This is a genomic window from Methylomonas sp. (assembly GCF_023228165.1).
Lineage (GTDB): Bacteria > Pseudomonadota > Gammaproteobacteria > Methylococcales > Methylomonadaceae > Methylomonas.
Window position 1 is genome coordinate 1 of the sequence record NZ_JALOBS010000017.1, and the last position, 57,671, is coordinate 57,671.

General features: G+C 43.5%; 37 protein-coding genes. 25 read left to right on the forward strand and 12 right to left on the reverse strand.

Annotated elements, in window-relative coordinates; all coding sequences use genetic code 11:
• Nucleotides 1–15: 15 nt before the first annotated feature.
• Nucleotides 16–873: a hypothetical protein gene (locus tag M0R33_RS13755; RefSeq protein WP_292570134.1), complete on the reverse strand. Its 858-nt coding sequence runs from the start codon at nucleotides 871–873 to the stop codon at nucleotides 16–18.
• 47 nt (nucleotides 874–920) lie between these two features.
• Between M0R33_RS13755 and M0R33_RS13760 the strand changes: the two genes are divergently transcribed.
• Together M0R33_RS13760 and M0R33_RS13765 are read left to right on the forward strand one after the other, a co-directional pair.
• On the forward strand, nucleotides 921–2,027 hold the full coding sequence (locus M0R33_RS13760; RefSeq protein WP_292570137.1) for a hypothetical protein: 1,107 nt from the start codon (nucleotides 921–923) through the stop codon (nucleotides 2,025–2,027).
• A gap of 113 nt (nucleotides 2,028–2,140) precedes the next feature.
• Nucleotides 2,141–3,541 (forward strand): hypothetical protein, encoded by a 1,401-nt coding sequence (locus M0R33_RS13765; protein ID WP_292570140.1) that lies wholly within the window; start codon nucleotides 2,141–2,143, stop codon nucleotides 3,539–3,541.
• Nucleotides 3,542–3,942: 401 nt separating this feature from the next.
• Here M0R33_RS13765 and M0R33_RS13770 read toward each other — a convergent pair whose 3' ends face one another.
• The gene (locus M0R33_RS13770) at nucleotides 3,943–4,251 is read right to left on the reverse strand and encodes a hypothetical protein (RefSeq protein ID WP_292570142.1); all 309 of its coding nucleotides are present in this window, start codon (nucleotides 4,249–4,251) and stop codon (nucleotides 3,943–3,945) included.
• Between the two features lie 2 nt (nucleotides 4,252–4,253).
• On the reverse strand, nucleotides 4,254–8,795 hold the full coding sequence (locus tag M0R33_RS13775; RefSeq protein ID WP_292570145.1) for a hypothetical protein: 4,542 nt from the start codon (nucleotides 8,793–8,795) through the stop codon (nucleotides 4,254–4,256).
• Between the two features lie 37 nt (nucleotides 8,796–8,832).
• Between M0R33_RS13775 and M0R33_RS13780 the strand changes: the two genes are divergently transcribed.
• The 3 genes from M0R33_RS13780 to M0R33_RS13790 all read left to right on the forward strand — a co-directional run bounded on the left by M0R33_RS13780 (nucleotide 8,833) and on the right by M0R33_RS13790 (nucleotide 11,306).
• Nucleotides 8,833–9,480: a Wss1p-related putative metallopeptidase gene (locus tag M0R33_RS13780; RefSeq protein ID WP_292570148.1), complete on the forward strand. Its 648-nt coding sequence runs from the start codon at nucleotides 8,833–8,835 to the stop codon at nucleotides 9,478–9,480.
• A gap of 34 nt (nucleotides 9,481–9,514) precedes the next feature.
• Complete coding sequence (locus M0R33_RS13785; protein ID WP_292570151.1) at nucleotides 9,515–10,942, forward strand: hypothetical protein; 1,428 nt, start codon at nucleotides 9,515–9,517, stop codon at nucleotides 10,940–10,942.
• Between the two features lie 76 nt (nucleotides 10,943–11,018).
• Complete coding sequence (locus M0R33_RS13790; protein ID WP_292570154.1) at nucleotides 11,019–11,306, forward strand: hypothetical protein; 288 nt, start codon at nucleotides 11,019–11,021, stop codon at nucleotides 11,304–11,306.
• A gap of 44 nt (nucleotides 11,307–11,350) precedes the next feature.
• On the opposite strand, the gene M0R33_RS13795 is transcribed toward M0R33_RS13790, so the two are convergent.
• Nucleotides 11,351–11,809, reverse strand: a complete 459-nt coding sequence (locus tag M0R33_RS13795) for a hypothetical protein (RefSeq protein WP_292570157.1) — start codon at nucleotides 11,807–11,809, stop codon at nucleotides 11,351–11,353.
• Nucleotides 11,810–11,943: 134 nt separating this feature from the next.
• Here M0R33_RS13795 and M0R33_RS13800 point away from each other — a divergent pair, with 134 nt between their 5' ends.
• Both M0R33_RS13800 and M0R33_RS13805 read left to right on the forward strand, forming a co-directional pair.
• Entirely contained in the window at nucleotides 11,944–16,506 is a 4,563-nt protein-coding gene (locus M0R33_RS13800; RefSeq protein WP_292570160.1) for a DNA polymerase domain-containing protein, read from the forward strand.
• A 218-nt stretch (nucleotides 16,507–16,724) separates the two neighbouring features.
• Complete coding sequence (locus M0R33_RS13805; protein WP_292570163.1) at nucleotides 16,725–17,426, forward strand: hypothetical protein; 702 nt, start codon at nucleotides 16,725–16,727, stop codon at nucleotides 17,424–17,426.
• Nucleotides 17,427–17,502: 76 nt separating this feature from the next.
• On the opposite strand, the gene M0R33_RS24430 is transcribed toward M0R33_RS13805, so the two are convergent.
• The 5 genes from M0R33_RS24430 to M0R33_RS13825 all read right to left on the reverse strand — a co-directional run bounded on the left by M0R33_RS24430 (nucleotide 17,503) and on the right by M0R33_RS13825 (nucleotide 32,037).
• The gene (locus M0R33_RS24430; RefSeq protein ID WP_366043878.1) at nucleotides 17,503–17,805 is read right to left on the reverse strand and encodes a DUF5679 domain-containing protein; all 303 of its coding nucleotides are present in this window, start codon (nucleotides 17,803–17,805) and stop codon (nucleotides 17,503–17,505) included.
• Between the two features lie 80 nt (nucleotides 17,806–17,885).
• Complete coding sequence (locus M0R33_RS13810; protein WP_292570166.1) at nucleotides 17,886–18,743, reverse strand: hypothetical protein; 858 nt, start codon at nucleotides 18,741–18,743, stop codon at nucleotides 17,886–17,888.
• Between the two features lie 340 nt (nucleotides 18,744–19,083).
• Nucleotides 19,084–21,342, reverse strand: coding sequence for a hypothetical protein (locus M0R33_RS13815; protein WP_292570169.1), 2,259 nt, complete (start codon nucleotides 21,340–21,342; stop codon nucleotides 19,084–19,086).
• A 136-nt stretch (nucleotides 21,343–21,478) separates the two neighbouring features.
• Nucleotides 21,479–24,391, reverse strand: coding sequence for a hypothetical protein (locus M0R33_RS13820; RefSeq protein WP_292570172.1), 2,913 nt, complete (start codon nucleotides 24,389–24,391; stop codon nucleotides 21,479–21,481).
• A 59-nt stretch (nucleotides 24,392–24,450) separates the two neighbouring features.
• On the reverse strand, nucleotides 24,451–32,037 hold the full coding sequence (locus tag M0R33_RS13825) for a hypothetical protein (RefSeq protein WP_292570175.1): 7,587 nt from the start codon (nucleotides 32,035–32,037) through the stop codon (nucleotides 24,451–24,453).
• A 243-nt stretch (nucleotides 32,038–32,280) separates the two neighbouring features.
• Here M0R33_RS13825 and M0R33_RS13830 point away from each other — a divergent pair, with 243 nt between their 5' ends.
• The 10 genes from M0R33_RS13830 to M0R33_RS13875 all read left to right on the forward strand — a co-directional run bounded on the left by M0R33_RS13830 (nucleotide 32,281) and on the right by M0R33_RS13875 (nucleotide 41,125).
• A complete protein-coding gene (locus M0R33_RS13830) occupies nucleotides 32,281–33,954 on the forward strand; it encodes a fasciclin domain-containing protein (RefSeq protein WP_292570178.1) in 1,674 nt (557 codons plus the stop codon).
• Nucleotides 33,955–34,065: 111 nt separating this feature from the next.
• Complete coding sequence (locus M0R33_RS13835) at nucleotides 34,066–34,320, forward strand: hypothetical protein (protein ID WP_366043882.1); 255 nt, start codon at nucleotides 34,066–34,068, stop codon at nucleotides 34,318–34,320.
• Between the two features lie 569 nt (nucleotides 34,321–34,889).
• Nucleotides 34,890–35,843: a hypothetical protein gene (locus M0R33_RS13840; RefSeq protein ID WP_292570185.1), complete on the forward strand. Its 954-nt coding sequence runs from the start codon at nucleotides 34,890–34,892 to the stop codon at nucleotides 35,841–35,843.
• A 120-nt stretch (nucleotides 35,844–35,963) separates the two neighbouring features.
• Nucleotides 35,964–36,773, forward strand: coding sequence for a hypothetical protein (locus tag M0R33_RS13845; protein WP_292570188.1), 810 nt, complete (start codon nucleotides 35,964–35,966; stop codon nucleotides 36,771–36,773).
• Nucleotides 36,774–36,861: 88 nt separating this feature from the next.
• The gene (locus M0R33_RS13850; protein ID WP_292570192.1) at nucleotides 36,862–37,692 is read left to right on the forward strand and encodes a hypothetical protein; all 831 of its coding nucleotides are present in this window, start codon (nucleotides 36,862–36,864) and stop codon (nucleotides 37,690–37,692) included.
• Between the two features lie 36 nt (nucleotides 37,693–37,728).
• Nucleotides 37,729–38,457, forward strand: coding sequence for a hypothetical protein (locus tag M0R33_RS13855; protein ID WP_292570195.1), 729 nt, complete (start codon nucleotides 37,729–37,731; stop codon nucleotides 38,455–38,457).
• A 180-nt stretch (nucleotides 38,458–38,637) separates the two neighbouring features.
• Nucleotides 38,638–39,438 (forward strand): hypothetical protein, encoded by an 801-nt coding sequence (locus M0R33_RS13860; protein ID WP_292570198.1) that lies wholly within the window; start codon nucleotides 38,638–38,640, stop codon nucleotides 39,436–39,438.
• 330 nt (nucleotides 39,439–39,768) lie between these two features.
• Nucleotides 39,769–40,296, forward strand: a complete 528-nt coding sequence (locus M0R33_RS13865) for a hypothetical protein (RefSeq protein ID WP_292570201.1) — start codon at nucleotides 39,769–39,771, stop codon at nucleotides 40,294–40,296.
• 34 nt (nucleotides 40,297–40,330) lie between these two features.
• A complete protein-coding gene (locus tag M0R33_RS13870; protein WP_292570204.1) occupies nucleotides 40,331–40,642 on the forward strand; it encodes a hypothetical protein in 312 nt (103 codons plus the stop codon).
• A 114-nt stretch (nucleotides 40,643–40,756) separates the two neighbouring features.
• Nucleotides 40,757–41,125 carry a hypothetical protein gene (locus tag M0R33_RS13875; RefSeq protein ID WP_292570207.1) on the forward strand — a complete coding sequence of 123 codons (369 nt, stop codon included), beginning with the start codon at nucleotides 40,757–40,759 and terminating at the stop codon, nucleotides 41,123–41,125.
• A 260-nt stretch (nucleotides 41,126–41,385) separates the two neighbouring features.
• Here M0R33_RS13875 and M0R33_RS13880 read toward each other — a convergent pair whose 3' ends face one another.
• Entirely contained in the window at nucleotides 41,386–45,672 is a 4,287-nt protein-coding gene (locus M0R33_RS13880) for a hypothetical protein (protein ID WP_292570209.1), read from the reverse strand.
• Nucleotides 45,673–45,826: 154 nt separating this feature from the next.
• Between M0R33_RS13880 and M0R33_RS13885 the strand changes: the two genes are divergently transcribed.
• The 8 genes from M0R33_RS13885 to M0R33_RS13920 all read left to right on the forward strand — a co-directional run bounded on the left by M0R33_RS13885 (nucleotide 45,827) and on the right by M0R33_RS13920 (nucleotide 52,939).
• Nucleotides 45,827–47,176 carry a hypothetical protein gene (locus tag M0R33_RS13885; RefSeq protein WP_292570212.1) on the forward strand — a complete coding sequence of 450 codons (1,350 nt, stop codon included), beginning with the start codon at nucleotides 45,827–45,829 and terminating at the stop codon, nucleotides 47,174–47,176.
• A gap of 45 nt (nucleotides 47,177–47,221) precedes the next feature.
• Nucleotides 47,222–48,496 (forward strand): hypothetical protein, encoded by a 1,275-nt coding sequence (locus tag M0R33_RS13890; RefSeq protein ID WP_292570215.1) that lies wholly within the window; start codon nucleotides 47,222–47,224, stop codon nucleotides 48,494–48,496.
• Between the two features lie 168 nt (nucleotides 48,497–48,664).
• Nucleotides 48,665–50,047: a hypothetical protein gene (locus M0R33_RS13895; protein WP_292570218.1), complete on the forward strand. Its 1,383-nt coding sequence runs from the start codon at nucleotides 48,665–48,667 to the stop codon at nucleotides 50,045–50,047.
• A 96-nt stretch (nucleotides 50,048–50,143) separates the two neighbouring features.
• Complete coding sequence (locus tag M0R33_RS13900; RefSeq protein WP_292570221.1) at nucleotides 50,144–50,800, forward strand: hypothetical protein; 657 nt, start codon at nucleotides 50,144–50,146, stop codon at nucleotides 50,798–50,800.
• A 55-nt stretch (nucleotides 50,801–50,855) separates the two neighbouring features.
• Nucleotides 50,856–51,506, forward strand: coding sequence for a hypothetical protein (locus M0R33_RS13905; protein ID WP_292570224.1), 651 nt, complete (start codon nucleotides 50,856–50,858; stop codon nucleotides 51,504–51,506).
• A gap of 40 nt (nucleotides 51,507–51,546) precedes the next feature.
• Complete coding sequence (locus M0R33_RS13910; protein WP_292570227.1) at nucleotides 51,547–52,002, forward strand: GIY-YIG nuclease family protein; 456 nt, start codon at nucleotides 51,547–51,549, stop codon at nucleotides 52,000–52,002.
• 44 nt (nucleotides 52,003–52,046) lie between these two features.
• Nucleotides 52,047–52,490, forward strand: a complete 444-nt coding sequence (locus M0R33_RS13915) for a hypothetical protein (protein WP_292570230.1) — start codon at nucleotides 52,047–52,049, stop codon at nucleotides 52,488–52,490.
• A 47-nt stretch (nucleotides 52,491–52,537) separates the two neighbouring features.
• Nucleotides 52,538–52,939 (forward strand): hypothetical protein, encoded by a 402-nt coding sequence (locus M0R33_RS13920; protein WP_292570233.1) that lies wholly within the window; start codon nucleotides 52,538–52,540, stop codon nucleotides 52,937–52,939.
• Nucleotides 52,940–53,030: 91 nt separating this feature from the next.
• On the opposite strand, the gene M0R33_RS13925 is transcribed toward M0R33_RS13920, so the two are convergent.
• Both M0R33_RS13925 and M0R33_RS13930 read right to left on the reverse strand, forming a co-directional pair.
• The gene (locus M0R33_RS13925) at nucleotides 53,031–54,515 is read right to left on the reverse strand and encodes a hypothetical protein (RefSeq protein ID WP_292570236.1); all 1,485 of its coding nucleotides are present in this window, start codon (nucleotides 54,513–54,515) and stop codon (nucleotides 53,031–53,033) included.
• A gap of 68 nt (nucleotides 54,516–54,583) precedes the next feature.
• Entirely contained in the window at nucleotides 54,584–57,616 is a 3,033-nt protein-coding gene (locus tag M0R33_RS13930) for a methyltransferase domain-containing protein (RefSeq protein WP_292570238.1), read from the reverse strand.
• Nucleotides 57,617–57,671 lie beyond the last annotated feature (55 nt).

The window sequence follows — 57,671 nt, forward strand, 5'->3', positions numbered from 1 at the left end:
ATATAATGCGCAAAATCAAATGGTGGCAAAAGCGCCACTCGCCAATATTTGAATAAACGCATCCGCAAGGTCGCTGCGCGGAAGCGCCATTTTCAGATTTCGCGATTTTACCCAATCTTCTTTTGCAATCGCGCAATCGCATATTCGCCAGATAAGTCCCGCCACATATTGTGCCGGCTCTTTTCTTTGTGTGCGCGTTTTAACATTTTTCGGCTTTCGTCTTCCTTTTTTCGCACTTGGTGCAGCCGATTCTGCGGCACCAGAAACGCAGCAATCTTTCTCCATAACAAATCGCGCATTTGCTGAGAATGATTCAAGGGAATGTAAAATGCGTTCAGATAAAATATTCTTCTGTTTTGGGCTTATCAGCACGATATTCGCGCGCAATGGTTTGCCTTCAGCAAAATACCAGTTCGCATAATGATAAACGATTTGTGCTTCTATTTGCTGTGATATTCCTCTGACTCGCTGCGAATGCCCGATTTTAATACTGCTCGGCTGATGCTCAATGACAATCTCGATTTCAAATAAAGTATCTGGATTTTCGCTCGCCATCTGCAAAAGCGGAATATCAATCTTATTATGTAGAAATTCGAATAAACGGTGTGCGTTTTTTATCGCGCCAGCAGCGGCAATCGCGCCATCATCGCAGCATAAGTCAGCAATTCCGCTTGCATAAACGCGAATGAAATTACTATTCTCGTCTGGCAACTGTTTCTCTTCGAGAAAAGTATCTGTTTCCAACTGCCGAAGAATTCTCTGGAGTTGCGCGAGTAATGCTTGTTTACCCTGTATTTCGAGTACGCAAAAGCCTAGACTGCGAAACGCGCAATCAAAACTTACAAATATTTTCCTGCGATTCGCACTCGACATTTTTTTCGTTTTGAGCGAAGTAATTGAATTTAAAATAGAGCGGCAGAATGTCCAAATATTCGAGCGTATATGGTATGCAACTTATGGTAAATCGCGACGAAATCTCTAAAGGAGCGGCTATTTATGATGTAGAGCATAAAATGGTCGCTAAATCATCAGTATTGGCAAAAAGTGCAGATTCTGTAGATATGCCGCCGCAGAAAAGTGCTGAAGAGAAACTCGCAGATGCGCTTCAGCAAATAAGCAGCCGCATTGGGGTGAATATTGGCGAAACTCCATCAGTGACTGGAGAATCAGCCGCCGATGCGATTCGCGATAGCGAAACTTCGCCGAGTTCGCCGGAAGCTCTCCCGGAGGGGTCGGCGGAGCCTCGACCCCTTCGGGGGAGTTCTCGTGGTGTAATAGAGCCGTCCGCGAATTCCGCGGAAAATATTTCTATAAATACTTCGGAATTGCAACACGCAGATGATGATGCCCAAGAAGAAATGATAGATAGTACTTATTCAACGCAGTCATCGCCTGGTGGTGCAGTAGCGAAAAACGAATCGCCAGAATTCAGGTCCGCAACTATGGAACAAATTCGCCGCGGGCATGTTTCGAATGTCTTATCAAAAATGGATGGTTCTGCGATTTCTTTCGATGAAATTCGCCGCGACGATGATAAAGATATGATGCTCGAGGAAATAGATTCTCTTCTTGAAACACTCAAAGCAGATGAAGTTGATACATCGCGCGTTCCTAAAGTTACGCGATTGAGCGATTCTATTGATATTGAAAGTGTGCTGAAAATTCTTCGTCTCAAAAATGACAGAAAACGCTATTGCAGCATTGCAGAGGATGTAATGCTTTTTGGTGCAGCTGGACTTGGTTATATATTCGATGGCGAGCGTGAATATTTCGGGCGCAGACCAAATATGAAAGGATACGATAATAGTCTGCGAGTTAAACTGCGCCGAATGCGCCATGATACTTCGACCGTAATTAGCGATTTAATGCATGACATGAATATGAGCGCGGGCGCGAGAATTCTTCTTGAATTAGTCCCAAGTATGCTTTTGTATGGCTACCAACATTCCGGCACAAAAGAAGAGAGCGAAACAGAAGACAAAAAAGAGGCAGAAAATCATCTGCGCGATACAATGAGCAAAACATAGGCAATTTCGCCGAGCAAAAGGGGCAACTGGCTTTTTTTGCGGCGAAAAGCGGCAAAAGCAAGCGCGGAAAGCGTATTTTAATTTGAAATTATATATAGCATTTAATAGGGAATATGAGTGAAACTAACGAACAGTGGTCAGACGATACATGCCAATTATTACAGCAATTTTTAGATGGAAGTAACAATACAGATTTATGCACCACTGCAGTCGCAAGTTCGCGCGAAGCGCTCCCACGGAGTGGTCGCGGCTCTGCCGCGCTCCACGCAGTGTCGCCGCCTCCGGCGGTGCTCGAGCCGAAGGCGAGTTTAGCGCCGCGAGTGAATACTTGTGGCACAATCGCGCCAAAAGCATGTCCTTTTGACGCACAAAAAATCGTCGCTGCGCAGGAAAACGATTCTAAATTGCCTTGTCTGCGCAAAGACGCAGCGGCGATTTCTGCAGAAATCGCCAAAATTCCCTCAACAAAAGAAGTATTTGATGCCGCAGCAAATTTAATAAATCCCGTGATATTGGAGAAATTCAGGCGTGATATTCACATCAATAGTCCATTATTTAGCGATTTAACGCCGACTACATTTGGATTAAACGGCTGTTTCAAAGGCGTTCATTTCTCGGAGCAATATTTCATTTCCGAGATAGAACCGACAGAAGAATTTCCATTTGCGCAATGCAATTATGGACAAAAAATTCATCCATCATATACGCTGCCGGCGCCAAAGAAATCCACTGGACGCGGGCGCAAAAAGAAGCCGCGCCAAATGAAAAGCAGAACAGTCCAAGGAAAAGATGGATACGCCGGAACTTGCTTTAATTCATCAATTCTCTTTGGTGTAAAATCGCAGCATTTCCCTGGATTAGTCTATAAGTTTAAAGTCTTCAGAACTGGGCAATTTGGAGTGCCTGGCATTAAGCCGGGTGTGATTGATGATACAATCGAATGCATATCGCGTTTGGGGGCTTATCTATTTGCGCAACTCAATAATGCCGCAAGTAAATCAGTAGAAAGTATTTCGCGCCCACCGCAAAATGATGCGCATACTCTCGAAGTGCTATTCATAACGCCGGTAATGAAGAATTACAAATTTAGAAGACTGTTGCCGAAATTCGGTGTTCTGCACTTGCAAACACTCTCGGCATTGCTTATCGCAGATAAAGAAAGGCAAACTGCCATTGATGAAACAAATCGCGCGCAAACTCCAAAAATCTATTACATCAAACCAAATGGAGATGATGGCAAGGCGAAAGTATCCGTGAAATTCTCGACTCCTATCTTCGGAAAGGCAAAAAAGACGACGCTCATAAACATCTTTATGGGCGGCAGAATTAATATTCTCGGCGCATATGATATCGACGCAACACAGCGAATTTGCGATTATCTTTGCGAAGTATTGACGAATCCTATTTGTTGCGCGAAAATCGGCGAAGTTCCGCAAGGAATCGGCGATACTTTCCGCGATTGGTTAAGGGAAAATCCAACGACAGTCGGTGAATTATATCGTTTTCTATTCTGAAGGGGGGCGAAGCCGAGCGAGGCGAGAGCCCCCTTCAACCGCCATTCCAGATTATCATTGCCACAATTTTATTTTTTGTAGATTCGCATTTGTTCGCAAAGTGTTCGCAGTTATTTGGATTATTTGCATAGAATTTCAAGAGAAACGCGTGCAAATAGCGAATCGCACATTTTTTTGAGGAAAATATATTCGCGCCAGATTAATCACTTTACATTTTTTGTGTAATTTCCTTTGAAATCATTTCAAATCAATACAAACAAATGCGAATATTCTGCGAACAATGCGCGACAAACTTCGCAAAAAATAAAAAGTTTGTCTCCGTAGCATTTCTCGCAATTTTCAGAGGGGGTTGAAGGAGGACGAAGCTCCGCCGAAGGCGTCGAGGCTTTGCGCGTCCCCCTTCAAAGAATATCCTGATTTGTTAGAAATTCCGCGACAGAAAATAGCAGAACAACGATAAACGCCTGAATCATCAACCCATAATTTGTCACGAAATACCCATCAAGCGCGCCATTTATGCGCGAAATCACTTTTCGCTCGAAGACATCAGAGAAGACGAATATAACAATGATAAAAAGAATAACTACTAATTTAATCCGCATTGATGAAACTGCATCGCCCAGAATCGCAATCAAACTATCACCATGCTTATCTTTGCGCTTTTGCGACTGCGCTGAAGCAACTGCCATAATCGGATCTGAATCTGCCATCCTCAGTATTTAACGGCGAGAAGAGAAGTGACTCGCTGCCCGAATTCAATTCTATATATAAGTATCATTTCATTCGGGCGACTAATAAATTGCAAAGGAGAGATGAATGACAACGATATATTTTCGCTTTTATTGCGATTAATAATCAGCGCTCGCCGCAATGGGTTTTCTATATCTCGCGCGAGAAAATCAACGAGAACTTCTAAATCAGCCGCGATTTTCAGGCGATTGCCAACGCAATGAGAAAGCGTAAGTCCAGCGGCTTTCATCACTTTCGCGTTGACATCTTCTACGCGACACGCAATAATCGTGTTATCCAATGCCGCTGGAATTTCATCTTGCGGAATTTTGATTGTGATTTTTTTCGCGATTTGTAAAAGTGCTTCTCGCCGAGATGAATTATCCATTTCAAGAAGATTTACAATCTCAACGTTATCAAAGTCAAATACGCCAGTTTCCAGCATTTCGCGCACCGTACGCAATCCGCCGCCATTCTCTGTCTTTGCGAGAAGCTTATTTTGAATCTGCGTAAAATCATCAGGGAAATGCTCAAGAATAGTGCGCAATTCGCGAGAAATCGCGTTCTCATCTTTGCCGGATTCGAATAGCGCGATTAATTCCTCGCGAATCTTGACATTCCTCTGCGTTCCCATGTAGTGCGAGAATTCAGTCAAGAATAAGTCATATTGATAATTTAAGTATTGCGCTCGATTGCTGAATAAAGTGCGAACATCCGCAGCCAATGATAATACAGCTGAAATATTGCCAGAAGATTGGCTACTCTGCAGGAGTTCCCCAATCGCACGCGGGTCGATTGCGAATTCTTTTTTTGGTAAAGATTCGGGGACATTGTCATCGTATTCCGAGAAATAAGCAAAGCCGAGTGATGTTTCGAATGCGATTGGCTTTTCTTTGCAATAAATCAGCGCGTTTACTGCGATTCGCCGATATGCCGCTGGCAATCGCTGAATTCGCGCATTGATATCATTAATAAGTGTAATATTCGCCGACGCTTTCACGGCGTCGACAGTTGGCGATTGCTTATCATCCGCTTTTGGAATGCCCTGAATCGGCTGTGAATATTCGATTGGTAAATAAGCGGGCTTATCTTTGTACCTGCAAAGAATGCCGTAGCACAATCCGCGAATTCCTATGTATTGCCGCAGGATTTCTATATCGCTAAAACTCTTCAAAAGTGCCAAATCAATCGTCGTTGTTGCAACGCGCCCTTCTATTGACTTTTTTATGGTTTGTAAGATGAATTTCGCAGCGGAATGCGGAAGAAAGTGGTTGAAAATCGCGCCCGAACGATGGTAAGCAATATTATCAATTTCGTAAATAGGATAATATTCCGGCTCACTCATTTTCGTTTTCATCTTTAGGATAAATAGCCCAAATGGAGTCGCATCGGAAATATGCCCACTTTTCACGGCGTTAATAATCGCCGGCGGAATTACGAGATGCGGCGGCACACTATCAGCCCCGCTATCAAAATAATAAACTACTGCAACGCCGAATATTGCGAAAACCGCGTCAATCAGCAGTTCGCGCAAAAACTCGTGGGACATTTTTTGCGGCGGAAAGTTGCCGCAGATTTCGCATTCGCGCAGAATTTCAACGAGATATCCCTCAAGCGCGCGACTATTAATGAAATGCGCCCTCGCGATTCCGCCGGCGAGCGTTTCAAAATTGATAGTTTTGCCAAGTGCGGCAATTATTTTCTTCATCAAATCATTCGGCGTCAAATCTAAAATCCCTGAAAATGTAAGAATCGGTCCCATTTCTTGAGTCATTCCATAAATGCAAAGAGAATGGGACGGATTTTCTGCCGAAATCGCCTCCAGAATGGATTCGCGAATACGCCCCGGCGGCAATTTCGAAATGCGCGCCGGCTCTAATTCTTTGCCATAATCCATAACATGGCGCGAAGAAATCGGCAATGAACCTTCGTAGATATGCTTATCAATACATACTACATTAATCTGCCCTTTGGCTGTTGTGCCCTGTGGCAAGAGTTTCTTGCAGCAAGGAAGACAATATTTTTTCGGGTGAAATCCAACGAGAAAAGACAAATGCGGATAATTCGCAGATGGGCATTCATAAAACGCTGGCTTTTTCGTTGTAAAATTCCAGTACTTCACGAGTTTCGCAAGAGATGATTTTGGCATTCGCGAGACTTCATCTTCGCTATAGATGATTGGTTGTCGCGGATTCTGGCAGAGTATTGAATAATCATCAGTACTGCCGTGTTTTTTAAGATTAAATAGCTCCGGGTCTTGCTCATGAAGGCGTTTAATGCGGCGAATAGTAGTTTTTTCGGAGATATCGCCGCGATGAATGCCATCTTTCTCCGCTAAATCCGCGGCAATATCCGCAACAAGAGTGATAATAAATCCAAAGAATATGCCGAATTCGCGCTCATGAATATCGTAAATATTGATGCGCACGTCTGTCGAGCGATTAATAATGCGCATAACGCGCCCCTGATAATGTTGCATCCATTTTTGTTTTATTGTCGCGTTCGAAAGATAAGCATAATAATTGTTTATCGGCATTCCAACAGCGTCTATAATCTGCGAAAGAAGTGAGTGGTCGAATTTATACATCCCCTTCGAAAAGAGAAATTCATAGAAATCCGCCACAATAGCACGAACAGAGATAGAAGTCTTATAATACACTATATTCGCGCGAATGTATTCATCGAATTTCGCCTTGAGCATGCGGAATTGTTTTGCACTCATCGCGTGTGCCCAGATAATTGACGCAGTCAACGCCGTGTATGTGATATTTTTCGAAGAGATAGGAATTAAGCGCGCGCTTCCGCCGGGAAATACGAGACTATTAAAAGAGTTTATATTTGCGATTACTTGCGCAGTGTGGAACTTAAAGAATTTCGTTGCATCGGCGAATTGCATTTTATCTTCATCTGCCCACGATGCAACAACGAAGTATCGCCCATCCGCTTGAATGTTGAGAAATACGAAACTCCCACTGCCGCCAGACCCGCTATAGCGCGAAATATCTTCGATTTTGCCAGTGGCGATTACAACAGTCAATCCAGTTTCGAGAATAGCAATATTCGGAAACTTAATTGTGCCGATGTGCGTAACTTCGGACGTTTTTCTCAATTTGCGCAAAAGAAAATATCCGATTTTCCCTTGCTGCTCTATTTCAGTTCGGGCGCGAATTTCCATAATACTTCCTGCGCATTCAAGAAGGTCGAACAAAATCCGAATATTAACCGGAAATGTATGATGAATAACAGTCGTTACAACCGCGCTCGTCAAAACAACCGAAAGATGCAGTTTTTCTGGCGGCGTTTTTGCGGCGATTTGATGTGTATGCTCGATAATCTTGCGTTCTGTGTCAAGCCATAATCTCAGTGAATAAGCAGATGGCGCCAAATCAGGATAAATCGAAGAAAGCGCCATTTCATTTGCGACGAATTCCTTAAAGCAATCGCGCTGAAAATGCGCCCAATATTTGACAATAAAGCCGAAATAGATTAAATCGAATTGATAAGTATCGTCTATAATTTGGCGAATCTCGCTGATGGCTTGCCAAGTGTATGATGCCAAATCAATTGCGACGTAATGCGTATATCTTGTGGCAAATACTGGCATCATTTTCTCATACGCTTCAATGCGCAACGATTCGCGCGCGGCATAAATGCTCCTGTCAATCGGCATTCCAAAATAGAGAGAATTGTCTTCTTTTGGGGGATTCAACAAGTCAAGAACATTTATTGGGATGCGCGCGCCATTCAGAAATATCGCATATGGCGCGATTGCTGTGGCATTTCGTGAGACTTCATCAAGCGCGGATAAATGAATGCGATAAACAGGAATATTCGCCGCAACAGAGAATTTCATTTTGACATCCATAAATGAATCCTCCGCGAAAATGGGAATATCGAAGATAAAAGTTATTCCGCCAGCGGCGAATGTCGCAGCGGCGCTTTCCGCTGTTGGGCGCGTTGTGATGATATCCGCGGTGCGAATTTGCTTAGTTTTTGCCGCCGCAGTTTCTTCGCGCTCGATAAGATTTTCTATTTGCGCGATTTCTTCAGTGGTTTCTTCTTCTGTGCGTTGTTGCCCGTCAATCGCAGTGGAAATATCGGATAATTCGGCGCCGCCTGATATTGTGGGGATGGATTGTTTTTTATTTTGCGCCAATCCAATCGTGGCTTTCCAATCGCTGCCGTAAAATTTCTTTAGAGTCGAAATCGCATCTTCGCCAATATGCGCATTTATTTTGCTTTCTTCGCCGCCATCACGAAGGAAAGATTCAATGCGAATAAGAGCATTCCTTACGCCAACAGGAACACTCCCAATAAAAATATATAGGTGCCAATTTGGCGAGTGTTCGGCGAAGCCTCGCTCGCGAAGCGAGTGTTCGGCGAAGCCTCGCTCGCGAAGCGAGTGTTCGGCGAAGCCTCGCTCGCGAAGCGAGTGTTCGCTTTTTGGATTAATGAGCCGGATGATTACCGGATTTGTAGTCGTGCTGAATTGCGGCGTTGCTAAAAGAAAATCTTCGTTTGGCATAATATTGACGATTTATATATAAAACTTTATCATTCCTATGGATAGAAGTATTTATCTGCTTGTTGTAATCATCATCTTAATCCTTTTCATTAGTGCGAAAGGATTCAAAATCTGGCGTAATCACACGCGAGCTATTACTATTGAAGGACAAGTCGTGAATGTCGTTGCGGCATTTGAGAATTCCCAGCTCGCGGCGAAAACGCTCGCGGAATTAAACAAGCGGACAATGGATTTTTTGGTCTATTTGCGAGGAAAATATCAGATTTCCGGCGACGAGAAAATTGGCGGCAGTGAATCGCAACGAGAATTAATTGTCGCAGAGGTGCTGCGCAGATATAATCCAGACGCGATTTACGAAGGCAGACCGAATAATGGCAGTGAAACGAGTTTTACGCTGGATAAAGGCAAAAAAATTGTGCTTTGTCTGCGTTCCGCGCAGAAACCCGCGGATTTCGAAGATATGAATACACTCGTATTTGTCGTTCTTCACGAAATTTCGCACATGGGCGACCCGCGTATGTGGGGGCATCCAACGCGCTTTTGGCAAATATTCAAATTCATGCTGCAAGAAGCAGTCGCATTGGGCATTTATGTGCCGGAGGATTATTCTGTTCATCCGCGGCTTTATTGCGGAATGAATTTAAAAAATAATCCGCTTTTCTTTGGTGGAATCATACCAATATAAGAAGTATGAATTGACTTATTTTTTTGAATGAAGTGTGCAACAAAGAATAAAGAATATGGCGGCGAGAATTATCGATGGAGGAATTATCTATCATTACGGCACAAGAGATGAAGAAATAGTAATGGATTCTGATGACGAATATAGTTGCGATGATACGCAGGAAGAAGTGCCTATTATCGAGCCGATTGATGGCGCGAGCGCCACATTACGCAATGCATTGATTGGCTCATCGCCAATCGAAGAAGAGATTAGCGTGAATATTCATGATATTTGTGCGGCATTCGCGGAAATTGCGCTGATTAAATTAGATGAATGCAAAATTTGCGATATTTTCGATAACTGCGCGATTCTCAGGAATAAATTGGATATCGGTGATGAATTGGCTGAATGGATGAAATTGTGGTGTTTGGTCGACCAAAAGATATTCCGTATTATTTTTAGAAAGTTCATATCCAGATACAGTCGACCACGTTTCGCGCAGTTGCCATATCGCGATATGAAAATGCGGGCAGAAATTCGGCGAAGCCCCGACCGCTTCGCGGGAGTTCAATTTCTGCCTCTTACTGAAGGCGCGCATGGTCGCGCTGGAAATACATTCATGTCAGAATTACCGCCGAATGGATTGCGGGACATAGCATTCAAATTAATGGGAGGTATGCACAATGAAGATTTCGTAATCGCCATTTTCGATGAATGGATGCGCGTTTTCGAATTATCGTTTGGTGAATTTTTCGCAATTAATGTGGTTGATTGTTTTCCTCCCACTACGAAGGGAGATAAAGATTCACATTTCGCATTTTCCGAGTTACATATCAAAGACATATTTCATTTCTTGAGCAAATGGCATTATGCGCGAGTAAGCGAATTTCTTTTGGATATGCCGCAATTGGATTGTGTTTTTCGCGCCATTTCTGCTCAGACAGCGTATGGTTGCATTTGGTTGGCAGATTTGGTAGAACTACTACAAAGGAAAACTGTTCTTAAATACTTTATTGGGCGAAAGTATCTCGATACATTGCGAGCGTTGATAAAAACTGCAACTTTAAAAATGATGGACATTTATTTCGAATTATGCGACGAATATAAAAGCCGCCTCGCGGATTTACGCGCGCAAATGATTAGTTCGCATTTATTTCACTCGGCTTTCGTGGTGATATACAATATTGCCTCGAAAAATCACATTGATAAATTGATAGCGAAGATGAAAGAACTCCAAATTTCTCCATTTGAATGCGATGATGTCGGCACCCATATTATGGGGATTACACAATATTTGCCTTCAAATAATAATTGTGCAAATAAGATGCGTAGATATATATTTCATTGGCAGTTCGGAGTGCTTTGCCTTGCGCGCAATACGCGATTGGGCGAAAATTCGCCAATCCAATTAATTGCCGATGAAGCAGCATTCCACCAGTTCGCGGATATTGTCCTAAATGAATTTCCGAGCGAAATGAGATGATTGTATCTTTTTTGATGCGGTAACGTAATTCAAATTCGAATAATAGCAGCAATAATATAGACGGAGATAATACAAGATGAGTATAACTACTAAATTCGCATTTACTTTTTGTGATAGATGCAAAAAACAAATCAATGCTTATTATGAAGATTATGGCTATGATGGCATTCTTTGCAGTGATTGTTTAATGGATGAACGCAATGGCGCATTTCCAAAAGGAAAGGGAGTTTATATTCCATGCAGACTTTGTCGTTCTCCTCGCATTCATTGGTTTTATGTTGCGACTTACGGGAGAGCCGCTGCGGATTGTGGCGCGCATCAGCGCGAATACGAAGAAGAAAATGATTACGACGAATCGGATTGAGATTGAATTGAATCGCCGCGCGCAAAAAAGAAAAAAAGCGAATTTTATAGGAGAAAAAGTTCCGCGACTTGACTCATCAGATATATTTTTTGAATAACTGCATACAGCGCGATTTGCGCGACTTCGGCGAGTTTTTCTTCACTATTTGGAAAGATTCGGATATATTCGAGCAAATGCTCAATATCATCCGCGCTAATTGGTGAACAACGTTCCCCCAGAGGGGTCGCGGCTCCGCCGAGCTCGCCGAAGGCTCGACCGCTACGCGGGAGCTCGCCGAAGCGAGAAGCTGTTTTTAACAATATTTGAATTTTAAGCAATACATAATCATTGCCATGAGGTGTTGCCAATTTCTCGCAGATGTATAGCAACGAGAGATGAATGATTTTATATCGATTTAACGCAATGCGAAGATTCGCGAATAATTCGTGCGCATTTGTCGCAATCGGCATGCGTAGAATATCTGCTGGAAATATACCGCGAATGTCTGTTATGATTGTCTCCATGTTTGATTGTCCTTGTCGCGATTCAAAAAAGATATCTTTTTTGTATGTCAAAGTGAAGCTTTAAGCGAGTTTAGCAGCCATATAAATTGAAAGGGAATACTGCCAATTATATATCGCGCTATTAGACTGCTTTAATGGCTATACCGACGGAGGCACATCTTCTTCCCTTCGAGATTATTCGCGGCGAGGAATTCATGGCGGACCCAAAAATATTTCGCCGGCGCTTTTGCGATCCGCTCCTCGTCGAGCGTGATATCGCTCTTCTTGATAAGCATGCGCCATTTCATTTTATGCCGATTGATGTCGTTGAAGAAAATATCGCGTGGAAATACACGCCGTTCATATTCGGCATTATGCCATCGGGGCTCAAAATCTGCGTTGTTGTTCGAGGCGTTTTTCCGTTCATTGATGTGCATACAACGGATAAATCTAATCTCGCGCAAGTACGCGATTTTCTTTCGAAGTCGCAAACATTCAACGGCACAACGAAAAAGCGCGAATTTGGCAGATTTAGCAAAAATGAAATCTTTTTGCGCCCGACGCAACTTGGATTCCATCCGAATAGCATTCCGTTTACGCGTATTGAATTTGATACGATTTTCGACCGCAAAGAAGCCGTCACAAAACTGCAAGGAGAAGGAAATTCGCGTATTTTACTGTCACATGATGACACTGGCAGTAGTTATTTCCAAGTAATGGCACGCGATGCGCGGATAAATACGAGTTCGTGGAATATCGTTAGTAATTATGGAAATATATCTCTTTCTTGTTATGAAAATGATATCGTTATTTCTGCCGGCGACCATAGTCAACATTGTTTTCGCATTGTCGAACTTGCGAAATTCGATGCGAATACTTTTAGTGCTGTTCCACTTACAGAATTCGTAACTTCTAAAGTGCCAGCAATTGTGGAAGCCTGGGATACAGAAGTTTCGTCAACAGATGGAAAACTTCCAAAAGCAGGCGAAAATGTTCTGCATGTTCCTGCGCTGAGTTTAGCGTACAGTTGGCGTGATGACCCGAAGCCATTTCTGAATATCGTTTTGAGTCTTTATGATTGCGTGCCATTTACGGAAGACATCGAAGAAAAGCATCAATTAATGCCAATAAACGAAGTTCCATCTGGTGAAGTCGCGCCCGAAATCCCCACGGAACCAATCGAAGATGAAGAAGAAACAACGGAAGCTGCTGAAGCCGCAGAAGAAGTAGCGGAAGAAGATGACGCTGTTGCCGCGGCTGAAGATTTTCACCATCCTCTTGAAGATGCGAAAAGAGGCGTTGATTTCTCGCAAGTTCGCGGCGATTTAACGCGGATTATCATTTGCAAGAATGATGCAGAAGCCGTGAAAGTGCGAGCACTTCTCGCGCGATTGATGTCGCCAGATTTTCGCATAGGCTTTAATAGCGGCGGTTTTGATTGGTCCATCATGCGTTCCATCGCAGTACGCTATTCGCTGCAAGAGGATATTCGTGATATGGGCGCAATCAAGCGGAAAGTTATCATATCCGGCGGCAAATCGCGAAAAATCGCGCCGAATGCCGCGGAAGATAAATTCGGTTATCGCTTATTTAATGATGCAAAGATAAAAATCTCTGCATCATCGCCAGAGCGCGAAGTAGTGCAAGTTCGGCTTCCTGGTTGCGTGGATGTAGATGTGCAAATCGTATTTATGCGCGCGTTTCCTGCGGCAGAAGTAGGATTTGGCGCGAGTCTGGCATTTTATCTTGCGCAACTGAAGCTGAAGACGAAAGAAGATATCAGTTTTAATAAGATGTTTCAGGCATGGAGACGCGCGGAACTCATCGCGAAATATCGCATAAATGGTCAGTGTCACTGCTCGGACCGCAAAATGCAGAGCAGCTGCCAACTTTGCGCAGATTTCGATAAATTGCTGGATTGCGAAATGCCGCCCGGCGCGAAGCTCAAAGACGATGCGCGCACGGACAAAATTCTGCCAATTGTTACTTCGCATAAGTGTTGCGCCGGCAAATTCGCGCAAAACCTGAAGGACATCTCCGAGATTAATTATTACAATCTTATAGATTCCGTAAGGCTGCAACAAATGATGATAAAGAAAACGGTCTGGAATGATATGGCAGAAATCGCAAATGCCGCGTTTGTGCCGATTATTGACTCATTCTATCGTGCTGGCGGAATGAAAGTGAAGAATCTCCTTGCGGCAATGGCATATCGCTTTGGGTATGCGCTTTCCCTCGAAAGAAAGCCGACATCCGAAGATATGAAGACATTTTATCCCGGCGCGTACATATTTCCACCTGTTGGCGGAATCACAGATGTACCGGTCTTTGATTTAGATTTTAAATCGCTATATCCGAATCTGGATTTAGAATTTAATATCAGTTGGGAAACAATCGTGGAAAGCGAAGAAGAAGCCAATCGCCTGCGCAAATTAGGCTATTCGCTGCATGAAATCAAATTCGATTATTTCGTTGGCAAAAAGAAAGATGACCCAAAGAATGAACGCCGTTCGTGCCACGCATATAGCGTTCAACATAACAATGTGCGCGATATCTTTGAGCCGAATACCGCAAACCCGCCGATAGTGAAACTAAAAATAGACCCATCTTTATCGAATAGCGAAGAATCGAGTTTTAGAACACGTCGTGCGCTTCCTGGCGAGCATTTGGGTCTTCTTGGATATGCGATTAATGAAGTACTGAATCTGAGGAAAGGTCCAAATGCAGAAAAAGGTAAACTTAGTAAAATTCTCGAAGAAATGGAGGCGAATAAAGAAGAGATGGTTACTTATGGAAATCGCCGCATGACGAAAGCCGAATTACAGATGTTCTATGATTGCTTAAATGCGCGGCAGAATGCCCTGAAAATCATTGCGAACACATTTTACGGCACAACTGGCGACCGCTCGTCGCCACTATTCAAGTTGGAGATTGCCGGTGGAATTACATCCGCGGGGCAATGGAATATTCGCCGCGTTGCGGATTTCGCAATGAAACGAGGATATACGATTATGTACGGCGACACAGATAGCATTTTTATGAAGAATCCGCCAGAAATTTATGCATCGGCAAGCGCAGAATATCATGAGCGATTGAAGCAAATCGAATATCCAGCCGACGGCAGCGAAACGCGCGCAATCGAAGAAAAACGCCACGCTGCGTATATGCGATATGCTGAGGCGATGATTATGGCATCCATTGAAGACGCGCCGAAATTAAATGACGCGATTACGCAATTTTTGCGCAAAGAAAGAGGATGGTCATTTTTGATAATGGAATACGAGAAATCGTGTTTCCCCGCGGCATTCTTCGGCAAGAAGAAGTATTGTGTCAAAATGCACGAGAAGCAAATCGCATGGCAGAAAAAGCCGCTCATCAAGGGGCTGGAATTGATAAAACAAGGACAAAGTGTCGGCACGCAGCTTGCATGCAGTTCTATAATCGCAGCTATTCTTGAACCAACAGAGAAGCCGAAGAATCTCACCGCAATTGTCTGCAATACGGCACATGAATTTGCCAGCGGTGATTTGAGCGCCAAAGCCGTCAAGCAATTCGCGCGCTATCGCGAAGCAAAAAAGAATATTCCAGTAAAGACATTCGTCGCACGAATGCGCGAGCGCTTTGGAGACCTTCAGCGCAGGGGCGATCCATCTGCGCCACTTTATGAGCCGCCGGAAGATGGCGATAAATTCGAATATGTTGTTGTCAAAACGCCGCTATTCGATGGCGCGAGTAAAAACGCAGGGAAGAAAGGCGATAAAATGGAATATTATCGCGCATTCGAGGAGCAAGCACACGCAGTTGGCTGGGAAATCGACCGCGACCATTATATCAAGCTCGCAATTGGACAATTTGCGCGCTTTATCGCATATTCGCCAGAAATTACTGCAGCGAATCCAAGCACTGGGCTCGATTTAACAATTAATAAAGTATTTACCACTTATGATAGGAAATTAGTTGAAGCCGCGAAGAAATTCATCATCGCTCATCTTAGTGGTAAATCGAGAATAATTGCGCCGAGATTTACTTCCGCAATCGCGAAAGAAGTGCGAAACGAATTGCTCGCGCGGATTCGCGACCTTATCTTCAGTTCACCAGATGCAACTAAATTCATTCTTGGTGCGATTGTTGACTTGTTGAATGTAGCATCAGCAAATGAAAATCTCACGCAAGCAGCGCACAGAGTATACGAAATGTACGCAAAAACTGGCAAAGTTATTGGCGAAATTCCGAGCGAATTCGCAAGGGGATGCGCATTACAGCGCCAAGCATATACTAAAGAAGCAAGTAATCAACATTCGCGCGCCGGAAATGATGTATTTCTCGGCGAATGGGAACTTGCACCGATTAGCATTCGTATCAAACGCGATTTTCGCGCCGATAAAGTGCGTGAAGATGCGGAAACAGAAGTAATTAACGCAAGGAATAAATTGGATGCACACATCGGGATATTCAATTTCGCGAGAAACGCGATTGACGCGTGTATCAGGAAATGCATCGACTCGGGCGATTCTGATGCGATTATTGATGCCGCGATTGATAAGATTCGCGATGAATATCTCGCGGATTTAATTGAAGCCGATAAAGCGCTGCACAATTATATATCCAAAATATATAATTTAATGCGCGTTGAGATTTTCATTGCGAAAGCAGAAGAAATTAAGCGGCTGTTGCGCAAATCACAGGAATCCGCGGTGGTAGAAAAATATCATTTCTAAAATCACAGGATTCAGTGGAATTAATAATATTTTTTTAAAATTTTAGTAAAGCAGTTTATATATAACTCGGTTTCAAGTGAGGAATGGAGCCCAGCATGATTCTGTTGATTGTTATCATTATCTTGATTGTCTACATGATGTGGAAGCTCGGACTTCTTACGACTTCTGCAAAGGAAGATATTGTTGTCGTTAAGCGCCGCTAAACGAATGTTGGACGAATGTCACATGATTCAAAAAATAGAATGGCGCGGATAAGTGGATTATTTTTTTGTTTTGCAGCAAATATATATATCTTGACTTCTTTTGTCGCGGCAATTATGTGGGCAATTATTATCGCAATCATCATCGTACTGATTCTTATCGTTGGTGGAAAGCGGTTCTTTTCGGGCAGCAGCGGAGGCGCCGCGCAAGAGAAGCTTTCCGCAGTGAATGACGATGGAACGCTGATTAATGTTCAGCAAATTCGCCCATTATCGCAAGATGGAAATGTGATTCCAACTGCAACAGAGCGGCAGCGGATGCGCAGGGAACATCCGGAATATTATATGGTAACTGATAATATCGAGCATTTTGAGTCGAGCGCTGAAGTTCAGAGTGCGAGCGATACGTGCGCGAACACGGCGATTCCCTCTGCAATGGAATTTTATGGAGCGCAAGATACAGATTATCAAGATTGGCTAAAATTGCAGAATGTTGATAGCAGCACTATTCAGAGTCACGCAGAATTTGTCGCGGACCGCCTGCAGCGAAATGATACGTGGGTCGGGCATAATTTGATGCCAGATAAGAATGATGAATATGATTATATACCGTGGGTTGGACTGCAGCGCCCGCGACTTGTTGCGGTTGGTAATCCGGATCAAGTAACGGACATTAATCCGAATACTTTCAGTAGCGGCGAGGGTCTCCGGTGGACTTAAGCGAAATGGGGCGAGGATTGATTATTTTTTTGGCAAAAAAAGAAACTTCATGGCGAAGAATGAAAAACATTCGTGTTTACTTCTTTGCGTGACGAGAGCCGCGAGACTTGCGTGACTTGTGCGATTTGCGTGACTTGCGCGAGCCGCGTGACGCGCGTTTCGCGGATGGGCGACTGCGCCTGGAACGGCGCTTTCCACCCTCAGTGAGCGAGAGTTCTCCGCCTGCTTTGGATGTTTCTTTCGGCACCATTGCGTAAACAGCAGTTCCACAGGCAGAACAAGTTCCACGGGCTTGACGCGCATTACGCTTCGTCAATTTATATGTGACGCCTTTCATATCTTGTTTTGCGCGGCATTTCATGCAATAACCCTGAACCATTTTCGAATAGACGGTATATATTTGGGCGCGAAAAATAAAATATTTATTAATGCCGCGCGTTTGAAATGTTTGAGTATTATTTATTGATAAAATGCGATATAGCTTTCTGGTTTCGGGATTAACGTGCTGCCTTCCGGCACAATAGAACTATCATTTGCGCAAAATACGCGCGTTTCACCAGATGCGCGTTTCGCGATTTTTGCCCAATAATGTCCGCCGAACTTCGACCCGGAATGCTCAATCAAAGCAAAAAGGCGAAATTGAATGAACGCAGAATTCTCGCCCAGAAATTGCAATTCTTGCGGAAAATCGACTTGCGGTTTCGTTGTGGAATATTTTTCGGAGATTATCGCGATTACTTTCGGCGCATTATGCAACTCATATTGCAAGGAATGAATCACAGATTTTGTTGGCGAGCAGCGTTCGCAGCATTTTTCCACGGAACGGTCGATATGCGCGTAAATAAATCTCTGTATTTGCGCAGAATTCGTAACTGTTTCGGGGATTGTAATGCCGGAGACGACATCCAATTCATCGCTCTCTTTGCCGCACAAAGAGCAAATAAAATGCTTATTGTAGTATGCGCGAAACAAATCGCCGATGAATTTCGGTGCGCCATCGACAAATGTTGTGAATCCTTCATAGGCGCATTGTTGTTGCCCGTTTAGATGGGGATTTATCTGATGCAGAATCGCCGCGAATTCCGCGCCGGAGTTGGAATTCGGCGGCTTCATAAAAAAATCAATAATCAAATTAAAAATTAAAGCTTCGCGTCCTGAAGTATCTTCCAGCCCAACTGAATCGCTCCTCTCGTGAGATTTATCCCGAATCGCGGCGCGAATGTGCTTACATGCCAACAAAGATTGCACAAGCGCATTGCACCAACAAATGGAACCTGAGTTAATAAGAGGGTGTGGTCCAGCGTTTTCCAAATCCATTCAAGATGGCGAATATCGGCTTCGTCGACTGCAAATATGTGGGAGATATATTTTGTCCGAGGAGGTTCTTTTTCGAGTAAAATTAAGCCGAGATTACGCACGAGTTTATCCCTTCTCTTGTCATCTTTAGTTTTTTCAATAAGGTCGAATGGCAAAGATGGGGATGAACTTGGTGTATTTTCGCTCGGCGGTGTTGTTTGTAATGCCTTCAGAGGGGTCGATGGAGCACTATGCGGGTGATTAGTATCTTCTTTTTGTAAAAGTGAAATATATGGTGTGTGTAATTTGTGAATATTATTCAAATCAACAGCGTGTGCGGAAACTCCACGATTTATCCCATTTACTTCTTCGGGCTGCTGCCCTGCGATCGCGGCGCGCGTGGAGATTGCCCATTGTGGGGCGACGGACTTAATGCAGAATCGCTGGAACGTTTTAGAGCTGACTTCTTCGAAGGAGTCTGTCGTTTTTTTTCCTTATCATCCAAATTTTCCGTCTTTGGCGAGACTCCGGAAGTTGGTGTTTTTTTCTGAGGCGGCTTAGCGCGTAACATAGACTGAAGCCGTGTCGTTGGCTTCTTTTTGGACGTGACAACATCATCGACGCTCTCCAAATGTTTGGTAATCTCACTGGCGCTCATTGGCAACGCAACCGTTTCACTGGCACTCACCGGAGACTCAACAACATCACTGGCACTCACTGGAGGTGCAATCGTTTCACTGGCACTCACTGGAGGCTCAACAACATCACTGACACTCACCGGAGGTGTAACCGTTTCACTGGCGCTCACTGGAGGCTCAACAACATCACTGACACTCACCGGAGGTGTAACCGTTTCACTGGCGCTCACTGGAGCCTCCGGCGCTGCAGTTGCTTCATGCGAGCTTTTCGATCCGATATTATCTAACACGAAAGTGCGTATTATGCTGAGTTCATCAGATAACGCTTTATGCTCCGAGTTGGCGGTTTTGCGAACTTCTCCCATAATCTCTTTCATCGAAGAATGAATCATTTTGGTAATATCTTTCAATGCTGCTTTTTGTTCTTCGGCATCTGCATCGCGTTTCCTGAACTCTTCCATTACTCTCGATTCTAAGAGTTCTTGTGATTCGCGCATCTCTTGACTCAATGCAGATATACGCTCGCCAATTTGTGCTGAAATTTCATCCACGATAATGGCTTTAATGTCGGAAGTAGATTCGTCTTTTGCTTCGGTTTCTTCTGCTGGTTCATGCATAGCAGTTGAATCTGCGAACAATTCCGCTTCTTCATCGGAACGCGGCGCTTCGAATTCGCCTTCTCCGACTTCGAACAACTCTTCCGTACGAGCTTCTGGCTCTTCATCTCCGCCTTCGTACTTCTTTAGGTGCATTTCTGGCGCATATCTCGTTGGCTGTTCCCTTTCGAAGAATAATCCACGTGCTGTTCCGCGATCGTCAACGAACGTATCTGAATTTCCATCCAATTGTTTTATGTCAACATCGTCCGCTATGTACTGGTTGCCATTTTTGTTTACCCATGCTATATAGTGACCAGAACTTGTCGAGTAATTGGTGCGAATCGCTACTGCACGAAGTATATACATCTCGTTTACTAATCCGCATTGAATACGAACTTTTAACGGAATGCGTAATCCTGTATTCGATGCTTTTTGGTCTGGTTCAACCGTAATCGCGACAACATTACCAATCCAATAAGGCATTCTCATTCTGATAGACCCACCTTCTCCTTTGTACGAACATTTAATCAGCGGTGGAACATTGAGATTTAAAATTTGCCCACTTGAAAAGACACTCATTAAATCTCCATATGAACGCGCAATTTTACAACCAAAGGAAATTTTCGTTTGTACTTTTTCGACCAACTTCTCGAATGATTGTTCTTGTGTCTGCGTTACGAGCTTAAAGTTGTTAATCATTTCGAGTATTACATCACCTACATCTTGATTGTAGAGTTGACCCAAATACTCGCAAAATGATGCATATCCATTTGTCATCGCATCTTGTTGTGCGCGTTTATCTGTATCCTTAGATTCAGGTAACAAAGCTATAAAACGCCGACCAGAATCAATGCGTACAGAAGTGAACAAATCAAATAGCGGATACACCTCACGAATTCCATGATATTTTTGCATACAAGTAAGCGCAGACAAACATTGGAATAGCGTATTCGCCCAACATATTTGCCCAATATTCTCCAGAGGGGCAATTTCAGTTGCCGTATATTCACGATTGCGCAGTGTTTGGAGTTTCCGTTTGCGTGCTTCATCTTCCTGCCAACTCAACTTTAACGCGAGTTCCATATCACTTTCTGATTCTGGTGGTTCCCGTTTTGTAGTTTCTACCAGGGTTTGAGGATGGCGAACAACGTCAAGTTGTTTATGCACCGGAGTTCTCGGCTTCTCCGCGGTGACAACTTTAGAAGCATCACTTGTTGCGAGAGTATTAAGTTGCGCCCATATTGCTTGACAAGCTGGACGACTACCATAGATACGATGGAAAAGTTCTTGCTGATCCTTAGTAAGACCATCCCAGTTCGAAAGAACTGTAGAAACATCTTTCTCATTAAAAGCGTGGTCCACGACACTGCAAATGCTACTCATCTCCTTGCTTATCCTAACTACGCGATAGCCTTTACTTATACTTTAACCGAAATCAAAAAAATAATGGCGCATGCTTTATTTTTTAATGCTCAGACAGCATATATTTCGCAGTCTTGAGGTCTTACATGGATGACATTTATAAATGTCTCTTTAATGGTGTATATCCCTGTATCGGAGCCGCGGGATAAGTATGCAGTCCGGAGAATTCAGTCATGCTTGGGTCAATGAATGCCGCATTATATGCAATTGGACCCGATTGCTGAGTATCATTGCTTCTCGCAAGGATATAGCGAGTAATACGGTGCGCGTTCGTGAGGAATATAACGTTGCGAATAACGAACGTGTCGAGACGTCTGAAGCCGGTTTTTTGCTTTGCCATTTCAATTTCCGCGACTCCTTGGCTATATGCGCGAACTGGGTCATATTCATCTGTCGCATCATTGAACAATGTGTAATACAAATTTTCAGAGCTAACAACATATTGATCGCCCATTTGTCGCTCACCCCTCAAAATCTGTGTGTCAATCGATATTCGAGTAGTTCCGGATGGTCTTGTAATTGAGTAATGTCCAATAAGAATTTCCAATGCCGAAACAATTTGAGGAATTTCAATTCCCTTAACATCGGGGATTTTGCTAACGAGCCATGTAAGGGTGCTAATGTAATCCGCCTTAGAGCGAATCGGTTCGACTCCATCAAAATGAATATCCGTGGTATCATTGGATTTATTATCTTTAATATTCTTACACGCTGCAATTACGCGTTGTATTTCATCTGATGAGAGTGTATCTTTAGCGGATAATTGGTCGAATAATTCTGCTGAGTAGTATTGGATGTTTTTCGTGAATTGCCCTAATTCGTATCTATCAGTACCATGGCGGGGCTCAATTAAATGGCGCGCCGTTGGCTCTCCTTCGTATTCAAATTCAGTCTTGACTGGAGCGATATTGCCAATCAGCACCTTGCCCAAAATCTGATGCGTGAGGAATTGTGGGCTTTCCATTCCGAGAACACCATGTGCTGTTGTCATCATTGAACGGAACATATGTTCAACGAACTTATTTCCTGTGATTTCCATGTTTGGCGCGGATGTAAGCGCAACGAGAAGATGTTTCGCACTGCGGATTATTGGCTGCGGATTATCAAAATGTTTGATAGCATACTTAATCAATTCATCTCTATCCTTTTGATTCGGGAACATAGCTTGAATCATCAATTCATCGAAAGTCCAAGCATAATTATGCAGATAAATCAGCGGCAATTCTTGTGCGAAGAGATGAACATTTATTGGCACAATTGCCAAATCGCGCAGATTCTGGTCGACCGAATCAGATGGTTCTTGTCCGATGATTGTGGAATATTTCTGCGTCATCTGCTTGATTGTTTGCTCTGGATTAGTGCGCGCAACATAGTCAAATATCTCATCACGCTTCAAGATAAGTCCGAGTGCAGGCGGTACGAATACTGTCGAATTACTGATGGTTCCTGGGATGAGCGAAATTGCAGTATTATTGCGAACTATCCTTGCATCCGTATTATAAATCGGTGCGCATACTGGGAAAGGACGCTCATTCTTCGCAAAAGCGACGCTCGTGATTCTCTTTGTGATAAGCGTATCATTGAGGAATTCAAAGCCGCGAATTAAGCCGGTTGCAAATGTTTGCGCACTCTTTGGGTCGATTGTAAATCCGGCAGTAGAAAGTTTATTAACGAGTGCGATTGCGTTATTGAATGATTCTAACCGGGAAACAGAAATTTCCCCAGGTCCATAAAGTCCTCTTGTGGCATAAAGGAATTTGAAAGTATCGCCATCTTGCAATTCATCTGCGGGCAAAAGCAAAAGACGATCTGATTGTGCGGCTCGGCAAACACCGAGTAACGCAGTAACAGGTCCCAGCGGCTCTTTGTGATATTCATTACGATATGTTGTGAGCCAGTTCTGTTCCAACTCCATGAATTTCGGATCATCGCCAGTTTCCTTGAGAACACGCTCGCAATCTTGCACTATTCCGCGGCAGCAGCCAGAAATCGATGTAAGAATACCAGAAATGCGTTTTTGACGTGAAATATCAGACTTAACATCGTAATTATTATCCTTCATTTGCAATAGTGCACCAGAAATTGGATCCGCGAGTTTGCTGCTTTCAGTGTCATTTTCCAGGAGCATCTTGAACAATTCGCACTTCTCTGAAATCGACTTGAAAATCGAGCGGAATTTCGGCAGGAAAGCCCGATAATATTCGCGCATATCAGTCGGCACATCTGCGATTGTGTCCACGCGATGCATTGGCAATGCAGTACGCTCATCCTTCGCGGATACAATATTATTCAACATTGCTGCGGTTGACGCAAAGAGGAAATGGTCGCCATCGGGAATTTCGCGTTGCCCGAATTCCTCGGTTGGGAATAATTTCTTTTCATCTTCTGTGTAATATGGTCCGCCATATGCCTTTGCCGCTTTCTTGATTATCGATTTAATATCTTCAGGTGAACCAACAGATGCCCCACTCTTATGGCGAATATACATGTCAACAATATCGACGATAAATTCGCCATTTGTAACCTTGTCGACGTCCTTTTCTGCCTTTGTGTATTCTTTCAAAGTAATGACGTGCTTCACTGTTGGTTCCACGGCGACCGGTTTCTTATCGACTTGAATATCAATGCCCGTAGGAAGTTTTGAGGTTCTCTTAACATCGTTATAATAATTCGTATAATTAGCAATATTATCCAGCAAATCGGCAGGAACTTCGTCCCATTTTTTGCTGAAGTACACATATCGCAAACGTAATATGTGTTCCAAATCCCCGCGACTTGCGCTTTGCAATTCAAGTGTACGCCGAAGTGTCTTTGCGAATCCAAACCCTGGATCCCCTTCGTCATACAGAAGGAGACCTCCAACACGATCCAATATCGTAGAAATCACTGATTCACTATCGCATGGAGAGAATCCTGAGTGCATAAGTTTATCGCTTGGAATGTCGAAAACTCCTTCAATAATTAGTCCACAAATTTTTTGCGCGCTGTCTTTCAAATCATCACGCTTCAATAATGCTTCCGATGCGTAACATTCATCGACATGTAGTGAGTATGGCGAATCCGGCGCTACTACAAGATTGAAGCAAGATCGAACATTGACATGACTGCGTTATTATCTTGCGTTAAATCGAGTACAATATCAACATCAGATTTATCAATTCCTTCGATTCTAAGTCCATCAGTTAGCGTAGATGATTTGAATGGAAGATTCGGAAGTTTGATACCGGCTTGACCCACATTGTAATTGAATGGAGTTCCATCGCCTCCACGCCCGGGCAGTGTCATTTTCGCGTTCCACATGATAAACGCTGTCGCTTCAGTAATATCTACGGCGTTACATACGCGACTTATTGATTTATCATCATTTGCTTGGTAATTGAATTTGTCAAAGATTCGCCTAAATTTACCAATGTACCATTTGAAATCCTTGTCGTCTTCGAAAACCGCGGAAACATTTCGCATAATTGTACTCACATTTAGTGTAGCTTTTTTTCCTTTTTCTGTGATAGCTGCTCGTTTAACTTTTTTGAGTATTTCCACGACATTCGTATTTTTGTGATCTGGTTGTACTATCGGATAAATCGCGGCAATCATACGAATATAACAATCAATAAACCTATCTTTGCTTGTGTAAATAATCGGATCAGTAATCGGCAAGAGAGCTTTTATTAGGCAATCAATCGTCCTCAAATGCTCGAAGAAAGTAGTCGCTTTACCATTAAGCAAATTTGCGGCGGCTATTAATGCAAACTGAACTACCATTATTCGCGCCTTAATTTCGATAATCGCGCGATCATCGATTGATTGAATATTTTCCCGCGGTTGTTCGTAGAACGAATAAAGAGCGCGATTCATCAATTCGAATTGTTTGGCACCATTATTTCCGAATTGTTTAGTGTACTCATCGTAAAATTCCTTTCTCGCGAGTACGTGCGCGAAGTTAACAACGCCATCAGTATCTATTTTTGCCGTTGCACCATCCGGCGCTTTATAAAGCATCATGAGAATTTCTCGAATTTTGTTCGACGGCAACATACAATATTCCGAAAAATCACCGGTCGTGTGGAGTCTTATCGCTTCAAAATAAGACGCATCTTGCCGAGCATCGAGAAACTCTAATGGGTCTTTGGGTAATGGGATTAACATTGATTGTACGTACATCTTTGCAACAGCACTTCCATTTGGAGGATTTGATTGTTTGCTGAAATTATTCGCAGCCAAAACTACGCGTATCCAATTATCGTATACATCCGTCATTTTTGGCGCATTTGCGGATGATGAAATCGAGTTTACTTTTATTATGTCGAGTAATTCTCTATCTATTCCTGGAATAAATTGCGTCGTTTTCCAATTCGCAACGGCACGGTCGAATATGTTCATTATGCTATCGCCTTTTTGAACTTGCATTGTTTTCACTTGATCGTGCAGTTGTAATAGATTTGCGTACTCTTCTTTATTTAATACGATTGTGATCGGGGTGTTAAATCCAGTGGAGTCGCCGAGTGTAATCGCATCGGCTTTTTTCAGTTGTTGAATGTGCGCGATGAGTTGCATCATATGACTATCATTTATGCGACCAGTTACCACTGGCTTCGCTGTCATCGCATTTGCCCAAAAAGATTTGAAGTTGTCAGCTCCTTGTATTCCGTTTCCTTTCAGGATAGTAGTAATTTCATCAGCAGAACCTCCCTTACCAAGTTTATGCCATGCTTCCTGCGGAACACCAAGTAATACCAGAACCGCACTTATTTCCTTTTCTGCTTGTAGCGCTATTTCGGTTTCTGTTAATATCTTCGGAAGATTCGAATATAATGCGTTATCTAACGGCTTTATTTGTTCTGCAACTTTCTTAAAGTCAGCTTCGGATGGAATGCTTATGGGTGCCGGTGTACTCGATTTCGCATCATCAAATTTGTCATGATTAAGCAAAATTGCCGAAGTAACAAGATTATCCGCGATAATTGGGATATTTCCGCGAATAATCTTCGCCCGTTCTTTATCATCATCCTTTGCTTGGGCGGCTTTAGGAATGGTAAAGTACGCGTCATGATTATCGCCCTGGTAACTAAAATCGCCTGTGAAAGTGCTTTCATCATCCAGTAATTGCGATAAGATATATGCGCCGGCGTACCTAAAGATCGGCAAATGGTGAATCTTTTTTACTTTTGCGCTAACTTGTTGCTCTATTCCGCGCGCCGCACTAAGGTATTTATTCGCGCAATGTTTGTCGGAAGACATGAGAAGTTTGACAATATTCTTCAATTTGAAAGCCGATGCTGGACCGAACTTCGAATGAGCGTCACTCAAGTCCAATGCTTTACTGCGTAGTTCATCAATAGATGGCGCATCCGTCGCCATCCACGCCATCAAAAGACCAGCAACCCAATTAGGAATTTTAATCGGACTTGCCGGAACGAATGCACCACCATTGTTATATTCGAGCGAAACAGTTCGGAATTGCATATTTTCGACTCCAGTTATAACTGGTCTATTTGTTGAGCGATCTGTAGGCAAACCGAATCCCTTGAAGAAATGGTTATTTTTCACAATTGTCGCGATGATTCTCTCGATATTCTTGTCGAAATTCTCGGCAGTCGGCAAAAGTTGCTTTATTTCTTTGATGCCAGGATTATTGACATAGATTAGCGGACGATTATTCGGATAAGTCAACTGCGGATTTGCAAGATAACGATGGAGTGCGCCCTGCGCGAATTTCGTGAGCCCATCATAGATGCGTTTACTGCCGCCGTCGTAGAATTGCTTCAAATAAAGAACCAGCATCTTATTGAACGCGAATAGAAGTGAATCGTTTTGGTCATCCGCGATATTCGCCGCGCGGAATTGCGCAATTTGCCTCACAAAGCGAAGGTCGACAAACTTTTCCGCGCCAACGCCAGTCAAAAGAAGACCATCGAACGCATTCGTTACGACGTCCGCATCTTCGAATAATTGCAATTTCCTATCAAATCCGCCATTCGCGGCATACGAATCATTCGCAACGATGCGCTCAATGACTTCGCTGAATTCTTCTGGTTTTGCTTTCCGAACTAATCCAGAGTAAATCGCAGGAATCGCGCGCGTTAATTCGGCAAGAGTGAAATACTTTTCTTTGCCCGGCATTATGGCGTCAGTTTTGTCTTCTACGTATCGCCCAGTAAAGAGTTTTTCGCGCCACTGCTCGGTCAACCAATACAAGGAGCCGATTCTCTCTTTTTCTTCGAAAGTACTGAGGAAGACTGGATCAACAAATGGACGGAATGTATCAATCCAATAATGAATTTGGTCCAGCATAGACTCCACATACTCCTGAAGTGGTCCAAATGAAATAATAATGTTCGCTCCATCCAGCGAAACACTAACGAGTTTATTCATTGAGCCGATGAAAGTCGCGAGTGACTCGAAGAAAATGTGTAGCGCGGCATCATTGCTAACTTGCAGAACTTTATCCATTTTTTCGACATCTTCATCTGCAGCGCCGTTATAGTTCGGAGCAAGTTTTTTGACCAAATCTTCAACAAAATCAGCTGTGCTTTTATCGATGCCATTGCTGAACAAATTCGCAACTTGGCAGATGAAATCCCTAAAATCTGTATCTGGAGTGCCACCGGTTGGATATTTTACGCCCTTGAAAATAGATGGATTCGCGACAGCAATCATGTTTATCTCGAATGTTTTCACGATGGTGTACATTGCCGAGAGCATTCCAAGCCCGGTCATCACCGTCTCAGAGAACATATAAAGCCGGAATTGGTCCATCTTCGAAACCATGCCACTTCCGCGAATCGCGGATGCCACGAGCTTGAAGCGCTCTTCATCATTGCGAGCGTTCACAATACGCGCCTTAGTAGATGCAATCATATTCATCAAACTCGTGCCGCTCTTTTCCGTGATGGCATTCATTCTTGTTATGATATGCGCGCGGAATTGACGAACGAACTCTTCATTTGTCAATGATTTAACTCCGGTAATTGAAGGCACCTCTTCCGCAGTTCCTCTCTTGTAACGAAGAATAAATCTATCCGCCGGCATTTCGCGGTCAAATACGGAAGTTCCATCATCCGGGAGAATATCCTCATATGCGGTTTTCTCATTTACCGCGCTGGTGTGTACCTCGCCATAAGTTGTCTCCTTGAGTTGCTGATAAATGTACTGATTGTATGCTTCCTTCTCCACAAGTCCAAGCCGTGAATTCATCTCGTGGACATATTTCTGGATGATATCGTGTGCGAGACTGTTAATCGCATACGCCTTTGTTTCACCGAGTTTCGTAACTTCGCCCTCAGATTGGCATTTCTTCGCGGCAGCATTAATCATGCGGATTGCGATTTTCAGCTCATTTTCAGTCATTGTCTCGAACTTACGTGGACCGAAGCGCAAATGGAAGAAACGGATTAAATCACCAAATACGCCGGCATCGTCAGTCATCAAGCGCAGAACACCGTTCTTGCCATTTTGCAATGTCATAGTAACGCTTTTCATGTCGTCCAAAAACTTATTATAGAATTGCGCCATCAGCGGCAAACGGAAATAAAGTTCAGTATAATCAGCCTCGATGTGCGGAATTGCCTCATCTCCACCGCCAGTAATGACGCGAATGGAATTCACGAGAAGTGGATTAGGGTCTGGTTTGTGAATCATCTCGAATAGTCCGGTTATTGTAAGGACCTTCGCAAGCATTGCCTTAATCAATTCCGAGAATAATTCGCATTCCATCTTTGGATTAAATACTGACTTGTCCAATCCCTTAAAGTCAAATGGCGTAATTATGCCCTTATTCGCAGATGTGGCATCCGGTTTGTTATCGGCTCCGGTTTTAAGCCCAATCGCCATCGAGGAATAGACGAGGAAATTGAACAGCGCAACATAAAGCTGTTTCGGCGTCATCAGAGTCTTCGTCTCGGCTGCAGTCATCTTCATCTTGCTGCCGAAACGCGAGAATATCGAAATCAAATTCTTCAGCACGCGGAAACCCTCGAAGAATGCCTCCAAATCTGTTTTCACTTTGTCCAAAACAGATAATTGATACTCGCCATCCCATGACTTCGGAGTATTTGTCTTGAGCCATTCGTAATAGTGCGTTTTTCCAATATCATCGATTTTTGCCGCTGTATCATTGAGGCGTTCAAATACCTTCGCGAGATTATCGCCGGCGAATGTATCATGCCATTCCTTGAGCGCCACAATATCGCCAAGCGCGTTTTGGATTTCTGCGATTTCACCGGGGTTCTTCATTAGACCGGAAGTAAAATCACGAAGATAAAGGTCCATTGCCTGAACAGCGCGCCAGAAGCCGAGCATCGCGTCGCGATATTCAGTGACAAATTTGTTGCGAACATTATCATCCGTCGTGGGATTCTTCGGATTTTCTTTAGCAACCTTGAGAATGTCACTTGCCGCGGTTTCAATCTCATAAACTCTCTTCGCGACATTCTCGCCAAGGAGAGTTTCGTATTTCTTGTTAAAATCGGCGGTTTCCTCGACCTTGTGGTCAATATTCGACAAGAAATGCGCAACTTTGACACGATGGTCGAGTAAATTGAGCGATTCCTGAAGCCGCGATGCAATATCGAAACTCATCTTGAACGGCTCATCGAAGCGCGAGAGTGATTTGAATCCGCCCTCGATTTCATCTCCGCCAGTCCTTCCGAAACGCTCGCGAATATCAGTTTCGAATACCGCAACAGCATTCGTTAATTCGGAAATCGCAGTGCTGACTGCCTTAATGTATTGCGCCCCGCGAGAATATTCCGGAGTTGTTGCGAGATTATCCAAGAATGCCACCAGCATTTTCATTGTCGCGATGAGGTTATCGCGCTTTGAGAGCGTCCGCGCGTCAGTGTAGAATCCAGAAAGAATCTGATAGATATCGCCCTTGAACATGCCGACTTCATTGAGACGCCAAATCATTGTGCGCAATTCCTCAGTTTTGTCGCCGATTGGAATTTCTTTCCCAACGTGTTTTGCGAGTTCCATAATTGCCATGCTCAACTTCTTAAACACACTTTCGAGGCGATGTCCGAATGCAGAAATAACGACTTTCCGCGCTTTAGAGCGCGCATCAACAGCGCGCTCGAATTGCGTTGTTTCCGGCGGCTTTTCCACTGCATCTCCGCCAGTTGCTACTACATGCGATTCTGCGCATGCGCCAGTGATTTTCGCGCGTATCGCTTCGACAATATCTGGCTTCTTCGCGAAATTCGCGATGAGAAACTCCATTGCGTCAGTCAAATCCACGATTTCTTCATCGGAAAGTTTCTTGGTGCGGATTATCTCTTCAACGTTCTTATAAATGTCCGCCGGGTCTTGAGATTTTGCGAATTCGTCAATCGACATCCCGATTTTCTCAAGTGCGCGCTTATAAATTATGCCCAAATGCGCAGTTGCGTGAATACCTTCCAATATGCCAACGATAATGCTTCCAAATCCACGCCGTGCTTCTGCCTTTGTCGCATGAGGAATAAGTCCGCTGAGTTTCTTAAACTCCGCGAGATATTTCATGGTATCTTCCTCTGCTTTTGAAACGCTCGTTGAAAGAATGGTCTCGATTTGCGCAATTTGGCGGCGAATCTCGGAAATAATCATGTCAAAAGTGCTCATCAGGCGTTCTGTATTGAACGTGACTTTTCCCTTCGCATTCAACTCGTCATTGAATTTCGATTTCCAAGTCTCAAACACATCAAGAAGAACTTTAAGATGCTTTACATTCTTCCTCATTGATGCGGAAACCACGTAAAATTCAACAGACATTCCAGTTGCGAGCGAACCGAGCATATCGGAAACACGAATGCACATCTCTTCCGTTGGAAGACCGGGGTCAATTATAGTTGTGCCATAAGTCTTATTAATCGCCAGCGCCAAATTCTTGCAAACTTCATCGTGATTCTTATGGTCGAGACGCGTTGCAGGTGGAATCTTCGCGCGAAGATTCTTCAATTTTTCTTCCGGAGTTGCGCCTTCAACAGGCATTCCGTGCTTAACCAGCAACTCATTTGCGAGCGTTACAAGACGCTCAATAATCGCGGTTTTGCGCTCAGCATGCGGCGAACTAATATTAATCGCCAATTCATACATTTCCTTGCGCTTATCGACCGGCTCAGCAGCACCAATTGCCTCGGCATACGCATCAGTGCGATAATTATCGCTGATTTCGCCAACAGATTCTTCCCAAGCAGATGCATATCCGCCATTCGCGATATCCGCGGAGACTGCTTCGCCAATAACGCGCTGCTTCTCTGATGGCTGCGCGTTTCTATAACGCGAAGAAACATCATTCGCAACTTGGATAAAAGTCCTCTTTAGCATTGCTGCTTGTTCCGGCTTCAATCCACTACTTGCCAATCCGGAATCTACCATTTGTTCGATTTTCGCCGGGTCGATGATATCCGATTGCAACGCATAAACGACAACTTTCTTTGCGAGAACTGCAGCAGAACCAAAAGAAATGCCCATCGAACTCAACCTGTCGTACATGCAGCGAATAGCATGAGATGGTCCGCTGTATGCTTTGAGATTATCCTTCGTTACCCAGACGATATCTTCTCCAACAACACCGCGAGTGTATAGTTTCTTGTCATCCTCGGAAAGCTGCTTATAGGCTTCAGAATTGATGACAAATGCCTTAGGAATATAATTGGGGCAACTTTTACCCTCTGCCAAAACGCCGACTCTCTGTGCGGAAAGCGAACCTCCCATCGCGTATATATAACCAAAGAACAAAAAAAGTGACACATTTTAAATCAACCACAAACGAATGTTATTCGCGCGAATAATTTACGCGGTCATTCGCGAAAAACGCGGCAACGGAATTCCGCCGCGCAAATTGTGCGAAATCCCCAGTTGAATATTTCTTGAAAACATTTTTTTATAATTTATATATACGTTCTATACTACTGTCGACAAATGGAGTACGGAGGTGGCGCAAAAAAAGCATATTGCCGGCTAAGTGATTTCGTCGAAGCGGAATATGTCGAATTTTACAAATTGCTTAAACGGCTATGCCTTGAAGCGACTCTCCGCGGTCATCGCGATGGCGTAACTGTTTTTATTCCGACAAATGAAACACTCAAGAAGATTGAAAGTCTCGCGGATAGTGTGGAAGAGTCGCAATTCCGCGATGCAGAAGCGCTGTGTCTCGCACATGTTATTAAGACCAAGATTCAGGGCGCATCGGACGCAATGAGCAAATCTAAGGAAGGAAAGTTATTCAATTCGCAGTATCCGCCTCATGCGGTTGTCGTTACAAAGGCAAGCGGCGATGAAATCACATTCGATAATGGCGCCGTTGCGCAGCGCATTCCTCTTATTGATTTTTCGCGCAAGAATCAATACGCGGCATTTAAGATGCTTTCTGGCGAGATGGTCGTTGGGCATGATGAAGCGGCGCCCGCGTCATCCGCAGTGCCTCGTGTTCGCCGCCGTCGCAAGGGCGAAGAAGCAGTAGAAAAAGAAGGCAGTTATGAAGTCGTTGCAGAGCAATCGCGGCAATTGCGCTGGCGCATCGCGCTCATTGCGGAAAACGAATATCTCGCGGCGATTATGACGCACACCACGAAAATCCATAATCCGCTATTGAAATACACAGCAAGCCTCGTGAAGTACTTGGCGCAGAATTGCCCATATTTTTATTCGCGCGTTTTGCCACTCATCAGTTTCCGCAGATGCGATTTATATATCATTCTTGAGCCGCATGTCTTCCCGAATCGCAATCCAATTATCGAAGACCAGCACGTAAGCGATTGGTGGAATCAATTCGACGGCGAAATGCAGCAATTCTCAATGGAAGATTACCGCAGTTTTATTTCGAACTGTATTAATGATGCCGCGCAGAAAGGTATCGCCGCCGCGATTTACACTGACTCCAAGGATACATTTGAGGCGATAGATAGCGTGAGGCAAAAGCTCATTTCGCAGCCATCATTGAGCGGCAATACACTGAATCTGGCGCGCGCAATTCGCGCTGAATATCTTTCCTTTGCGAGGACGAATAGCGCGGATGGAAAAGCAGCAATTTTCCCATCGGACCTTGCGAAGATATATGGAGAAAAACAATACTTAAAGTTAATTCAGGATGAAGTCCGTTGGCGCACTGAGCGCATTTTTATTCGCCTCGAAGAGGAATTCGCGTGGGTTGCATTCAAAGAAGTAATGTCATTCATTGCGTCAATATTGCACGATTATGATGAGACAAACTTTGTAAAGTTCTCGGCATTTGGCGCGGCAGCAGACGATACTGCAATTCGCGGCGATACTGGCATTCAGCACGAAATGATGCAGTTTGTGAATTCCACGCATTTCCTTTGGATTCCTCGCGCTGATGGCGAAATTGAGCAAGTCGAAATTCTGTCAACGCCTTTCGCAACTCCGCATTTCATAAATCCGGATAGCGCGCTTTATGATGCGGATAAGGCGCTCAAATTGTACCACGAACGGTGGTTTGTTCGCGGCGTTCCTGGATTCATGCCGTCATCGGAGAAAATGGCGCGAGTAATGGCGTATCTGAGCGACCCAGAGATAATGACACAAATAAAGAAAAGTCATCCGAAAATAGCTGAATTAATGACCGGCGCACAGTAAACGCGCTCGCGCGTAATCGCAATTATTTTTTGCTTCTCATTTTGAATTACTTCTTTCTACAAAATATAAGAGATAATGTTTCCGTATATAACCTGCTTTTGCGGGAGAGCATTGGGTGATATCTTTGACGTATTTCACGCCGAGTGCGAAAAGGCATTTCGCGCTGCAATCGCAAAGCAAAGCGGTGACACCAGAGGTGTCACCACAACTGAAACGCCTGATTTCGATATTCATACGTGGTTAACAGCGAATGATGGAATGAAAGCTGGGGCTATTCTCGATGCATTAGGCTTAGATATGGTTGATTGTTGCCGTACGCATCTATTGACGCAATGCCAATTCCGCGAGCAATATTACAAGCGTTGAAGAAGGTGGACTTTCGCGCAATGCCCTCGCTTCGCTCGGGCAATTAGCGCTTCGTCCCCCTTCAACCCCTATTTTGAGGTTCATCTTCTTATTTTTTGCGATTATTTTGCCGTTCGCGCAAAGCGCGATAGCCGCGCATAGTTTGTAATGATTTGTATTGTTTCTTCTTAGAATCAATGCGAAAAACTATAAACTACTACAAGATAGAAAAATTGCGATACTTTTCCGTAAAGCTGGTAGATTCACGATTTACTCATATTCGCAGAGATTCTCTTTTGAAACGACTACAAACAAAGCAAACTCTCTGCGCACAATGCGCAAAAGCTCAGCAAAGCCTCTAGTGAGCTTTTATCAAAGAAAAGCTGATTTTTCCTTCTTTTTGGGGGTCGAAGGGGGACGAAGCGCTAAATGCCCGAGCGAAGCGAGGGCATTGCGCGAAAGCCCCCCTTCTGAAAAAATTGAATTCCATTTTTTGTAAAGTATATTAGACCCAAAGCTAAATAATCATATACAAGGCGGGCAATATCAGAGCATAAGTCAACTCTTAAAACAACTCTTTATCGAAAAACATGGCAGCAACGGCAACAACTACAGTATCACATTCACCTTCTAAGACTCATATTTTTACTGTTGAAGAAATTCTTAACACTCCGTCCCCATTTAAATTTATCGTGCCGTCTGCCGAAAGGTTAGCAAAATCGAAATCTCAAGTTAAATTCATTGGAGTATCACTAAACACTCAAGGAAATACACTCGGAAAGGCTGCTCAAAGCGGTTATGCATTTATTTCAACTTCATCTGATATAGTTATTTCATCTGGTCCTTGGGAACCAAATAATCCAGAAATTGCTGGAAAGAAAATGGGTCTCGCATGGGCTTGCTCGATAAGACTCGAGGATGCTGGTGAATTTGGCGTTGCGATGCAGAAGTTCGATACCGAATTTAAAACATTCGTCGCGGAAGACTTACTTAAGCGTGGAGATTTTCGTAAGAAGTTCGCTGACTCAAAAAAAGGCAGCGTTGTGAAGGAATTCGGCAAAGAGGGAAGCGAATTCAGCGCGATTTCATTCACCGCGAATCCCGATGAACCATTTAGCGATAAATCGCCAAATCAAGTAGTCGCAGGAAAGCCAAAAACGACTATTTATGATTGGACAAAGCCAATCCGGGATAAAACTGGTCAACAAGTTGGATGCGAGATATTCACCCTCGATGGGAAACCGCCCGCGGCTTGTACGATGAGCGCAGATATTGATGAATTTGGAAAACACAAGTGGTTGCCACGCCCAGATGCAAATTTGCATCTAATTCTCAAGCGCGGAACCATAATTAAGCGTGCGCGTTGGCTGCTCGATGGCATTTCTTGCTCAAATATGGGGATTCATCCTAAATTATATGCGCAACAGTTATACATCGTACCACCTGTATCGGAAGTGTGTGATGATGAAACTTTCGATAGCACGAAATTCGAAACCACCGACGAACTTGGTGAAATGCCGAGCGATAGCGCACCGCAGGCATAAAGATTCGCCAAACGCGGATGCTTTATAAAAGCATGAATTAATTGGAAACTCATTTCTTTTTTTGCGCATTCGCACAACATATTTTTTTGATTTGCTCTCTACTATTAATCAAAGAGCAATATGGATTTCGTTCCATCAGCTTGTCTATACCCAATTTTCGAAGCTGTGCTTACGAAGCAGTATGGAATTAGAGATTTATTTCGCTGGTGCCGTGTATCGCACGATTGGAATGATATGGTTCGCGACTTCCTGCGCGGGCACTTTTCCTCATTCCTTGAAAAATGTGTTGATGAGGAAGAATATGATTCATTCTATGGAAAAGAAGAAGCCAAGCGACGGCTACGTAAAATCAAGTTGCCAACGCTATTGCCGTCGCCATTGAACACGACATTAATAATGCAGAAAGTATTTCGCTCCGATATTATTCCTCATGTCATTTACAATGCATATGGATGGGATTACAGAACTGGCTGCGCAATATTAAAAGAAATCATATCACAACCGGAATACATTACGGCAAAATGGTCGTATAACAACAAGCAATTAAATGAATCATTCGCGCGTTTCTTTGATGGGCATATTTTACTCTGTTTTTACGATGAGAGCGCAGTGCATAGCGTGTTTGGTGATTGTATTGAAAAATATTTGCCACTTTTGGCTGGTGCTTATTGCGGTACATATCATACTCCATTTGGCAATTACCACGCGTTGGTACGCGTAATACTTCATTTCATAAATATACCGTCTTGCGCGAATATTATTGCCGATTTCTGCGATTGGAAAATGAGAACCTTCCTGTCATTCTTAAGCGACATACTTAAAGATTCGGCTCAATGCGGCGTATCCGTGAGTACTGCGAATTTTCAAGCATTCACCAATATAGAACTTTTAATAGAACAATCCGCAAAATCAACAATACCACAAGCGTAATTCGCAGTTTCGGCAACACCTTCGGCGACCCCTTCGGGGGAGCCTCCGGCGAGTTCTTTTTTTGAAATTTGCGATATGCAAAAAAGAAATGGCAGTGGTGATAATCAACACCGCCGACGATGCCCTAAATCCGGCATATCTGCACCCAATTTTCGAGTACATATTCGAAAATGTGGAATATGGTATAACCAGATTATTTCAATTGCGCCTCGTATCGCGCAAGTGGAATAAGATGCTTACCGATTTTCTTCGCGATCACACGCTCCAATTCTTTGAGAAGCTCATCATTCGCGGTTCTATCAATCCTGATGATAGAACTAACATACTAAAATGGATTCACGAAATAAAATTGCCAGATTTGCCAATACCGCACATGGTGGCTCAAATTCTATCCAATGTATATACAAATGCGCGGCGTATTATTTCTGCCGCATATGGAGATGAATACAAATTACAATATAGGATAATAAAAGAACTCCTTTTGCTACCAGAATATTCCGCAGATATTTCTGTTGATAATAAAGTATTAGATAAAAAAATAGCGAATCTCTTCATGGATTATACATTTAACAATTTTAACGACAGCGACCAATCTGCGGGCGACGAATTTGCGGAATGTATCGAACAATATTTGCCGCAATTCACGCGCGCTCACCGTGCGTTCAGCTCCCATTATCCTCCTTATAACAAAGCGCTTCAGTATATTATGTTTCGCGCTATATACAGCAGTACAAATAAAGCCAATGCGCCAAACATCATTGCAACATTTTGCTATCGAGATATGGAGATTCTTAAATCCTTCGCGCGCAACATACTGAGTAGGGTGTGTTGTTTTAGCAAAAACATCAGCGCGACGGAATTTCAAATGTTCGCTGATGCCGCAAGATTGATAGAAAAATCAACACCGCCGCAGGCGTGATGCGCGAAACGCGGGACGCGATACGTGGTTCTTTTTTTGAAAAACACATCTCTCAAAAAAGAAATGGCGGAAATATCAAACGCCCTTAATCCAGCATGTCTACATCCTATTTTTGAGTTTATATTTACGAATGCTGACCACTGTGGAATCAGGAGCCTATTTCTCTGGCGTCGCGTATCGCGCGAATGGAAGAGTGCGATTAATTGCTTTCTTCATGATCACACATTTCAACTTCTCGAAAATTGTATCGGCGGTTCCGGTATCCCAAGAGAAATCACAATGAAATATATCAGCAAAATCAATTTGCCGGATTTGCCGACACCATATGCAATCGCACAAAGTCTACATCACCACGTGAGTTTTGCGGATACATCTGATATTATTCGTGCGGTGTATGGACATGATTCCAAAATACGATACAGGGTATTAAAGGAATTTCTTTTACAGCCAGAATATGCTGTTGATATTTCCATTAGTGACGAAAAATTGGATAACTCGATCGAGAATCTTTTCAACGCATATTTCTTCAATGAAGGACATTGCTATTGCTTTGATTATAGAATTATCCCGCATGTACGCAATATATTCGAGGATTGCATCGAAAAGTGTATTCCTCAATTCGCGCGTGCTTATCGCGTGTATTGCCATCATCACTATGATGATCCTCACGACATCGCGCTTTTATGGTGTTTTGCTTTGTGGGCGATGGCTCTTTTGGCGCAAATACACCGAAAGTTATTGCCACTTTTTGCGGTCGAGATATGATGATACTGAAGAACTTCATGCGTACTATACTTGGCTATTCCTTTGGTTCTGGCGAAATTGCAAATGCCGCGATACTTCAATGGTTTGCGGATGCTGCGAAAATAATAGAGCAATCCGTGCAGGCATAAAGTGTTTTTTTTGAAATAACGCGCTTTCTTCTCATATAACTTCCGCCATAAAATGGCAGAAAGATGCACATTATTTTCAAATTCGGTGTGTTTATCGCCGATTTTCGAAGCATTATCCAAAGAAAAAGATGGAATCGTAACTCTATTTCGCCTGCGTGAAGTGTCGCGTGATTGGAAAAATACCATCGATAATTTACTGCATTGGCGTGTTCCTGAAGAAATCGAGAAATGTATCGAGGATGCTTGCGATGTGACTTACATACAATGGAATGCAATTGACGATATTCGCAAAATCGATTCTCACCACCTGCCAATTTCGCAAACAATCGTGAATATGCTACTCATTGCGATAAAAATCCGGCATAGCGAGTCACTCGCCTTCGCATTTGGGAATAATATTAATCGAATTGGAGTTTTTGCGTTACAAAAACAATTGATGCTGAATTTTGACATCAGTTCAATGGCAGAAGATTCAGAATTAGATAATCGTATCACGTGGTGTTTCATACGTTATGTAGGATGTTACGATTTACAAGAAAAATATAAATTCTTCACAAAGCGCATCCCCTTTTTCGTTCCGTACTTTGCGCGTATTATTAATGCTCAAGTACGAGAAAGGCATTTTCCCCGAACATCGATTAATATCTGCTATTTAGTCTTACTTCTTCTTAATGCCGGGTCTTTTGGCGCAAAAGCAGTGGAATACCTCGCGATTATTTGTAATCACAACATAGATAATCTGAAATGGTTCATACATGAAGCATTACATTCTGAATTTAGTATTGCGCTTGTTCGAACTACTGAGCTCAAGATTTTCGGCGAAGTTGCGCGAATAATAGAGCAATTGGCATAAAGTGCTTTTTTTGAAACGCGCAGTTCATTTCTTATAACACGCGTAAATGGCAGAAAACTGTACATTGTACTCAAATTCCGCCTGCTTATTGCCGATTTTTGGCGCGCTATCCAAAAAAAAGGCGGATTCGCGACTTTATTTCTCTGGCGCAGCGTTTCGCGCGATTGGAAGGCGATTATTGGTGAATTTCTCCAAAATAATATCTCCACGCGCGTTGAAAAGTGCGTAGAGCAATTAACCAACTGCGCGACAGATGACAAAAACAAAGTAATAGAAAAAATTCACGAAATCGCAAAACTTCATCTTCCAATTTCGCAATCCGCGCAAGAAATGATAATCGCCGCTTTGGCGCTTCGCGCGTATTTTCCCATTGCATTCGCATTTGGGCGCGTTATGAAATTGAGATGTATCACATTGAAAAGGTATTTATTGCAATCGAGGTCCAATATCGAATTATCGTTAGCAGATAAGAAATCAGATAAAGAAATTGCAAAACTATTTGATTGGTACATTGGAGATAATGACCTCAAAAAGAAATGCAAATCATTCGCCGATGATATTACATTCTTTATTCCACATTTCACGCGGGTTTTACGTGCGCAAATTCGCGAAAAATCAATTCATCCGCAGGTATTCAATATGGCAAGATTGACTTTATTTCTCATAAATGGCGGCATGTTTGGCGCGAACGCTGCTGAATATCTCGCCACTATTTGTGACCACCACCTATCGTCTCTTAGGTGGTTCGTACAATACGCACTCGAACGCTGCGAAGATGAGCTTGTTGGCATTCCAGAATTCAGGATTTTCGCCGATGCCGCGAGCTTAATGACCGAGTGCCCTGTATCGCCAAATTAATCTTTTTTTGAATTGCAAACTGCTAAAATACAAAATGGAAACGGACAATTTCGCGCTTAAATTCGCGCCGGAATGTTTAATGCCGATTTTCGAAATCATATTCGATGGCTACCACGGAGCGCTGGTGCTATTTCACTGGCGCGTTATTTCATGCGATTGGAAAACAATTATTGATGATTTTCTCCAAGTTCGCGTTTTTGCATATATCGAACAGCGCATCGAGGAATATTGCGAGGAAAAAGACAAAGTGCGAGAGAAGATTTGCGAAATAGAGAAAATGCAACCACTTTCGCAAGCCGTTGCAAATTCGCTTATTCACTTGTTGGAACACATTAATCCGAGTTAATTTCACATTTGGCGAAATTGCAAAATACGGTACTCGGCATTGAAGGCGCGTTTATCGCGACCGGAATATCTCGTAAATCCGTTAGTTAAAAACGCGCCATTAGATAAACTTATTATGCGCAACATTGATAGTTATATTGATGTTCCAATTAGTCCTGGAAAGTGCCTATTGTTTGCCAACGATATGGAATTCTTTATTCCGTATTTTACCAGAGCTTGTAGCATGCGAATCATTAAAAATAAGTATTCTCCTATATTCGCGAAAATCGCGCGCATGATATTATTATTCATTAGTACTGGCATGTTTGGTACACATGCTGCTGAATATCTTTTCGCCATTTGTAGTAACGACACACTTCATTTTGACAGATTTAGATTCGCCATTGCTTGGCTGGACACTCCTTTCAAAGATAAATACATGACAGCATTTGTGCGACAGACATTTGCGGAAGTTGAGCACTTAATCGCAAATAATCGTCATTAGTCTTTGGTTGTTTTTTTCCCTCAAAAAATAATCGCAGTAGCGAATTTAGAAATGGTCAACCATAGGGGCATCCAATATAATCTGGGTTTTCGCATAATCCATGACGTTGACCATAACATTTCCAATTTATTCTATTGCCGGGATAGAATGATTCATCTTTTATTTGCGCTTTCGCGTTTCCTGGGAGAAATTTAATAGAATCATTATCTTTATTTGCGCGTTTATTGCCCATGGTTAATTATCCGAAGCGAAAATTCAATTTATTGCAATTCCGCGAGAACTTGCTCTGACGACTTAATATGGCGCTGAATAACTTCTGGATCAACTTGCACTGCATTGTAAATTGTCCCAATGAATGGCACAGTTCCCATAATCATTGCACTGCTCGGACCCTCTATTGGGCTCTTCAATCCTTCTGATGATGCTTCGCTAAGTGTCGGCACTGGCGCTGCATAACCAAGGCGAAGCCCAATATTATTTTTATCTCGCGTATTCAATCCACTGCGCTCTATTGAAGTAACAACGCCAGTACTCGTCATTTCATCCGCGTATATCATGTAATGCCGCTGATTACAATATTCGATGAGCGTCTGCAATTCCACAATTATTTTTTGCCTTGCGGCTTCAATGCCGAAAATCCGCGCCACTTCTTGAATCGCATTTGTCTGAATTTCTTGCCAGACAATTTTATCGCGAAGAAAAGTCGACACTCCGGCGATATTAGAGCCGTCAGTTTTGATGCACAGTCTTCCATCATCGTCGCCAATTGCGCCATCATCGCGTACTTTCGAGCGCATCAATTTCTCCACTTTTGCACCGTGAATATTATCAATGCCGCGAAGAATAGTATTGAGTATTCCGTCGCGAATCTTCTCATAATCCGCAAGATTTGTGGCTTCTCTCGCAGGCGACATTGTCGCGCGGAAATAGAAGCGAATTACGAGATTGCTCGCGCGTTCCGTGCTATTGACGATATATGCGTTCGGATATTTCTCGCGCAATTTCGTCACGAGAAAATCCATTCCAATATTCTTCAAAATAAAGACGATGCGATTTAGCTCGAAGCGAATGCACCAATTCGCCAAATCGCCGGGGCGCTCATAAAGTTTATTTAGTTTCTCGAATTCCAGAAGCAACCACGCATCCGCCTGCGAGAGTGTATGCGCCATTTGTCCATATTTCTCGAAGAAAATCCGCGTCGAATCCACAACATCGCGAAAACGCACAACTTCCAGTTCATTGGCAATCGCCGTTGCGGCATTCATATCATATTTCGCAATGCCGCTTAGTGGAATCGTCAAACACGGTGCTGCCATTCTGTCGACATCGCGCGCCGATAGAATTTCCTTACTGCGGCTTACATTCGCCGTAGATGTGCCGCCTTCTGAACTTTTCTTATGCGCATCGAGCATTTCTTGCGTAAATGGCGCGCTAAATGCCTGCGCTGCGATAATCCCTACGACAGTGCCCGGGTCAATCAACGCGCGCAAAAGCGTAATCTGAATCACATCGAATGCTTTCTTTAGAATTTCCGGAGTTACTTGGAGTTCGCGCAGTTTCGCTGGGCAGAAATACGCCCTAATATACGCAATAGATAACCAAGAACAGACGCGAATATAATGCGGGATTGGCGACTTTTTCTTTGCGCAGTTGGAATTCATGAATAAATATGGCAGCGCACTACAGAAATCCAATACCATTTTTAGCATTTCCATATGCTGCAGCGCGCGCTCTATTGAGCCTTCTGCGGGTAAAACCACGGGAAAATCGCGTTTCGCACTTGCGATTACATTTATTGGATTGCAAATCCACAACGTGCTTGACTTGAAGCGCTCGCGATTGTAGATGCTTTCTCTGCGCATAAATAAGTCTCTGAATTTTTGGCGGTCGTCGCGCAACATTTCGAATGCGTCCGCGAAATTGCTCTCCATTCCCTTCACGCCATCCGGAATCACGCGATATTTCGCGACGAAATCCGCATCGGACAATTTTGCCGTTGGGAATTCCACATTAATAATAAATCGCGGGTCTAAGAAATCGGAGCCGTATGCCATTTGCAGAATATTTGCCCCTTTTACGACCATTCTGAAATTATTCGTAATGATGGACTCCAAATTCTTAATCGCATCGCGATTCTGCGTGCCGGTTATCGAGGTGAAAAGTGCCTTCGAAATAAGGTCATATCGCGCGTTCATCGCGTTGAATATGAATTCATCGACTGCAAGACCATTAATATATGAATTAGCTATATATCCGTGTGCCTCTGGCGATGGATCGCCGCGACGATAATAAGGCAAACAGCGGCGATAACTGAATTTCTCTGCTGGGCGCTTTTTATTGATAATTGTCTGCCCATTTGCGGAACAGATATTATAAACATTAAACATCGACCCTTTCGACCCAGTTGCAACGAGGCGAAATAATCCATTCGTCTTTGGGTCGATGCCGCGAATAACTGGCTCTGCAAAATCATCCATAACTCGCAGCGTGTTAATTTGCAGTGTCTCAAACAATTCACGCACAGTTTCGCCAATGCGCGGTATGAGTTTTCCTTCGAGAAGATTCCTCGCATCTTGATACGCCTTGGCGGTGATTTCAGTTGCGACTTCTGCGGTTTTTACGCTCTGTTCATCGCTGATAATCAAATCGCGAATGCCAATTGTGAATCCGTGCTGCAAAATATAGGCAATCGCGAGTTGCTGCATGTCGAACATTAATTCCATCGCGCGCTCAGGACCATGCTCTGTTGCTACGCAATGATAAAGACCATTCGGCTGGTCGCCTAATGACGATTGATCCAGGCATCCGCGCCGCAACTCGCCATCAACAATTTCTACTTTTTCTGAATTCGGCTTTCGTTCCATCCATTGCATCCATGGTGCTGATGGATTGTAGAATTTCGATACGCGATTAAAGTTTATTGGCGTTTTTTTCAGCACAAGAGAAACAGCATCGCGCCCAGTAATGAATTCCGCATGAGGAATTACTGGCGTTACGATAGTTCGAGAGAATAGCATAGCCGCGTGCATTCTATTAAGATAGACATCTTCCTCGGTCAATTCGAACATCCCAATGATGGAATCATTCGTCTGCTTTAACTGCGGCGAACCAGAAGTATGCGAAATATACCAATTATCTGGCGTTGAAAGTATCTTAATCTCATTTATCGCGGATACGCCGCTGAAAATGATGAGATTCATTTGGTCGCCATCGAAATCCGCGTTGAAATACGGGCAAATCAAGACATTCATGCGCACTACATATGAGCCGGGGTCGATAATAACGCGCATTGCAGTAATATTAGAAATTGCAAGTGATGGTTGCCGATTGAAGCCAACATAATCGCCAGTAATCACATCTCGAAATATAATATCGCCATTTTCGATGTTAAGCGCCTGCTGTGAATCTGGCGTAAATGCGGCGCCAGTGGCATGCTTGATTATTTTCGAACAACCGGGATAGCGATTTCTGCCATTTCTAATGAAAGTCATAATCCATTCACGATTAAACGGCTGAACTATCTCTTCTATTTGCACAGTTTGCGCAAAAGAAAGCGGCATCGTAATCTCATTAAGCCGCAGCGTTGGATCGCCTGCAATCGTTGCGCGACACATGCCGAAAACGCGCTTTCCGAGCTGCGTTGCGCGAATTTGCCCAGTTTTTCCCTTGAGGCGCCCCGCGATTGATTGCGCTTCTTCCGCAGAACCGCGAATAAATGCGCCGATGGCAATATCGAGCTGCAAAACTTGCTCCACATACGCGCGCGTTAATTCACCAGGTCCCGGAGGGTCGATTTTCTTATTTCTATTTACGATGCGCTGAATTTGCGAAGTCAGATTATCTCTTTGGGCTTTTTTTCCACCGCCAGGGGTCATCATTTTGCGACTATCTACGCGAATAGAAACCGCAGGAATCGGAAGCGTGCGCATTATCATATTGCGTGGGTGGACGGAAGTTGGTCTACCAATTTTCGCCAAAACATTATCAGTTATTCTTTCGAATATTTCAAGAATTTTATGTGGATAAAGCGGCTCTGTGCGGACTGTCGTTGAATCGCCTTCTTTGCGTGTGATTTTCGCCACTGACCATCGCGCGTAATTTTTGTCTTTTCCAACCACCGGGTGCGGTGATTTACATTTCGCGCAGAGAATCATTGTATTATTTTTCGCAAAGGCATGAACAACGGCAAAGCGGTCGCTTGGGGCATATTCCATGAACTTCTCTTCTGGGATAAGAATATTTCCACACTTGAAGCAAATGATGCGTAGCCAGCGGCGAATCTCTTTTTCGTTCATTGGTGAAGGAATCGGATAATTTAGCGCAAGTGTGCCCATATGCCCGAGGCAATCGTGTTTCGTCCGATGGCAAGTAGAGCATCGAAAGGCAGAATCTATTGTGCCGAGATGAAGGTCCAGTGGTCCAGAATCACCAGGAATGCCGCCCTGAAAGAGATTCGAGATTGTTATTCTGGCTTTGGACGTTTTCTCCTTCTCATATTCGGAAAGCGCATAGAATGATATTGCTTTTATATGCGAAGTTGGCAACATTCCTCAGCACAATATATTTATCCTTTATTTTGAAGCTAATAATCTGCTTATATATTTTATGTGGTGAAGAGTTCAAAATAAAGCTTGCCGAAGGCTCGAGCATTTGGCAAGCTCGGCGAGCTTTATTTTGAATTTTGCGCATTAAAAATCAAAGATGAAGCGCGTAGCTGATACACCAATTAACAGTTCTCCCGCAGCAAAACAGCCACATTCTGCAAGTCCTTGCGCCACAAATGAAAAGAGGACGTTACGCGGCAGAGTTTTCCCAGTTGCACCGGATATGGAACAAACACTCGCAGCATTAAATCATGGTCCAAATATTTTTAATCCACTCACATCGGTTCTCGTTTCGAACCTCGAAAAGTATGAATGCATATTCGACAATCCAATCGATTTTAGGCTCGCTACGGCGACTTCAGGATTCGCGTATCGTGATGAAATTAATTTGCTGTTAAAAAATCAGGATCAACTCTACTACGGTGGTGGTAAAATTTTCCGGATATTTGGTGAACGGCAGAAACACTGCCGCCTTGCGAATATGCCAGATGATGCTGCAAAATATGTCAAAGATTTACTGATTGGTAAAAATGCGGATTATATTTGCAATTGTGTAATTAACGCAGTTTCCTTATATTCGTGCTTTCCTCGCATCATTGCGGCATTCCCAATTGGAATAATCAATGTTGACAAGCCTAATAATCCAAATCTATTTCCCAGCGATATATTGACGGCGACACTTCTGGACGAAACTATTCAAGAGCCAGAAATGGTTAAGCTAAGGCAACTTCTCTCGAAACCAATTTACTCGCTTTGCATAACCATTCAATCTCCTTGTGTCGTACCTTTACTTAAAGTGCCAGTGTTGCAAGCATCTCCCGCATATCCGCCAACGAAGGAAAATGCCGAAGCTCTTCAGCAAAAGATAGAATGGAGAGCGCTTCTAAAAAAACAAATTGCATGCCCGCAAGATGGAAAATCCGCTACATCGCAACACATTCAGAAAATTCGCGAAATCTGCGGATTCGATGGGGTTTCTTTATTCGGTGCCCCGTCCGCATTGCCGCAACTATCAATGAAGTCTATTTTCGATACAAATTTTCCGCTTATTGAAAAAAGCAAAATTTGGGCGCAGATAGTCAAAGAGCGGAATGAACACACCCTATGGAAACCGGAAATGCATGGAGTCAATTCTATTGAATATGTCGCGAAACTATTTGGCGTCTCGGATTCATTCGTGTGCGCGATAATCAGTGCTGGTATTCTTATTCGCGAATATCCGCGCATCATCATTGCGTGCAATTGGAATCAAGAAGAAAACAATTTTCTATTCGATAAGAAGTTCGTCGTTGATTTGCTCGGGCGCAAAAAAGATGAGGAGATGATGGAAGTAGCGCATTTACTTGCGAAACCACTTCCAGCGGGGTTCTTCTCCGAAAAAAGTCAGCAGCCAATTGTTCAACGCAGATTGGTAAACCTGAGTACTCTTCGTGGAGACCATTCGTGAGCTCGGCGAAGCCTCGACCGCTACGCGGGAGCATTATTCTTTTTTATGAAGAATAAACCGCACCCTGAACGCGAATATTTTTTTGAATTTTCACAATCAATTTCATTCTCAGCCATGAAACGCGAGGGTAGACTCAGTGCAGTAGAATTGAAGCAGCAACAAGAGCAGAAAATTCAAAAGATAATGAGACTCGCGCAAAATGATAAACAGATTTCTAATCCGACAATCTCTAATCTTATCTCGAATCTCGAAAAACTCGAACAAACTTTTGGCAAACCGCAAATTGATTTCAAATTCGAAGATGTCTCGGATTTGCCAGATTATTGTTCAAGTATTGAATTGATGTTACAAAATTTCATGAAGATACACTGCGCAGACAATCGTATCTTTCTCGCGTATTGCGATAGAAAACGCCATTGCGTCGCGGCGAATAAACAACCAGACGCGTATGCATATACACGAGAACTATATCTCGGGACTTTCAAACAAAACGGAATCGTTTATTGCCTTAATCGCGCATGCATTATTAGGGCAAATATGCTGCAGAGTGATTTTCCTCGTATTGTTGCGGCATTCGCGATCGGCGTGACTGAGCATAAAACAAATATATTTCCAAGTAACGCATTAGTAAATACGCTGTTCGACGAAAAAATACAGACGCCGGATATGATTAATCTTCGCCATCTTCTCTCGAAACCAATGTACCCGATACATGTGTTAGTGTCTCAGCAGATGGCGATAGTGCCAGCAGCCGAAGCAGATGATTCTATGATACATCGCCTGCGAGTGGAAAAATGGAAGTCCTTTTTAAAATCGAGCCAACCGCAAATTCTGGATACTAATAAATCGGTCGCGTTGCCATATATTCAACAAATTCGCGATCTGGACGTGCTCTGTAATAACGAGCATCCGGATTTATCCAGCCCCGCATATCTCGCGTTGAGTCACAATTGTACAATAAATAGAAGGATCTCGAATGATAGCCAACTTTGGCTTCAAGTATTTGAAGATCGCGAACGCCATACTCCGGTAAATTGGAGCCAAATTACGCACATCACGTACATCGCAGAGCTATTTGACGTTCCGGAATTAGTTGTCATGGCGATGATTGGCGTGATTCTGCTTATGCAAGATTTTCCTCGCGTTATTATTGCGTGTGATTGGACGCAAGAGAAAGATAATTTCTTATTCGATAAGAATTTCATTATCGAGCTCATGGAACGCAAAAAAGATGAAGAAATGATGGAAGTCGCGCATTTACTTGCAAAACCACTTCCCGCGATATTCAAGCCAGATGATTCCACGCTAAAAACTGTCTAAGCGAAGCAGCCGAGAGCGATTCCGCTCGACACGAGCAAGTAATTGCTTAATTTTCTTTTTTTGTATCGCGATATCTCGCGAAAAGTTGCGTGTAAATTTTCATTATTTTTTTTGAAACGAGAAGATAATCTATTATAAGGTAATCATTTCTGCGTGTTTACATCTTCAATGAAACGTGTTTTCGATTCGGCAAAAGGTGGTACGCCAGCAAAACAGCATTGCGTAGCAAAGCAAAAGAAATCTCAGGAAGTTAGTTGTGCGGCACAGGATACTCAAAGTGATTCTGATGTTTGCGCGTTGATTGAAAATCCTTCAATATCTGAGTTGATTCAAAATCTCGAAAAATATGAAAGGACATTCAACGGAAAATCTGTAGATTGTCAATTTGGCGGAAACACGTTGTGCGCTTCGTATGAGCCGGATAATTTCGCATATTGGTCAGAATTGGCATTTTTGCAAAAGAATCTCGCAGCGATTCACAGCGAAGATAATCGCATTTTCCTCACATTTTGCGATAGGCGCCGACATTGTGAGCTTGCAAAAAAAAACCCATCAGACGCGAAAGAGGTCGTTGAAAAACTACTGGGTGGTTCATTTCAAGCTCGCGGAAGGCTCGACACTTCCGATGGAGCTCGGCGAAGCCTCGACCGCTTCGCGGGAGCTACTGAAGCACGCGAAATACGCTCGTGTATTATGAATGCGATTTTATTGCAGGCGTACTTTCCTCGCATCATAGTAGCATCATCAATTGCGCCAGTTGTCGCATTCGATCCATCTGCTAAATTTGCTTTTGAACAGCGGAAAGATTTGGCACTATTTCCGAGTGATATATTGACAACAATGCTACTGGATACTGATATTCACGAACCAAAAATAGTTATACTTCGCAAACTTCTCGCAAAACCGATGCAATCAATGCGCATTCTAATACAGCCGTTGAATGTAACAATGGTAAGTTCGCCGATTATGGATAAACGCGCGATACTTCGCCAGCGCAAGCAAAGTTTGAAATTAATTTTAGAATATGCCTCCGAATTTATGTTGCAATATCGTCCTGAAATTGAGGAATCAATTGGTCTTCCATATATTCAGAAAATCCGCGAATTCACCTTTCTTTGCGATAATTACGATCACAAATCATCTAAATGTAGGGTGCTGCGTAATCGTTTTGCAGCGAATTGCAAATTCATCGAAACTGGCAATATGTGGTTTTCTGTAAGCAGAGACTTTCAAACGCACTTTCATCCGGACAGTTTCTCTGAACAACGCTATGTGTCTGCTATTTCGTATGTCGCAAAGTTATTCGATGATGCTGAATTACGTGTTCGCATTATAATCAGTGCGTGTGTGCTTGTTCATGAATTTCCTCGTATTGCAATTGCGTGCGACTGGGAGGATACGACTAATTTTCTCGCAAATCGCCAATTTGTTCTTGAATTGATTGAGCGCAAAAAAGATGAAGAAATGGCAGAAATCGCGCATTTACTTGCAAAACCACTTCCGACAGTGTTCAAGATTGATGATCCAGCACCAAGTGAAGTACTCGCATAGCGAGGCTTCACCGATTCCGCAAAGGTTCGGAGCAAAATTAAAAGACGACACCAGATTCTTTTTTTGAATCAACATTCAGCAAATTCAATCACCACTATGAAACGCGGAGCACATTTGCTGGAATTGCCGTCGGAATCGCAAATACAAGAATACCATCCATTTCTACAAAAACTTATCACTCGTCTTCAGACAATTGACGCGTCATTTAGCAAACCACGAGAAATAAATTTTCAAGTCGAGATATCGTTATCGCCTTCGCAAGAAGAATGCGAGTGGCAGAATGATATCGCATTGATAATAAATAATTTTACATTAATGCGGCGCGATTGTTACGATACTGTCAGCGCGTTTCATCGGCGTTCCGCGGATTGCGAACAAGCAGACATTCCAGATGACGCGTCTACTTATTTTGATGAAATTCTTGCGAAGACTTCTCAGAAAAATCAACTCACTCGGCGTTGCATATTGAATGCCGCGCATTTATATCGGCAGTTTCCGCGCATCATCGCGGCATTTCCGATTGGCGAAATTATTGATACGGAGTTCGCCTTCGGCTCGAGCGCTACGCGGGAGTTCGGCGGAGCCTCGAGCGCTACGCGGGAGTTCGCCTTCGGCTCAAGCGCTACGCGGGAGTTATTCCCCAGCGAAAAACTAACGCTGATATTATTAGATGTTACTATTCATGATCCGATTGTCGTTCAATTGCGCCGACTTCTTGCAAAACCAATTCCTATTGCAATCGAAACTAAATGAAAAACCAACATATCAATTCTTTTTTTGAATAATCGCAAAATGAAAGAATATCAAGATGAGCGGATTTATCCTCGTCACGAAATACCCCGTTCCGCGTGATCGCGAATATATAACACCAATGATTCGCCGCCATCAATTCGCCACTGTCATGTGGACGATATACAAAGGGTTTATAGAAGATTCACTTAAGAAGATGCAATCGCTATACACGGAACAGATTCTCTTTGAGTTGCAACGCTGCGAATGCGAATATTCGGAAGATGGAGTTGATTATTCTGATTTCGCCGGCTGCCTTATTCGCGCGCGCAAAGGAATGCCGGATTATTTACTGTTTTCAGCGCGCTATTGCGGTTATCTTGAATTAAAGGGAAAATTCTGCGATTATTTTATTCCGGATATTATTCGCGAGGCGATATTCATCGCGCTGATTTTCTCACTTGTTTGCCGCGGCAAAATACGACTCGATTTTGTACTGGATGGACAATTTGCGAAAATCGCGGAATTTCGCGACTCTCGCGTAGCGGTCGAGGCTCCGCCGAACTCCCGCGTAGCGGTCGAGCCGAAGGCGAACTCAGAGAACCCCATTGTCGAATTTTATCAATTTCTTCCAGCGGATTTGTCACTTCAAGACGCGGCAAAATATGCAGCGCGTTTTCGCCATGTTTTCGGAATTAACTGCGATTGCCGAATACTAATCGTTTGGTGAATATTCGCGCAAATTGAATTTATCTTTGTATATTATAAAAATGGCAACAACAACTTCCACAGCCGCCGCACCTTCGCATTTCATATATGCTATGACATCGCAAGCCGATTTGGCTCTTGGCAATTTTATTAAAGTTGGTTATTCACAAAATCCGCGGAAACGCCTCTGCGATTATCAAACAGGGCGCAATCCATTGCCCGCACACACGCCATATTTCATCGCTGTTTGGTCTGTAACCGCGCGATTCGACACAAAAGAAGATATTCGCGCGGCGGAAAAATCATTTCATGACACACTCCGCAATATTGGCTGCAAATCTTATCCACATAGCGAATGGTTCAGCGCGACAGTGGAGCAAATTCACGCAATTGCTGCCGTATTGATGCGCGGCGGAACATTACTTCGCGAAGAAAAAAGCTTCGAAATTCCCGTTGAAGAAATGTTTATGAGATGCGAATCGTATCGCAACGCGCACGAAAACGACATGCAATATTAATCTTTTTTTGAATAATAATTGGTAACTTGTATAGAGTTGCCGCAATGAATCAACTTTGGAATGTGAGTTTTAAAATCGCAGGAATCGCGCAAGATGAATGGACAAAAGTGCAAAAAGATAAATATGCCTCGCGACCGCTGCCAAATGAAATGCGCCCAGATTTTGTGGAATGGCTTAAAAAGATGCGCGCGCTTGATAATTCGCCATTTCATGTTGAAACTTTCGTTGCCGATAGCGAATCAACAATTCGCGAATGGTTTCAGAAAACAAGCCGTGCAACTTTTTTCATTTGGCGGCTTAGACGCGCCGTGACTAACGGCATCGATGCATATGAATACGACTTTGTCGCGCAAATTCCATTTTGCCCGAAGGATTGTTTCGATATTGATGTCCAATACGTCGATTCAGAAAACGGCGGCATTGCGCGCGGAACGCGAACTCCACCGGAGGTGTCGAGGCTTTGCCGAGTACGCTCTGTATGGCTCTAATGCAGTTTTCTTCTTTTTGAATTAACTGGCGAATAATTATAAATTCAATGACAACAGCAATAGCTCGGCGAAGCCTCGACACCTCCGGTGGAGCTCAGCCCCAAAAATGGCGCGAATATGAGTATCAGGCGCGCTATGACGCGCATGCGCCGAAGGATTTTGGCATCATTCTTGGTCGTGCTTTAGAAATAACGATTATTGAACTCGGTGAGCATATCTTTATTTGGCATAATTCAGATTGTGCCGCTCGCGTAGAAATTAGCCATGTCATTGTTATTCCTGGAATAACAACATCCGGCACTGGACTCATTTACGTGACATTTAAAATCAAAGATAGACAACAAACTCTTCCGCCAACCGAACCCAAAGCGTTGGATTGCGCAAAAATAGATGCCAAATTAATCGCGAATCTTGGCGAATCCGCGAAATGGATTATTTCTCCGCGTTGATGGCGCGAGATGAAACCGCGGCAGAAGTCGCCAAATTTATTTTTTTGCGAAACTTACAAAAAAAGCGAATGATATTCCATCTACATAGAATTTAGAAGCGCGGGTCCATAACTAAATCATCCACGCGAATCAGCCCTTCCGTGCGCGCCCGCAGTGGCACTTTATCATTGCTCCATTCATCGAAATAAACGACGAGTTTTTTTCCGAAATATTCCTCTGAAAATGCTTCTTTGCCAGTTTTCTCCTTGGAATATTTATTGAATAATCTCTTGCGCTCTTCAAGCGTCATTGCCGGCGTTACAGTGAATTCATTTCCTTCCGGCGTTTTGCAGTTAAAGAGAATCGCGCCAACCGCTTTACCATGTTCACCTTCAGTGAATCCAATCACTTCAAATTCAGCATCCATAATCGGCTTCATTTTGAGCAATTTCGTCGAGTGATATCCGCCGACACCATATTCATAATCAACATCTGGACGCACAATCGCGCCTTCGTATTTATCAGCGAGCACTTTCCTGAAAAATTCTCGCGCTCGTTCGGATACGCTTTTTCCATCGGTCAAATTTTCGCCTGCGATTTGCTGCGTTTCAACGACGCGAATAACGCGCTCATCACAATGTGTATCGAGAATCAATCTGCGAACCAAATTGAAGCGGTCTGAAAATATTAAGCGCGATAATGGCGTTTTTGGCGCAGCAAAGCAATCAAACACATTAAGAATAATTCCCATATCTGCGGCTTCTTTGCCTTCCAAGCGGCGAACATTCCCAGATAATTGCTGCAGTGATACTCCATGTTTGTATAATTCGCCATCGATATAAATGATTGTTCCATCCTTTGCGAATTCTGCCTCAAGCGGAGCACGAAGACAATTTTTTAGACTTTCGAAGCCAGAAAACTTCAATCCATTGCGCCCATACAGCACACACTCTCCGGCAATCGGATCGAAAACAGCAACAGCGCGAATGCCATTTAATTTCGGCTGAATATAAACATCTACTTTCATTTGATTTAGCGCGTCAACTCCGCCAATATCCGTGATATTTTTTGCAAGCATCGGCGGAATTAATTCAATTGCCGATGCAGCCGCGGATGCTGCCGCAGCTATGCTCGTAGTATCGGCGGTCGGCGTTTTAAATTTTCGCGCCTGCTTTTGATAACGCGAATTTGCATCGCGCAAGGCTTGCTGAAATGTATTTGTTTCATTCTTTCTACCAATATTTTTGCCTTCCGCGACAATCGTAGCATTACTTTCGCGAATAACGCCGGTAGATTTCTGCATAGCATCTACTTTGATATAACCATAATGTGGGCATTTTCCATCAAAATAAGAATCTAAAATCGGCTTAAACACAATTGTTCCATCTTTGTTGAATACTTTTGCGTCTACCAAACTGACAAAGATTTTCCATGATATTTCGGCACCACGGCGATTTATGCGAGTAAGCGTTGGAAAATTCCATGCAAATTTATTCGCGCTGAGCGCTCCGGGGATATCCGCGCGCCAATCATCGATAACAACTGCGTTATTGATTTGCCCAGGGCGAACGCCCTCTTTGCCGAGATTTACTGCCATTTTTGCTTCTCGTATAAATTGACAATTCTTCATTTCAAAAAAAGATACTTTTAAAGATTCGGGAAAACTTACTTACTGTGGTCTACTTTCTTTTGCAAAACCAGATACTCGCACAGCGCGGTGTATTCCTCAATCCCAGGCGTGAGCCCATCGCGAATGCGCGAATCGCCAAATTGCTTCACAGAGCTGAAATATTCTGCAAATGATTTTGCTTTCTTTGTCGCAATTTTGAAGCCGATTTCTTTCGCTTTTTTCGCGACGAAGTCAAAATTGCACAGTGGTTCATCGCGCATTTCTGCGGCAAAACCTAATCTCACGCGAATATGCTGCCCGAAATCGCGAAGCGCGTTGCCTTCATAGCGTTTCTGGAGCACATGAAAATCTTCGAAGCGCAATAGCGCATCATATTTGCCATCCGTGCGCGCATTAAACGCGGCAACAACTTTCTCCGCGCTAAATGTGGAAATCAAAAATACGCCGTTTTCTTTTAGTGATTCATGCGCGAATTTCAGCGCTGCGTGAATATTTTCTGCTGTATCGCAGAAATAATGGAACGCAAATGTGCAAACCGCGCAATCGATTGTCCCAGAAACAACTCCAACATGCTGCAAAAGCGCTGGTACGCTACTGATTCCTGCGATATTCGCCTGAATCACGCTATATTTGAGCGCAGTTCGCGGAACGCCAGACGCTGCGCGCGGGTCTGCGATTTTTCTTGCGGCAGTAAGCAATTTTCCCACCAATGTACCGTGAATCTGTTTTTTCTCCATTTCGTCAAAATAGCGCTCGACGGAATGAACTAATGCCGTCATATCGGAGTCAACATTGATAACCATTTTTGCACCGATTGCCCGGAAGCGCACCAAATCACCCCCACGCCCGCCTGCAATATCAAGAAGAACTCCGCCCCCATCTTGGAGCGCCGAATAGAAAGTATCAAAATAGAGAAGTGTTAATACCGACCGGCGAAACTTACGGCTAACCATTTCTTTCGAATCGATTGCGATTCCTTCTTGCTCTTCAAAATATTCGCCGGCAATTCGCGGCAAATATAAATGCTCTAAGAGAAATGGCTCGCAATAATTGGCATACACATTGCACGTAGTATGAAAATTATTACCATAATAGTCTATCTCTTGTGAAACATCTGTGCGAATGCGTTTAATTGTCCATTCTGCGGCGCCTGTTTCAATGCAAGTTTTTCTATATACTTCCACGATTTTCCCATCCAGATATCCTGGCGAATCTGCTGCGGCACGCCGATGCCAAAATACGTACGCATATGGATTATATGGCGGGCACAAATGAATGGGGATTCGCGTTGTGCTGAGTAATTTATCGCCGAATTTCGCTCGCGCAAAAGGCAAAAATTCGAGCCCGAATTCGCGCATTTGCTGCGGGCGAATCGCGACGAAAAGGCAATATAATTCCACGCCATCGGCGATTTTATCTCTCATATTTGGGTCGCGAAATTCATCCGGCACAACATATGGTTTTTTGCCGATTTCAGACGCAGGGCAAAGAACTGCATAACAATCAATCGTCGTCGCTTCAGGCGGCTTCCATTTGATATTTGTAGTGCGAAAATAATCGCCAACTTCCCCAAAACTGCCGCCGCTTTCGGTTGCATTTAGTTCTGTCAGAATGATTCCGTCGATTTTATACGCGTATTTCGCGCCGAGAATCGCTTCTATTTTTGCGCGCATATCTTCTGGCGTTCCATCATGCAGAAAGTATTTCTTCGCATCAACAGTAAACGATTTATCAGCCGCTGAGACTGCGTGTGCAAATGCATCTTTCACAATTTGCGCGGCGGATTGCAGTTGCTTCATGCGTTCCTTGAATGGCGTCAAGAATACTTTTTTGCCTTCAAGAAGAAGTATATCAAAGATAAAGATGCCGTTGCCAATTAATTCCGCATCAGCGATTGTAGTGCCGTGCGATGCCTCGCGTTCCTCATATTTTTCCATTGCACACTCGCGCATCATGCCAGAACCAAGAAGAACGATTTTCGCCGGATGAATGACCACGAAAATGCGTTCGCCATCAGCTTTATCCGTTAGGGCGAAATTTTGCCTCTTTGGAAAATAAGTATCGCGATATTCGGCGCGGGAAATGCTTTTCGCTTGATTCACAATCGCCTTGAAACGCGCATCGGCGAATTTAGCCGATTTCGGGACTTGCTCCCGCGAAGCGGCAGTGCCCTCGGCGCGACCTAACTCGCGTACGATAAAGCGAATTTCATTGTCACTTTGCGTAGATTCGCGACTTTGCTGCGAGTGGGGTGTTGTTTGCCCTAAAATAGGCAATATTGCCGCAAGCGCGTTTTCCAGATTATCATGAGTAAACATTCCATTGCCAATGTGTTCGAGCTCAATTTCAAAGCGGTATTCTATTTTCGGATTTGCTGCCATTTCTGCGAAGCGCGATGCGATTTTCGTTGCGGAAATCGGCGGCGGCTCTGCCGAAGCAATGCGTAAGCTTTCGCGCAATTTCGCAGGAATAAGTTCGCCAATCGAATTTACAACCGTCATTGGGTTGCTTAGATTTGAAGTCGAAAATTGCCAAACAACAGTAAAATCCAATCGCCAATCTTTCTGCACAATAAAAGAAACGCGGACTTTCGTGCGCCCCGGCTCAGTTGTGTGAATTGGCGGGCGTGCGTCAATTTGCTCTTCCATTGCGGCGCTAAATTTGCAGCGAATAGAACTGCGCGTTTGATTTGTAAATATTGATGTCTTGACGATATACGACACAGTTGCGCATTTCGTAAATGCGCCTTTACTGTCAATGCAATATGGAAGGCGAATCATAGCGCGAACTTGTTCTCTGCGCTGCGTTTTTTGGTAATCTCGCACTTCTTGTGAATATGCAAGAGGAATATCAGCGCTTATTTCTGCCGGCTCAATTGCAATAAAATCTGCCGCATTCGTGCGGGCAAAATCGAGTAAGCGGGCAAATTGATCCGGATTTAGCGATGCTTCTTGTGCATCGGCATTATGAAAGCGCACTTCAAATTCTGGCGATTTTCGCGCATTTGCCTGGGTGCGAAGACTACTATAATGCGTAATTATTCGATTAACATTATCCCCAGTGTCCATTAGCCTATATTTGAAGCGCCACACAATTTCAAAAGATAAAGGTGCCGCATCATCA

What these genes read in the sequence shown, in the direction of transcription:
- M0R33_RS13755 (WP_292570134.1), bottom strand. Translation starts at nt 873, where the DNA reads ATGTCGAGTGCGAATCGCAGGAAAATATTTGTAAGTTTTGATTGCGCG.
- M0R33_RS13760 (WP_292570137.1), top strand. Translation starts at nt 921, where the DNA reads ATGTCCAAATATTCGAGCGTATATGGTATGCAACTTATGGTAAATCGC.
- M0R33_RS13765 (WP_292570140.1), top strand. Translation starts at nt 2,141, where the DNA reads ATGAGTGAAACTAACGAACAGTGGTCAGACGATACATGCCAATTATTA.
- M0R33_RS13770 (WP_292570142.1), bottom strand. Translation starts at nt 4,251, where the DNA reads ATGGCAGATTCAGATCCGATTATGGCAGTTGCTTCAGCGCAGTCGCAA.
- M0R33_RS13775 (WP_292570145.1), bottom strand. Translation starts at nt 8,795, where the DNA reads ATGCCAAACGAAGATTTTCTTTTAGCAACGCCGCAATTCAGCACGACT.
- M0R33_RS13780 (WP_292570148.1), top strand. Translation starts at nt 8,833, where the DNA reads ATGGATAGAAGTATTTATCTGCTTGTTGTAATCATCATCTTAATCCTT.
- M0R33_RS13790 (WP_292570154.1), top strand. Translation starts at nt 11,019, where the DNA reads ATGAGTATAACTACTAAATTCGCATTTACTTTTTGTGATAGATGCAAA.
- M0R33_RS13795 (WP_292570157.1), bottom strand. Translation starts at nt 11,809, where the DNA reads ATGGAGACAATCATAACAGACATTCGCGGTATATTTCCAGCAGATATT.
- M0R33_RS13800 (WP_292570160.1), top strand. Translation starts at nt 11,944, where the DNA reads ATGGCTATACCGACGGAGGCACATCTTCTTCCCTTCGAGATTATTCGC.
- M0R33_RS13805 (WP_292570163.1), top strand. Translation starts at nt 16,725, where the DNA reads ATGTCACATGATTCAAAAAATAGAATGGCGCGGATAAGTGGATTATTT.
- M0R33_RS24430 (WP_366043878.1), bottom strand. Translation starts at nt 17,805, where the DNA reads ATGGTTCAGGGTTATTGCATGAAATGCCGCGCAAAACAAGATATGAAA.
- M0R33_RS13810 (WP_292570166.1), bottom strand. Translation starts at nt 18,743, where the DNA reads ATGGATTTGGAAAACGCTGGACCACACCCTCTTATTAACTCAGGTTCC.
- M0R33_RS13815 (WP_292570169.1), bottom strand. Translation starts at nt 21,342, where the DNA reads ATGAGTAGCATTTGCAGTGTCGTGGACCACGCTTTTAATGAGAAAGAT.
- M0R33_RS13830 (WP_292570178.1), top strand. Translation starts at nt 32,281, where the DNA reads ATGGAGTACGGAGGTGGCGCAAAAAAAGCATATTGCCGGCTAAGTGAT.
- M0R33_RS13840 (WP_292570185.1), top strand. Translation starts at nt 34,890, where the DNA reads ATGGCAGCAACGGCAACAACTACAGTATCACATTCACCTTCTAAGACT.
- M0R33_RS13845 (WP_292570188.1), top strand. Translation starts at nt 35,964, where the DNA reads ATGGATTTCGTTCCATCAGCTTGTCTATACCCAATTTTCGAAGCTGTG.
- M0R33_RS13850 (WP_292570192.1), top strand. Translation starts at nt 36,862, where the DNA reads ATGGCAGTGGTGATAATCAACACCGCCGACGATGCCCTAAATCCGGCA.
- M0R33_RS13860 (WP_292570198.1), top strand. Translation starts at nt 38,638, where the DNA reads ATGGCAGAAAGATGCACATTATTTTCAAATTCGGTGTGTTTATCGCCG.
- M0R33_RS13865 (WP_292570201.1), top strand. Translation starts at nt 39,769, where the DNA reads ATGATAATCGCCGCTTTGGCGCTTCGCGCGTATTTTCCCATTGCATTC.
- M0R33_RS13870 (WP_292570204.1), top strand. Translation starts at nt 40,331, where the DNA reads ATGGAAACGGACAATTTCGCGCTTAAATTCGCGCCGGAATGTTTAATG.
- M0R33_RS13875 (WP_292570207.1), top strand. Translation starts at nt 40,757, where the DNA reads ATGCGCAACATTGATAGTTATATTGATGTTCCAATTAGTCCTGGAAAG.
- M0R33_RS13880 (WP_292570209.1), bottom strand. Translation starts at nt 45,672, where the DNA reads ATGTTGCCAACTTCGCATATAAAAGCAATATCATTCTATGCGCTTTCC.
- M0R33_RS13885 (WP_292570212.1), top strand. Translation starts at nt 45,827, where the DNA reads ATGAAGCGCGTAGCTGATACACCAATTAACAGTTCTCCCGCAGCAAAA.
- M0R33_RS13890 (WP_292570215.1), top strand. Translation starts at nt 47,222, where the DNA reads ATGAAGAATAAACCGCACCCTGAACGCGAATATTTTTTTGAATTTTCA.
- M0R33_RS13895 (WP_292570218.1), top strand. Translation starts at nt 48,665, where the DNA reads ATGAAACGTGTTTTCGATTCGGCAAAAGGTGGTACGCCAGCAAAACAG.
- M0R33_RS13900 (WP_292570221.1), top strand. Translation starts at nt 50,144, where the DNA reads ATGAAACGCGGAGCACATTTGCTGGAATTGCCGTCGGAATCGCAAATA.
- M0R33_RS13905 (WP_292570224.1), top strand. Translation starts at nt 50,856, where the DNA reads ATGAGCGGATTTATCCTCGTCACGAAATACCCCGTTCCGCGTGATCGC.
- M0R33_RS13910 (WP_292570227.1), top strand. Translation starts at nt 51,547, where the DNA reads ATGGCAACAACAACTTCCACAGCCGCCGCACCTTCGCATTTCATATAT.
- M0R33_RS13915 (WP_292570230.1), top strand. Translation starts at nt 52,047, where the DNA reads ATGAATCAACTTTGGAATGTGAGTTTTAAAATCGCAGGAATCGCGCAA.
- M0R33_RS13920 (WP_292570233.1), top strand. Translation starts at nt 52,538, where the DNA reads ATGACAACAGCAATAGCTCGGCGAAGCCTCGACACCTCCGGTGGAGCT.
- M0R33_RS13925 (WP_292570236.1), bottom strand. Translation starts at nt 54,515, where the DNA reads ATGGCAGTAAATCTCGGCAAAGAGGGCGTTCGCCCTGGGCAAATCAAT.
- M0R33_RS13930 (WP_292570238.1), bottom strand. Translation starts at nt 57,616, where the DNA reads ATGGACACTGGGGATAATGTTAATCGAATAATTACGCATTATAGTAGT.